62 protein-coding genes, 2 tRNA genes, 1 pseudogene and 1 riboswitch (2 of these 66 only partly in view) are annotated in these 55494 nt (G+C 60.8%); of the genes and pseudogenes, 42 read left to right on the top strand and 23 right to left on the bottom strand.

Translation table 11 applies throughout. The annotated features are described in order from the left end of the window. The 3 genes in view from I6E81_RS03635 to I6E81_RS03625 are tightly spaced (at most 31 nt apart) and all read left to right on the top strand, a layout consistent with a single transcriptional unit that may run on beyond the window. Positions 1-616, top strand: the 3' portion of a protein-coding gene (locus tag I6E81_RS03635; RefSeq protein ID WP_231599665.1) for a lytic transglycosylase domain-containing protein. Its footprint begins 32 nt before the window's first position; the window shows 616 of its 648 coding nt (coding positions 33-648); the start codon falls outside the window, past its left edge; it ends in the stop codon at positions 614-616. 31 nt (positions 617-647) lie between these two features. Continuing rightward, positions 648-947, top strand: coding sequence for a hypothetical protein (locus I6E81_RS03630; protein WP_197106028.1), 300 nt, complete (start codon positions 648-650; stop codon positions 945-947). A gap of 10 nt (positions 948-957) precedes the next feature. Continuing rightward, a complete protein-coding gene (locus tag I6E81_RS03625) occupies positions 958-1722 on the top strand; it encodes an alpha/beta fold hydrolase (RefSeq protein WP_307784097.1) in 765 nt (254 codons plus the stop codon). A 10-nt stretch (positions 1723-1732) separates the two neighbouring features. Here the strand turns inward: I6E81_RS03625 and I6E81_RS03620 are convergent, their stop codons facing one another. Beyond that, positions 1733-2794, bottom strand: a complete 1062-nt coding sequence (locus I6E81_RS03620; protein ID WP_197106027.1) for an AI-2E family transporter — start codon at positions 2792-2794, stop codon at positions 1733-1735. A gap of 71 nt (positions 2795-2865) precedes the next feature. Continuing rightward, positions 2866-5205: a hypothetical protein gene (locus I6E81_RS03615; RefSeq protein ID WP_197106026.1), complete on the bottom strand. Its 2340-nt coding sequence runs from the start codon at positions 5203-5205 to the stop codon at positions 2866-2868. 282 nt (positions 5206-5487) lie between these two features. Between I6E81_RS03615 and I6E81_RS03610 the strand changes: the two genes are divergently transcribed. Continuing rightward, positions 5488-7236 carry a hypothetical protein gene (locus I6E81_RS03610; protein WP_307783840.1) on the top strand — a complete coding sequence of 583 codons (1749 nt, stop codon included), beginning with the start codon at positions 5488-5490 and terminating at the stop codon, positions 7234-7236. Further along, on the top strand, positions 7233-8177 hold the full coding sequence (locus I6E81_RS03605; RefSeq protein ID WP_197106024.1) for a tetratricopeptide repeat protein: 945 nt from the start codon (positions 7233-7235) through the stop codon (positions 8175-8177). The genes I6E81_RS03610 and I6E81_RS03605 overlap by 4 nt, the downstream gene beginning before the upstream one ends. 105 nt (positions 8178-8282) lie before the next feature. On the opposite strand, the gene ybaK is transcribed toward I6E81_RS03605, so the two are convergent. Beyond that, positions 8283-8759: a Cys-tRNA(Pro) deacylase gene (ybaK, locus tag I6E81_RS03600; RefSeq protein WP_197106023.1), complete on the bottom strand. Its 477-nt coding sequence runs from the start codon at positions 8757-8759 to the stop codon at positions 8283-8285. Between the two features lie 116 nt (positions 8760-8875). Between ybaK and I6E81_RS03595 the strand changes: the two genes are divergently transcribed. The 8 genes from I6E81_RS03595 (at position 8876) to gatA (ending at position 17788) form a co-directional block, all read left to right on the top strand. Beyond that, entirely contained in the window at positions 8876-10054 is a 1179-nt protein-coding gene (locus tag I6E81_RS03595) for a cysteine desulfurase family protein (protein ID WP_197106022.1), read from the top strand. 93 nt (positions 10055-10147) lie between these two features. Then, on the top strand, positions 10148-10516 hold the full coding sequence (locus I6E81_RS03590; protein ID WP_307784095.1) for a winged helix-turn-helix domain-containing protein: 369 nt from the start codon (positions 10148-10150) through the stop codon (positions 10514-10516). After that, positions 10516-10770 (top strand): hypothetical protein, encoded by a 255-nt coding sequence (locus I6E81_RS03585; protein ID WP_197106021.1) that lies wholly within the window; start codon positions 10516-10518, stop codon positions 10768-10770. Before I6E81_RS03590 ends, I6E81_RS03585 begins: the two co-directional genes overlap by 1 nt. Positions 10771-10806: 36 nt before the next feature. Continuing rightward, on the top strand, positions 10807-11970 hold the full coding sequence (mnmA, locus tag I6E81_RS03580) for a tRNA 2-thiouridine(34) synthase MnmA (protein WP_197106020.1): 1164 nt from the start codon (positions 10807-10809) through the stop codon (positions 11968-11970). Positions 11971-12059: 89 nt separating this feature from the next. Next, positions 12060-14381, top strand: a complete 2322-nt coding sequence (gene ligA / locus I6E81_RS03575; RefSeq protein WP_197106019.1) for an NAD-dependent DNA ligase LigA — start codon at positions 12060-12062, stop codon at positions 14379-14381. A 128-nt stretch (positions 14382-14509) separates the two neighbouring features. Continuing rightward, positions 14510-15877: an alpha/beta hydrolase gene (locus I6E81_RS03570; RefSeq protein WP_197106018.1), complete on the top strand. Its 1368-nt coding sequence runs from the start codon at positions 14510-14512 to the stop codon at positions 15875-15877. A gap of 82 nt (positions 15878-15959) precedes the next feature. Beyond that, positions 15960-16274 carry an Asp-tRNA(Asn)/Glu-tRNA(Gln) amidotransferase subunit GatC gene (gene gatC, locus I6E81_RS03565; protein WP_197106017.1) on the top strand — a complete coding sequence of 105 codons (315 nt, stop codon included), beginning with the start codon at positions 15960-15962 and terminating at the stop codon, positions 16272-16274. Further along, entirely contained in the window at positions 16274-17788 is a 1515-nt protein-coding gene (gene gatA / locus I6E81_RS03560; RefSeq protein WP_231603852.1) for an Asp-tRNA(Asn)/Glu-tRNA(Gln) amidotransferase subunit GatA, read from the top strand. The genes gatC and gatA overlap by 1 nt, the downstream gene beginning before the upstream one ends. On the opposite strand, the gene I6E81_RS03555 is transcribed toward gatA, so the two are convergent. Further along, positions 17785-18339: a CGNR zinc finger domain-containing protein gene (locus I6E81_RS03555; protein ID WP_197106016.1), complete on the bottom strand. Its 555-nt coding sequence runs from the start codon at positions 18337-18339 to the stop codon at positions 17785-17787. The genes gatA and I6E81_RS03555 overlap by 4 nt on opposite strands. A 71-nt stretch (positions 18340-18410) precedes the next feature. On the opposite strand from I6E81_RS03555, the gene I6E81_RS03550 reads away from it, so the two are divergent. The 7 genes from I6E81_RS03550 (at position 18411) to I6E81_RS03520 (ending at position 25098) form a co-directional block, all read left to right on the top strand. Next, positions 18411-19454, top strand: a complete 1044-nt coding sequence (locus I6E81_RS03550; RefSeq protein ID WP_197106015.1) for a DMT family transporter — start codon at positions 18411-18413, stop codon at positions 19452-19454. Then, on the top strand, positions 19447-20964 hold the full coding sequence (gene gatB, locus I6E81_RS03545; RefSeq protein WP_197106014.1) for an Asp-tRNA(Asn)/Glu-tRNA(Gln) amidotransferase subunit GatB: 1518 nt from the start codon (positions 19447-19449) through the stop codon (positions 20962-20964). The genes I6E81_RS03550 and gatB overlap by 8 nt, the downstream gene beginning before the upstream one ends. A 42-nt stretch (positions 20965-21006) precedes the next feature. Continuing rightward, positions 21007-21339, top strand: coding sequence for a glutamyl-tRNA amidotransferase (locus I6E81_RS03540; RefSeq protein ID WP_231599668.1), 333 nt, complete (start codon positions 21007-21009; stop codon positions 21337-21339). 179 nt (positions 21340-21518) lie between these two features. Continuing rightward, a complete protein-coding gene (locus I6E81_RS03535) occupies positions 21519-22904 on the top strand; it encodes an MFS transporter (protein WP_197106012.1) in 1386 nt (461 codons plus the stop codon). Between the two features lie 80 nt (positions 22905-22984). Further along, positions 22985-23536: an OsmC family protein gene (locus I6E81_RS03530; protein WP_197106011.1), complete on the top strand. Its 552-nt coding sequence runs from the start codon at positions 22985-22987 to the stop codon at positions 23534-23536. A gap of 182 nt (positions 23537-23718) precedes the next feature. Then, on the top strand, positions 23719-24747 hold the full coding sequence (locus tag I6E81_RS03525) for an alpha/beta hydrolase (protein ID WP_197106010.1): 1029 nt from the start codon (positions 23719-23721) through the stop codon (positions 24745-24747). Positions 24748-24801: 54 nt separating this feature from the next. Further along, positions 24802-25098: a DUF1905 domain-containing protein gene (locus tag I6E81_RS03520; RefSeq protein WP_197106009.1), complete on the top strand. Its 297-nt coding sequence runs from the start codon at positions 24802-24804 to the stop codon at positions 25096-25098. A gap of 44 nt (positions 25099-25142) precedes the next feature. Here I6E81_RS03520 and I6E81_RS03515 read toward each other — a convergent pair whose 3' ends face one another. The 4 genes from I6E81_RS03515 to I6E81_RS03500 are packed head-to-tail and all read right to left on the bottom strand — an operon-like array spanning position 25143 to position 27364. Next, positions 25143-25562, bottom strand: a complete 420-nt coding sequence (locus tag I6E81_RS03515) for a DUF1761 domain-containing protein (RefSeq protein ID WP_197106008.1) — start codon at positions 25560-25562, stop codon at positions 25143-25145. 47 nt (positions 25563-25609) lie between these two features. Further along, complete coding sequence (locus I6E81_RS03510) at positions 25610-26359, bottom strand: cytochrome c biogenesis CcdA family protein (protein ID WP_197106007.1); 750 nt, start codon at positions 26357-26359, stop codon at positions 25610-25612. Between the two features lie 6 nt (positions 26360-26365). Next, the gene (locus tag I6E81_RS03505) at positions 26366-26866 is read right to left on the bottom strand and encodes a thioredoxin family protein (protein WP_197106006.1); all 501 of its coding nucleotides are present in this window, start codon (positions 26864-26866) and stop codon (positions 26366-26368) included. A 57-nt stretch (positions 26867-26923) separates the two neighbouring features. Beyond that, on the bottom strand, positions 26924-27364 hold the full coding sequence (locus tag I6E81_RS03500; protein ID WP_197106005.1) for a hypothetical protein: 441 nt from the start codon (positions 27362-27364) through the stop codon (positions 26924-26926). 146 nt (positions 27365-27510) lie between these two features. On the opposite strand from I6E81_RS03500, the gene I6E81_RS03495 reads away from it, so the two are divergent. From I6E81_RS03495 to I6E81_RS03475, 5 genes are all read left to right on the top strand, one after another. Continuing rightward, a complete protein-coding gene (locus I6E81_RS03495) occupies positions 27511-28134 on the top strand; it encodes a hypothetical protein (protein ID WP_197106004.1) in 624 nt (207 codons plus the stop codon). A 35-nt stretch (positions 28135-28169) separates the two neighbouring features. Beyond that, the gene (locus tag I6E81_RS03490; protein WP_306790136.1) at positions 28170-29537 is read left to right on the top strand and encodes a glucose-6-phosphate dehydrogenase; all 1368 of its coding nucleotides are present in this window, start codon (positions 28170-28172) and stop codon (positions 29535-29537) included. Further along, a complete protein-coding gene (locus tag I6E81_RS03485; protein ID WP_197106003.1) occupies positions 29534-30028 on the top strand; it encodes an SRPBCC family protein in 495 nt (164 codons plus the stop codon). The genes I6E81_RS03490 and I6E81_RS03485 overlap by 4 nt, the downstream gene beginning before the upstream one ends. A gap of 102 nt (positions 30029-30130) precedes the next feature. Next, complete coding sequence (locus I6E81_RS03480) at positions 30131-30574, top strand: VanZ family protein (protein WP_197106002.1); 444 nt, start codon at positions 30131-30133, stop codon at positions 30572-30574. Next, the gene (locus tag I6E81_RS03475) at positions 30571-31419 is read left to right on the top strand and encodes a DUF3097 domain-containing protein (protein WP_197106001.1); all 849 of its coding nucleotides are present in this window, start codon (positions 30571-30573) and stop codon (positions 31417-31419) included. The genes I6E81_RS03480 and I6E81_RS03475 overlap by 4 nt, the downstream gene beginning before the upstream one ends. Before the next feature lie 12 nt (positions 31420-31431). Here I6E81_RS03475 and I6E81_RS03470 read toward each other — a convergent pair whose 3' ends face one another. After that, the gene (locus I6E81_RS03470) at positions 31432-32358 is read right to left on the bottom strand and encodes an LLM class F420-dependent oxidoreductase (RefSeq protein WP_197106000.1); all 927 of its coding nucleotides are present in this window, start codon (positions 32356-32358) and stop codon (positions 31432-31434) included. Positions 32359-32384: 26 nt separating this feature from the next. Beyond that, positions 32385-32493, top strand: a riboswitch (TPP riboswitch). A 33-nt stretch (positions 32494-32526) separates the two neighbouring features. Between I6E81_RS03470 and I6E81_RS03465 the strand changes: the two genes are divergently transcribed. The 4 genes from I6E81_RS03465 to I6E81_RS03450 all read left to right on the top strand — a co-directional run bounded on the left by I6E81_RS03465 (position 32527) and on the right by I6E81_RS03450 (position 35855). Beyond that, on the top strand, positions 32527-33159 hold the full coding sequence (locus I6E81_RS03465; RefSeq protein ID WP_197105999.1) for an ECF transporter S component: 633 nt from the start codon (positions 32527-32529) through the stop codon (positions 33157-33159). A gap of 110 nt (positions 33160-33269) precedes the next feature. After that, on the top strand, positions 33270-34595 hold the full coding sequence (locus I6E81_RS03460; protein ID WP_307784094.1) for an ABC transporter ATP-binding protein: 1326 nt from the start codon (positions 33270-33272) through the stop codon (positions 34593-34595). Next, complete coding sequence (locus I6E81_RS03455) at positions 34592-35347, top strand: energy-coupling factor transporter transmembrane protein EcfT (protein ID WP_197105998.1); 756 nt, start codon at positions 34592-34594, stop codon at positions 35345-35347. Before I6E81_RS03460 ends, I6E81_RS03455 begins: the two co-directional genes overlap by 4 nt. Then, the gene (locus I6E81_RS03450; protein WP_231599669.1) at positions 35340-35855 is read left to right on the top strand and encodes an ATP-binding protein; all 516 of its coding nucleotides are present in this window, start codon (positions 35340-35342) and stop codon (positions 35853-35855) included. The genes I6E81_RS03455 and I6E81_RS03450 overlap by 8 nt, the downstream gene beginning before the upstream one ends. On the opposite strand, the gene I6E81_RS03445 is transcribed toward I6E81_RS03450, so the two are convergent. Both I6E81_RS03445 and I6E81_RS03440 read right to left on the bottom strand, forming a co-directional pair. Beyond that, entirely contained in the window at positions 35852-36466 is a 615-nt protein-coding gene (locus I6E81_RS03445) for a hypothetical protein (RefSeq protein ID WP_307783845.1), read from the bottom strand. The genes I6E81_RS03450 and I6E81_RS03445 overlap by 4 nt on opposite strands. A gap of 46 nt (positions 36467-36512) precedes the next feature. Then, positions 36513-36863: a metallopeptidase family protein gene (locus I6E81_RS03440; protein ID WP_197105996.1), complete on the bottom strand. Its 351-nt coding sequence runs from the start codon at positions 36861-36863 to the stop codon at positions 36513-36515. A 179-nt stretch (positions 36864-37042) separates the two neighbouring features. Between I6E81_RS03440 and I6E81_RS03435 the strand changes: the two genes are divergently transcribed. Further along, positions 37043-38458 (top strand): CotH kinase family protein, encoded by a 1416-nt coding sequence (locus I6E81_RS03435; RefSeq protein WP_307784093.1) that lies wholly within the window; start codon positions 37043-37045, stop codon positions 38456-38458. 100 nt (positions 38459-38558) lie between these two features. Here the strand turns inward: I6E81_RS03435 and I6E81_RS03430 are convergent. Together I6E81_RS03430 and orn are read right to left on the bottom strand one after the other, a co-directional pair. Beyond that, positions 38559-38634 (bottom strand) — tRNA-His (locus tag I6E81_RS03430). A 46-nt stretch (positions 38635-38680) separates the two neighbouring features. Next, entirely contained in the window at positions 38681-39301 is a 621-nt protein-coding gene (gene orn, locus I6E81_RS03425; protein WP_197105994.1) for an oligoribonuclease, read from the bottom strand. Between the two features lie 67 nt (positions 39302-39368). Here orn and I6E81_RS03420 point away from each other — a divergent pair, with 67 nt between their 5' ends. From I6E81_RS03420 to I6E81_RS03400, 5 genes are all read left to right on the top strand, one after another. Then, positions 39369-39647: an oligoribonuclease gene (locus I6E81_RS03420; protein ID WP_197105993.1), complete on the top strand. Its 279-nt coding sequence runs from the start codon at positions 39369-39371 to the stop codon at positions 39645-39647. Further along, positions 39625-39927, top strand: coding sequence for a co-chaperone YbbN (locus I6E81_RS03415; RefSeq protein ID WP_197105992.1), 303 nt, complete (start codon positions 39625-39627; stop codon positions 39925-39927). The genes I6E81_RS03420 and I6E81_RS03415 overlap by 23 nt, the downstream gene beginning before the upstream one ends. A gap of 88 nt (positions 39928-40015) precedes the next feature. After that, positions 40016-40088, top strand: a tRNA-Arg gene (locus tag I6E81_RS03410). A gap of 25 nt (positions 40089-40113) precedes the next feature. After that, positions 40114-40551: a DUF1801 domain-containing protein gene (locus I6E81_RS03405; protein WP_197105991.1), complete on the top strand. Its 438-nt coding sequence runs from the start codon at positions 40114-40116 to the stop codon at positions 40549-40551. A 9-nt stretch (positions 40552-40560) separates the two neighbouring features. Further along, on the top strand, positions 40561-40965 hold the full coding sequence (locus I6E81_RS03400) for a hypothetical protein (protein WP_197105990.1): 405 nt from the start codon (positions 40561-40563) through the stop codon (positions 40963-40965). Positions 40966-40986: 21 nt separating this feature from the next. On the opposite strand, the gene I6E81_RS03395 is transcribed toward I6E81_RS03400, so the two are convergent. The 3 genes from I6E81_RS03395 to I6E81_RS03385 form a co-directional block, all read right to left on the bottom strand. After that, a complete protein-coding gene (locus tag I6E81_RS03395; RefSeq protein WP_197105989.1) occupies positions 40987-41655 on the bottom strand; it encodes a hypothetical protein in 669 nt (222 codons plus the stop codon). Positions 41656-41710: 55 nt separating this feature from the next. Continuing rightward, positions 41711-41959: a hypothetical protein gene (locus I6E81_RS03390; protein ID WP_197105988.1), complete on the bottom strand. Its 249-nt coding sequence runs from the start codon at positions 41957-41959 to the stop codon at positions 41711-41713. A gap of 100 nt (positions 41960-42059) precedes the next feature. Continuing rightward, positions 42060-43067 (bottom strand): aldo/keto reductase, encoded by a 1008-nt coding sequence (locus I6E81_RS03385; protein ID WP_197105987.1) that lies wholly within the window; start codon positions 43065-43067, stop codon positions 42060-42062. 90 nt (positions 43068-43157) lie between these two features. On the opposite strand from I6E81_RS03385, the gene msrA reads away from it, so the two are divergent. The 6 genes from msrA (at position 43158) to I6E81_RS03355 (ending at position 47466) form a co-directional block, all read left to right on the top strand. Then, a complete protein-coding gene (gene msrA, locus I6E81_RS03380) occupies positions 43158-43679 on the top strand; it encodes a peptide-methionine (S)-S-oxide reductase MsrA (protein ID WP_197105986.1) in 522 nt (173 codons plus the stop codon). Positions 43680-43806: 127 nt separating this feature from the next. Next, positions 43807-44019: a methyltransferase gene (locus I6E81_RS03375; RefSeq protein ID WP_197105985.1), complete on the top strand. Its 213-nt coding sequence runs from the start codon at positions 43807-43809 to the stop codon at positions 44017-44019. A 202-nt stretch (positions 44020-44221) separates the two neighbouring features. Then, positions 44222-44716, top strand: a complete 495-nt coding sequence (locus I6E81_RS03370; protein ID WP_231603851.1) for a single-stranded DNA-binding protein — start codon at positions 44222-44224, stop codon at positions 44714-44716. A 70-nt stretch (positions 44717-44786) separates the two neighbouring features. Next, complete coding sequence (locus tag I6E81_RS03365; RefSeq protein WP_197105984.1) at positions 44787-45266, top strand: hypothetical protein; 480 nt, start codon at positions 44787-44789, stop codon at positions 45264-45266. Between the two features lie 47 nt (positions 45267-45313). Continuing rightward, entirely contained in the window at positions 45314-46996 is a 1683-nt protein-coding gene (gene ettA / locus I6E81_RS03360; protein ID WP_197105983.1) for an energy-dependent translational throttle protein EttA, read from the top strand. A gap of 2 nt (positions 46997-46998) precedes the next feature. Next, the gene (locus tag I6E81_RS03355; RefSeq protein WP_197105982.1) at positions 46999-47466 is read left to right on the top strand and encodes a thioesterase family protein; all 468 of its coding nucleotides are present in this window, start codon (positions 46999-47001) and stop codon (positions 47464-47466) included. A gap of 65 nt (positions 47467-47531) precedes the next feature. On the opposite strand, the gene I6E81_RS03350 is transcribed toward I6E81_RS03355, so the two are convergent. The 5 genes from I6E81_RS03350 to I6E81_RS03330 all read right to left on the bottom strand — a co-directional run bounded on the left by I6E81_RS03350 (position 47532) and on the right by I6E81_RS03330 (position 53421). Beyond that, positions 47532-48764, bottom strand: a complete 1233-nt coding sequence (locus I6E81_RS03350; RefSeq protein ID WP_307784091.1) for a glycerate kinase — start codon at positions 48762-48764, stop codon at positions 47532-47534. A 114-nt stretch (positions 48765-48878) separates the two neighbouring features. Next, on the bottom strand, positions 48879-49772 hold the full coding sequence (locus I6E81_RS03345; protein ID WP_197105980.1) for a glycine betaine ABC transporter substrate-binding protein: 894 nt from the start codon (positions 49770-49772) through the stop codon (positions 48879-48881). A gap of 103 nt (positions 49773-49875) precedes the next feature. Further along, a complete protein-coding gene (locus tag I6E81_RS03340) occupies positions 49876-50835 on the bottom strand; it encodes a proline/glycine betaine ABC transporter permease (RefSeq protein WP_197105979.1) in 960 nt (319 codons plus the stop codon). Next, positions 50832-52130 (bottom strand): glycine betaine/L-proline ABC transporter ATP-binding protein, encoded by a 1299-nt coding sequence (locus tag I6E81_RS03335; protein ID WP_197105978.1) that lies wholly within the window; start codon positions 52128-52130, stop codon positions 50832-50834. Before I6E81_RS03335 ends, I6E81_RS03340 begins: the two co-directional genes overlap by 4 nt. 424 nt (positions 52131-52554) lie before the next feature. Further along, complete coding sequence (locus I6E81_RS03330; protein ID WP_231599671.1) at positions 52555-53421, bottom strand: acyl-CoA thioesterase II; 867 nt, start codon at positions 53419-53421, stop codon at positions 52555-52557. Positions 53422-53440: 19 nt separating this feature from the next. On the opposite strand from I6E81_RS03330, the gene I6E81_RS03325 reads away from it, so the two are divergent. Then, the gene (locus I6E81_RS03325; protein ID WP_197105977.1) at positions 53441-54121 is read left to right on the top strand and encodes a hypothetical protein; all 681 of its coding nucleotides are present in this window, start codon (positions 53441-53443) and stop codon (positions 54119-54121) included. Here I6E81_RS03325 and I6E81_RS03320 read toward each other — a convergent pair. After that, positions 54118-54909: a DUF2510 domain-containing protein gene (locus I6E81_RS03320; protein WP_197105976.1), complete on the bottom strand. Its 792-nt coding sequence runs from the start codon at positions 54907-54909 to the stop codon at positions 54118-54120. The genes I6E81_RS03325 and I6E81_RS03320 overlap by 4 nt on opposite strands. Positions 54910-54947: 38 nt before the next feature. Beyond that, positions 54948-55494, bottom strand: a pseudogene (locus I6E81_RS03315) (FAD-binding protein) (its annotated part continues 265 nt past the right edge of the window); the annotation flags it as partial.

Below are 55494 nucleotides of genomic sequence, written 5' to 3'. Positions count from 1 at the left end.
CGCTCAGGCCAAGAGTCAGAGCGCGGATCTTTCTGGGCGGCACAAACGCGTCTCGTGGAGCTTGCCTGCTTTCGCTTCGACAGTGAGCTTGGGATTCATTGCGACGTTGATGATGGCTGCTCCGACGCCGGCGAGTACTGTTTCGGCCGCTCCGGCGCCGTTGAGCACCGTGCAGCGCGCAGAAGTGCAATCGATCACTGTTGCCGAAGGCTTTGTGAACGAAGTTTCGCGCGACAAACTCACTATCAAAGAGATTGTCGTAGAACCTGTTGTTGTCGCCGCGCCTGAAGCGCCGGCTGTTGGCACTCCTGACCCGGGCACTGCCCAAGCGATTGCGCTGTCTATGCTCACTGCCCGAGGCCTAGGCACGAGTGAGTACAACTGCCTCGTCAGCCTGTGGAACCGCGAATCTGGGTGGAACGTTTATGCCCAGAACGCGTCGAGTGGTGCCTACGGCATCCCGCAGGCGCTTCCCGGCAGCAAGATGGCTACTGCGGGTGCGGACTGGGCTACTAACCCCGCAACTCAGATTGCGTGGGGCTTGAGCTACATCGAGGGCCGTTACGGAACTCCGTGTGGCGCGTGGGCTTATTCAGAGTCCAACGGCTGGTACTAGACCGTCTCGCGTCACCGCATAAGCTTGAGCTATGCCTCGTTCTAATCGCCCCCGCGGGCGGCGTCGTCCCGACGACGACGACAACGGTGACCTCCGGCAGGCACTGTTTGGCTCGCGGCGCACCGAAATGAAGCGTGACGGCGAATGGAACGTTCAGCCTGTCTCGCCCGCTAACGCCGTAAAGAACTACACGTGCCCCGGATGCTCGCAAACGATCACCTCGGGCACTGCGCACACCGTTACGTGGCGTGCTGACGGCATCATGGGGTCCGCAGACGACCTCGCCGCCCGCCGCCACTGGCATCAGCACTGCTGGAAGATCAGATTGTGAGCCGTACCCTGTGAACGAAACTGCTGTGAACGAAACTCCCGCAAGCGAACCCATTCGGGGTGCTACCGAGCTCCCGGCGGTGCGCGAGAATATCGAGCTGCACACCGACGACGGCTTCACCCTGGTGGGGGAGTTGTCGCTTCCGGAGTCCGGCCACATCGCAGCGACGCTCGTCACACTTCACCCCTTGCCGACGGCTGGCGGGTTTATGGACTCGCACATCATCCGCAAAGCTGCCGCTCGACTGCCGGCACTCGCCGACATCGCTGTGCTGCGCTTCAACTTCCGTGGGGTTACCTCTCCCCGCGGAACATCAGAGGGCTCGTTCGGTGAGGGCGAGCTTGAAGCGCACGACCTTGCAGCGGCAATGGACTTCGTGCGTGAACGCGGGCTTCCCAACGTGTGGTTGCTTGGGTGGTCATTTGGCACAGAGGTCACACTCAAGTACGGCTTGCAGCATCCGATCACGGGCGCAATTTTGCTTTCGCCGCCGCTGCATCGTGCGACTGCGGATGACGTAGCCGCGTGGGCAGCAAATGAGCGTCGCTTGGTTGCGGTGATTCCCGAGCTCGATGACTACTTACGGCCTGAAGAAGCTGCGCAGCGCTTTGCCTCGGTGCCTGAACTGGAATTCGTCGCCGTCGAGGGTGGCAAGCACTTGTGGGTGGGGGAGACGCAAACCTATCGCGTGCTCACCGAGGTCGTAGCACGGCTCAACCCTGTGGTGCTGCCGTTGCCGCGCACATGGCCGCCCGAGGCCACACCGGCCCTGTGACGCCTCGTCGTTAGAGGTCTGCTTGGCGCGGCACGACAACTTGCTGAACAATCAGCAGGATCGCTGCGGCAACGGGGATTGCGATAAGCGCCCCCAGGATGCCCAGTAACGTTCCGCCCGCGAGGGCGGCAATCACCACGAGCGCGCCGGGAATCTTGACGGCTTTGTTCATGATGCGTGGGTTGAGCAGGTAAGCCTCAACCTGCATGTAGATCAGGTAGTAGATTCCAACGGCGATCACGCTGGGCGGGCCGTTGAACAGCAGCACGAGCAGCGTGATCACAATGGAGCCGCTGAGCGTTCCAACGAGTGGGATGAGTGACCCGACGAAGGCGATGAAGGCCAGCAGTGCTGAGTACTTCACGGGGAGCCCGAATGCCGGGAAGATCAGAGTCAGGACCAGGAACGACAGCACACCGTTGACGAGCGCGAGTGAGCCCTGACCGATGACGTAGCGACCAACTGCAGCGCTGACTTGTTCGGCGAGGTCGATGAACTTCGCGCGCTTGGTCGCAGGCACGAGTTGGTACAGGCCACCTTTGATGTTGTTGAGCGACGATACGAAGTAAATCGTGAGGATAAGCACGATGATGGCGCCGGTAATTCCGGTGGCGATACCGATGCCGACGGCGAACACTCCGCCACCGATCGTGGTGAAGTCGAGGTCTGCGATCCAGACGTTGAAGCCGTCGAGCAGATCTTGCACGTTGAGCCATGGGAACGCTGTCTCGACGCTCTCGCGAACGGTTCCATCGAAGAAGGCGGTGACGAGTCGCGGGATGGCTTCGGACGCGTTTCTGACCTGCTCGGCGATTACGGGAACGATCGCAAAAATGAGCCCGGTGAAAACCCCAAGCACGCCAGCCAGCACGGTAAGAATCGCGGTCCATCGCGGGAACTTCTTCGTCTCGAGCCACGTGACGACAGGGTCGAGGCCGAGCGCGAGGAAGAGCGCTGCCCCCACGTACGTCAGAATCGTCGCGAGCGAAATCACCGTCTGGCCGATTCCAACCGCGACAAGAACCCCTAGACCGCCGAGTAGTCCGAGGCGGAATGGATTGAGGATCTTCATTGCATGGCTCCGTTCGGCCTAACGCAACTGTGTCGGGCTGAGCGCAATTCTAGGTGCCGTGCGGGCTGTTGCTAGCTAACTTCCTCGGCTTGGTTCAGAACTCCGCGAAGGTTTTCGAAGTATCCGGCAACTGTTTCGCGTTCCGCCTTGATCTTGGCGAGGCGGTCTTCGGCCTCGCTGACGAGATGGTGGGAGCGCTTCTCGGCGTCGTCGAGCATCGCCTTGGCGCGCTGTTCGGCATCCGCAACTTCGTCGGTAGCCCGACCAGAGGCGTCGGCGAGCAACGCTTTGGCTTCGGCTTGCGAGCTCTTGGTGAGCTCCTCTGCTTCGTTACGTTTGGCGTTAGCCTCACGCACAGCTTCGGCCAGTTGGGCTTGGGCTTCCTCGAGGTAGTTCTGCGTTTGAGCTGTTGCCTCTTTGTGCTGCGCCAGGAATTCCTTTTCGGCGTCATCGCGGCGTGCCGCAATTTCCTGCTCAAGTGAGATGCGGGCTGCTTCGGCCTCGCGCTCGATCGTGGTGCGGGTCTCCTCAAGCTGATGCTTGATGGTGGCCCGTGTCGACTCAACCTCGTTGGCTAGTTCTGCGCGCTGGCGTGCGATGTCGCGCTCAAGGTCGGTGGTCTGCTTCTCGACATCGTGAGCGAGCGTGGACCGTGTCTCCGATGCGTAGCTTTCGAGTTCGGTGCGCTTGCTGTCGATTTCAGCATCCAGCTCTGCGTGGCGGCGTGCCATTTCTTCTTCGAGGCCTGCCGTTGCCGAGGCGATTTCGGCTTCGAGTTCGTTGCGACGAGTGCTCGTCTCGGCGTCGAACTCGGCACGAGCGGTGGTGCTCTCCTGTTCGAAGGCGGCGCGAGCGCTCGTGATTTCGGCTTCGAGACCGGCCTGCGTGGTCTCTACATCGCTTTCCAAAGCCGCCCGTGTTGTCGAGACCTCCTTGGCCAGTGCCTTCGTGGTGGAAGAAACTTCCTTGTCGAGCGCCTTCTTCTGAGCGGCGACATCGGCGGCAAGCTCTTTTCGAGTGGTCTTGACGTGAGCATCAAGCTCAGCCCGCGTCGTGGTGACCTCATCGTCGAGGGCAGCCTTTGCGGTGGCAACCTCTGTTTCGAGTTCGGAGCGAGTGGTCGTAACCTCTTGTTCAAGTGAGGCTTGGGTCACCTTCACTTCTTGCTCGAGTGCCGTCTTGGTGCTGGAAACTTCCTGTTCGAGCGCTGCCTTGGTGCTGGTTACCTCATGTTCAAGAGCAGCCTTCGTGGTGGACACCTCGTCTTCGAGTGCCGCGCGAGTTGTGGTGACGTCGCTCTCGAGTTGCTGGCGGGCTTCGCGCTCTTCGTGTTCCCACAGCTCGCGGGCCTCAGAGAGTTCGGCTTCGAGGGATGACTGCGTCGCGAGAACGGTCTTTTCAAGTTCAGCGAGCGTGTTCGCTGCTTCGGTCGCGGCGGCAGTGCGTGTGGCTTCTGCTTCCGCTTCGAGTGCAGCGTACGCGGCATCGAGCTCAGCCTGATGCTTGGCCTTGGCCGCTTTTGTTTCGTTGGCGAGCGTGGTGTGGGCCGCTTTTGTTTCGTTGGCGAGCTTGGTGTGAGCTGCCTTTGTTTCGTTGGTGAGCGTTTCGCGCGCTGTGGCTGTTTCGGCCTCGAGCTCGGCGCGTGCCGTCTCGATCTCGCGAGCAAGGTCAGTGCGTGCTTGTTCGATGTCGCGGTGGAGGTCTTCTCGCTGCTTGGTGTTTTCGGCCTCGAAGGTTGCGCGGCCGAGCTCAGCATCGCGAGCCAAGGACTCTGCTGCTTCGCGGGCTTCAGCCACTTCGCTTGCGGTGCTGGCACGCAGCTCCGTCATGGCGCGTTCGGTTTCGGCACGCAGTGCTGCAGATTCACGCTTGGCTGAAGTGCGAGCATCCGCAGCTTCTGTTGCTACAGCACCGCGAATAGTGGCGGCTTCGCGGGCAGCGTCGGCGACGAGCTGAGAGGCTTCGTCTTTCGCCCGACCGATGAGAGCATCAGCTTCGGCACGAGAGGATTTGGCGAGGGCGGCGGCTTCACTGTTTGCATCGTTGAGGATGCGTTCGGATTCAGTGGCCGTGTCGGCACGCAGCGCCGCGGTTTCGGACTGCACGGCCTTGCGCATTTTCTCGGCGTCGATGTCAGCTTGGCTGATCAGTTGAGTGGAGTGCTCTTCAGCAACGCGCAGCATGCTTTCGAGCTTGGAGCCGAGTCCGCTGTAAGTGGGGCTTCCCGATTCGTCGAGCTCAGCCTGAAGATCCTCGTTGACGGCGAGGAGTCGCTTTACCTCTTTAGTGGAGGAAGTGCGGTCTGCTTTGGCGGCTACAAGCTCACGACGAAGCTCGCCAATCAGTTTATCGACGTCGTCCCTCTTGTAACCGCGCATCTCTGTGCCGAAATCGGTATCGTTCGCGGCCAAGATTTCTCCTCGATGTCAGCGGAATGAACCCTCTGAGTTTAGTGGGGTGAGGAGGCCTCCTGTCATTCTGGTCTCATCCCCAATCTGGGGCGTTCACTGATCTCCCAGAAACTTCCCAGAAGAGTAACTAGTTCGCACGAAGACGATCGGCTATTCTTGAACGTCTTTGTTGTTGCCTACCCGCGTGGATGGGGCCCTTACCTCCAGTCCGACCGAGGTTCAGCCAGTGTGGCTAGGGCCCTCGCACGGCGAGTAATCCTGGGCAACACGAAAGGAGAGATAGTGAGATTCGTTCTCGCCATAGTTAGCTTTATGCTCGCAGCCGGACTCATCGGCTACGGCATTGCACAGCAGACCATTCTTGCGACCCCAGATCAAGTCTCGGTTTCCGCAGAAACCAGCGGCGCCGCGCCTCTCACCGTGATCAGCGGTGAAGCATTCAATACGTACTCGGGCAATCAGACGATCCGCATCGAAGGCGATCGTCGCGTCGTCGCTGCCTACGGTCGCACGACCGACGTGCTCGCGTGGGTCGGTGACGCCAGCTACAACATGGTCACTCTCGACGCCGAAACGGGAGACCTCGCCACTGAGAGCATCAGCGGCACAGAACAAGAGGTTCCCGACCCCTACACCTCTGACCTGTGGCTCGAGAGCTACGAGGCTGAGGATGAGCTCGCTCTCACCGTGAAGATTCCGAGCGATGTGTCATTCATCGTGGCCGCTGATGGCATCGAGCCCGCACCAAACGCGGTATCGATCTCGTGGCCGCTCGACAACACCACCCCCTGGGCTGGTCCGCTCATCCTCGGTGGTGCTGCCGTGTTGCTGCTCGGCCTGATATTCTTGATGTGGGCTGTGCACCACATGCGTCGTGCTGGCGGCCCTCGTCGCAAGCCGCAAAAAATGCCCAAGGTTCCTAAAAAGGCCCGCTATAAGCCTTCTAAGCGTGGTTCCAAGGCGAGCGAAAGCACCACTTTGCGCACGAGCGTTCGCTTCGCAGTGCCGACCGTTCTGGTGAGTGTTCTCGTGTTGAGCGGATGCACGACCTCGAGCACGCCGAACTCCGCAGCCGATGAGAGCGTCCCGAGTCCTACTGCGACCTCCACCTCTGCGGCAGGAACCGCGGCAACTCCCGCGGTATCCGTGCGTCAGATTGAGAAGATCGTTGCGCAGATCAGCGCGGTCTCCCAAGAGGCCGACGAAGAGCGTGACACTGATCTCATCGAGACACGCTTCGCTGAAGCTGCGCTGGAATATCGTCTTGCGAACTACAAGATGCGCAAGGCAGACGATTCGATTGCCCTCCCGGCCGCGATTCCGGATGGCCCCGTGCAGCTGACGTTGCCGCAACAGACTGAGTCCTGGCCGCGCACGGTCTTCACGATCATCCTCGACGAGACTGATTCAACGGTCGCTCCGATTGCATTGTTCTTGGAACAGGAAACTCCTCGCGACAACTACAAGGTCAGCTACGCCATGAACCTTGAACCCTCCGTGGTGTTCCCGGATGTCGCGGCTGCCAGCGTGGGTACCTCGCGCCTACCCGCCGATAGCGGTCTTTTGCGTTCCTCACCCACCGAGGTTGCTCTCAACTATGCAGAGATTCTTGAACAGGATGTCGAAAGCGACTCCTATCTCGACTTCGAAGCTGAGGGCGACAGCCTTCGTGTGAGCGTCGGTCTTGCCGTGAAGAAAAAGGAGAAGGCCGCCCTCTCCAGCACAGCCACTCTGACCTATGGTCACGAGCTTGGTTCGGCAGATCCGATCGCGATGGCGACGATCGATGCGGGTGCAATTGTTGCCGTGCATCTTTATGAGACTAAGGTCGCAGCGCCCAAGGAAGAGGGCTCTGCTGTGACCTTTAGCGGTCAGACGAAGGCTCTCTCCGGCATCTCGATTACCGAAGAGGGAATCAAATCTACCTACGGGGATCAGTTACTCTTTTATGTCCCAGCAGCGGGCAGCGATGAGAAAATTATCCTGCTTGGCTACACCCAAGGACTTGTTGCAGCATCGGAGTTGAAATGACTAACGCCCCCCTGAATGCCGCTAGCCTTCGCGGCGCAGTGGATCTCTCATCCCTCGTTCGCCAGCACAACACGCCCGCCCCCGCGGCAGGCGAGGGTGCCGGCGCCACGACGGCGGGAGAAGCGCCACAGCCCAGTGGTTTTGCCACCAGCGCGAACGACGCTTCGTTCACGCAGGTCCTTGAGCTGTCGAACACGGTTCCCGTGATCGTCGAGTTCTATGGGCAGGGCATCGAGCCAGCTCTCGAGCCCACGATCGCGCAGTACAAGGGCCGTTTCGCCCTGGTTGTGGTGGATGCCACGAGCAACCCGCAACTGGTGCAGGCTTTCCAGGTGCAAGAGGTTCCCACGGTAGCCGCGGTTATCGGTGGGCGTCCTGTGCAGCTCTTCAGCGGCATCATGCCCGAGAACGATCTCAAAGAGGTGCTCGAGCAGGTGTTGCAACTGGCAGCCGAGAACAAGGTGACCGGCACGCTGCCGGCCCCCGAAGGGTCTGACGCAGCTGAAGAAGAACCAGTGGAAGAGCCGCTGCCGCCGCTTCATCAGGAAGCGTTTGATGCCATTTCGGCTGGCGACTATCCCGCAGCGATTGCCGCGTACCAGTCAGCTATTACTCAGAACCCGCGCGATCAGCAAGCAGTCGCTGGGCTTGCTCAGGTGTCATTGTTGTTGCGCCTCGACGGGCACACGGTTGACTCTGTGCGCAGCGCAGCAGCCCAAGAGCCCCTCAACGTTGACGCTCAGTTGGCGGTTGCCGACCTCGATGTCTCTGGCGGACACCTCGGTGATGCCTTCGATCGTTTGCTCGAACTCTTTCCTTCGGCCGACGCCGACGGCAAGGGCGCTATCCGCACCCGAATGCTCGACTACTTCGAAATTGCGGGCGCTGAAGATCCTCGTGTGGCCGATGCGCGCCGCCGTTTGACACTGCTGCTCTACTAGGGCGGGGTGGCATTCGGTTCGGGCGCCCAGTTGCTGCGCGAAACACGCTAATCGCGCACGCGGCGCGACAATCGCACGCGGCGCGTCAACTCCGCACGCTGTGTGTTAGCCGCGTGCGATGGGAGCGGTAATTGCCGCAGCCGCGCGGATGAGGTCACTCGGCGCGAGTTCAATGTCACAACCGCGCGTACCGCCGCTGACAAAAACGGTGTCGAAGAGTTCAACGGTTTCGTCAATCACCGTGCGGTGCGTTATTCGCTGGCCAAGCGGACTGATTCCTCCGAGTACGTAACCAGTGCGGCGTTGCGCGACCATGGGATCAGCCATGCTGGCCTTCTTTCCGCCCACAACGGCGGCGAGTGCTTTGAGGTCCAATTTTCCAGAGACAGGCACTACAGCTACGACCATCTCGTCATCCACCATCGTCATCAATGTCTTGAACACTTGCTCGGGGTCGACGCCGAGAACCGTGGCCGCTTCTACACCGTATTCAGTCGTGCCCGCATCGTGCGCATAGGGGTGCGAGGTGAAGGAGATGCCGAGCGCGTCGAGCGCCACGGTTGCCGGAGTGCCGAGCGCCATTAGCGGGCTCCTGCGTTCGGGCGAGTAGAAGCGAGGTCGAAGCGAGAGTGCATGCGATCTAGAGTAATGACACACAGACATCCGGATGGATTCTGTGGGGGAGTAGCGGAGTTACGGTGACGATCTATCTTGACCATGCGGCGACAACGCCCATGCGCCCGGCTGTGGTGCAGGCGTTTGCGCACGCATTACCGGTCGTCGGTAACCCTTCGTCAATTCACTCCCAGGGGCAAGCGGCCAAACGTATGCTCGAAGAGGCGCGCGAGGCGGTGGCCGCGAGTGTGAGTGCAGACTCGGTTGAAATTACCTTTACTTCTGGCGGGACAGAAGCAATTAACCTCGGCATCAAGGGGCTGTACTGGGCCCGCAATTCTGGTGGCGTCCAACGCCGCCGAATCTTGGTTGCCCAGGCCGAACATCACGCCACTATCGATGCTGTGGAGTGGATGAGCGCTCACGAGGGCGCAGTACTCGACTGGATTCCCGTCGACGCTGTCGGTCGCATCGACGTGGACTATGTGCACGAGGCGCTCGCCGACGACGTTGCTCTTATTTCGATGCTCTGGGCCAACAACGAAGTCGGTACCCTCCAGCCGGTTACCGAAATTGCGGCGCTTGCCAAGGCCCATGGTGTTCCCGTGCACGTTGACGCGGTATCCGCGCTCGGTTACGTTCCGATCGACTTTCATGCTGCTGGTGTTGCTGCGCTCAGCGTTTCGGCACACAAAATCGGGGGACCGGTCGGCGTCGGTGCGCTCGTGATCGCTCGTTCGGCATCCGTTACTCCGCTCATTCATGGCGGAAGTCAGCAGCGCGCACGCTCCGGCACGATGGATGCTCCGGGGGCGGTTGCTTTTGCGGCAGCAGCGCGGGAGGCCACAGCCGATCTGGCAGAGCAGGCAACTCGGCTCACGGCGCTGCGCGATTCTCTCATCGCCGGAGTTCGCTCAGCAGTGCCCGAGGCTGTGCTGCGGGGCGATCCGCACGATCGGCTCCCTGGCAATGCGCACTTCACGTTCCCGGGTTGCGAGGGTGACTCTCTCTTGTTCCTATTGGATGTCGCAGGTTTCAGTGTTTCGACGGGTTCCGCTTGTCAGGCGGGGGTGCCAGAAGCGAGTCATGTTTTGCTCGCGATGGGTCTCGACGAGCCCACTGCTCGCGGTGCTTTGCGGATCTCGCTCGGAGAGTCCACGACGGCTGACGAGGTTGCTCAGTTCGTTGCGGCCTTGCCGCACGCGGTGGAGCGGGCGCGAGATGCCGGCTATTCGGACCGCCTGACTGTGCTCGGTCGTTAGGGCCACTTTCTGCTCGTGCGGTGCCGCGCACCGTCAGCCTTGACCTTGCCATCACCTATGTGTAAGTTTTTTATTACAGGTGAAAGGATTCTTGTGAATTCTGAAGAGCTCGGAGCGTGGTTAGCCGCGGTGGCTAATCCGCAACGCATGCGCATTCTGGCCGAGCTATCGAGCGGCCAGAAGCACGTGAGCGAGCTCGCTCGTCGCGTCGGAATGTCCCGCCCCTTGCTATATATGCACCTCGCCAAGCTTGAGGAAGTGGGCTTTGTCGCCGGCCATCACGAGCTGAGCGACGACGGCAAAGCGCTGAAGCTCTTCGAGGTGGTTCCCTTTCGAGTCACCGTTACGCCGGCTTTGCTCGCGAGGGCAGTGGCGAAAACTGCGGCGACGAGTGCGGCACCCGACATCGCCGTCGACGATGCAACTCCGTCCGACAACAGCAACTCTCACGAAGGAACATAATGGAAATCTTCTATAGCCTCTGGTTTTGGATCGCGATCATTGCCGTCACGGGAATCATCGCGGGCGTGATCACCAACGCGGTCAACAAGAAGGCCGAGACGGCCAAATACGTTTCGGATGCCCAAGCGGGCGGCGATTATCGGGCGCTCGCCGAGCAGACGCTCGAAGCCAATCAGGTGCTCATTCAGCGACTGGATGCCATTGAACAGCGCCTCGCTGGCGTCGAAAAGACGCTCACCGACATCCCGCAGTAAGAACTTGCCCAGCAACTCGTCTCGTACACTTGATGTATGAAGGTTTTAGCGGCGATGAGTGGCGGAGTGGACTCCGCGGTTGCTGCCGCGCGTGCAGTCGAGGCAGGGCATGAGGTTGTTGGGGTGCATTTGGCGCTGAGCCGGCAGCCAGGAACCCTGCGCACCGGTGCCCGCGGTTGCTGCACGATTGAAGATTCCATGGATGCCCAGCGGGCCGCCAACATGATCGGCATCCCGTATTACGTCTGGGACTTCTCCGAGCGCTTCAAGCTCGATGTCGTCGATGACTTCATCGCCGAGTATTCGGCCGGACGCACTCCGAACCCCTGCATGCGCTGCAACGAGCGCATCAAGTTTGCGGCGCTCCTCGAGAAGGCTGTCGCCCTAGGGTTTGACGCTGTCGCTACCGGCCATTACGCCAACATCGTTGAAGATGACAACGGCAATCGTGAGCTTCACCGCGCTGCGGCCTGGGCGAAAGACCAGTCCTACGTGCTTGGTGTGCTCACGACCGAGCAGCTCGCGCACAGCATGTTCCCGCTCGGGTCTACGCCGTCGAAGGCAGAGATTCGTGCTGAGGCCGCAGAGCGTGGTTTCTCGGTAGCGAACAAGCCTGATTCTCACGACATTTGCTTTATCCCTGATGGCAATACTCGCGGCTGGTTGGCCGACAAGGTTGGCGCAGAGCAGGGCGAAATTCTTGACCGCAATGGCGAGGTTCTCGGCAAGCACGAGGGTGCTGTCGCGTTCACGATCGGCCAGCGCAAGGGCCTCAACGTCGGTTATCCCACGGATGACGGCAAGCCCCGTTTCGTGTTGGAGATCCGTCCCAAGACCAACGAGGTTGTTGTCGGGCCCCGCGAAGCTCTTGCTCTCTCCGAAGTCGCCGGCACCAAGTTTTCGTGGGCTGGGCTTGACCCGCTCGCCTCGGGTTTCATCAGCGAACCCGGTGCAAGCTTCGAGTGCCATGTTCAAGTGCGCGCACACTCCGACCCGATGCCAGCCACCGCTCGGATTGCCCCGGCAACCGAGGGCGTCGACAACGTCGGCGATGCGAAGGGTCCCGAGCTCATCGTGCGGCCCCACGAGCCGCTCATTGGTGTCTCGCCCGGCCAGACTGCGGTTCTTTACGTTGGCACGCGAGTGCTTGGCCAGTGCACAATCGCACGCACCGTTTCTGCGGTTCCGGTCGGGGTCTAAAAGTCCTCGATTGGCCCCTCGGTCGGCTCTCCTGCGGAGTCGGCATGGTTGCACACTCAGAAGTCAGTGCCGCTGTTTACACTTGAGGCGTGGCTACTAGCACCGAGAACTCAGGTTCCTCCCACTCGTCCGACGACCAGGTCGTTGAGACAGCCGATCCGTCGCTCGCCGAGGCGCAGCACGAGGCAGAAAGCCTCACCACGCGCATCCTTGAATTGCGTGATGCGTACTACGTGCGCGACGAAGTGCTGGTCGATGACGCCGAGTATGACGGTCTAATTCAGAGGCTCGAGAAACTTGAGACCCTGCATCCTGAACTCCAGGGCCAAGACAGCCCGACCCTGCGCGTTGGCGGTAAGGCAGCCACCCTCTTCGATCCCGTTGAGCACGCCGAACGCATGCTGAGTCTCGACAACGTCTTCTCGCTCGAAGAGTTCGCTGAATGGGCCGCGAAGGTGCAGCGCGATTCTGCGCGCGACGTCGACTTTTTGTGCGAGCTCAAGATCGACGGGCTGGCGATCAACTTGCGCTACATCGATGGTGTGCTCGTCAGTGCCGCCACCCGGGGCGACGGTCGCGTGGGCGAAGACGTGACGGAAAACATTGTGCGCGTGGAAGGCATTCCGCAGCGGCTGGCAGGCACCGGGCATCCGCCCATCGTTGAAGTGCGTGGAGAGGTGTTCATTCCGCTCGAGCTGTTCCGCGAGCTGAATGCCGAACAGACTCGCATCAGTGAGAAGGTTTTTGCGAACCCCCGCAACGCTGCGGCGGGGTCGCTTCGTCAAAAATCTGAAGGCAAATCTGAAGAGAAACTTGCCCACATGCGTCGGCGATTGTCGTCGTTGCGGATGCTCGTGCACGGCATCGGCGCGTGGAATGGTGAGCGTGAGGGCCACGAGCCCATTCGCACCCAGAGCGAGATCTACGGTGTTCTTTCCGGTTGGGGCCTGCCGACGAGCAAGTATTTTCGAGTAGTGCCGACGGCGGGCGAAGTAGAAGAATTCATTCGCTACTACGGCGAACACCGGGACAGCGTTGAGCATGAGATCGACGGCATTGTGATCAAGGTCGACGAGCTTGCACTTCACGACGAGCTCGGCGCTACCTCTCGTGCGCCGCGGTGGGCGATCGCCTACAAATATCCGCCCGAGCAAGTGAACACGAAGCTGCTCGACATCGTGGTGGGAGTGGGGCGCACCGGTCGCGCAACACCGTATGCGGTCATGGAGCCGGCGCTCGTTGCCGGGTCTGTCGTGCGGCAGGCAACACTGCACAATCAGGATGTCGTCAAGCGCAAGGGTGTGCTCATCGGCGACACCGTTGTGCTGCGCAAGGCGGGCGATGTGATCCCCGAGATTCTTGGCCCGGTCGAAGAACTGCGGGATGGCAGCGAGTACGCCTTTGTCATGCCCGCGAATTGCCCAGAATGCGCAACACCGTTGCGGGCGATGAAAGAGGGCGATATTGACTTGCGGTGTCCGAATGCCCGCAGTTGCCCCGCTCAAGTGCGAGGTCGTATCGAACACGCCGGCAGTCGGGGCGGGCTCGATATCGAGGTGTTGGGCGAAGTAATTGCTCGTGCCCTGACCCAGCCCCGCGAACCCGAGGTTCCTCCGCTGATCAACGAGGCGGGGTTATTCGATCTCACGGTGGAAGATATCTTTCCGATTGTCGTTGCGGTGCGTGACTCCGAGACGGGGGAGGTGCTCGTCAACGATGACGGCTCCGAGCGACTCGTCACTCCGTTCCGGCGTGCACGCAAGTTCACGGGCAAAGACGCTGACCCCGAGTTCGATGCCGACGCGACCCAATTTTCTGGAACACCCGATTGGGTGCCGTCGAGCAACGCGATCAAACTCATCGCCAATCTTCAGGAAGCGAAAACCAAACCCCTCTGGCGGCTCCTAGTTAGCCTCAGCATCCGCCATGTCGGTCCGGTCGCTGCGCGTGCGCTCGCCGACTACTTCGGCTCGCTCACCGCCATCCGCGAGGCCACGCGAGAAGAACTTGCCGCCGTGGATGGCGTGGGCGGAATCATCGCTGATTCTGTGGGGGACTGGTTCGAGGTCGATTGGCACCAAGAGATCGTGCAGCGGTGGACAGATGCGGGTGTGCAGTGGTCAACTCCCGGTCATGCCGGCCCCGGAGCCGCTCAGTCCAATGACGGGATTCTTGCCGGATTGACCATCGTTGCCACGGGCAGCCTCGATGGATTTACTCGTGAAGGCGCACAAGAGGCGATCATCGCGGCGGGCGCTAAAGCGGCCTCCAGCGTGAGCAAAAAGACTGACTATGTTGCCGCCGGGCCGGGTGCCGGTTCCAAACTCACCAAGGCGGAGCAGTTGGGCATCCCCGTGCTCGATGCTGCACAATTCGCCCGTCTGCTCAAAGGTGGCCCTGAAGCTATTTAAAACTATGCAAAACGACAGTAATGCCTTTGGTTTACCCCCGAACAGGGCGCGATTGCCTTAGGATTGCCTGAACGTGTTCGTGTGCGGGGATGGCACATGGTCAATGTTCCTGAGGGGAATACCCGTCGTTGCTGATTGAAATTGCATTCGTTCTAGCTACCTCGGTCGTCGGCTTACCCGCCACCGAGGTCTCTGGCGTGCCCGAAGTGCACTTCAGCTCGATTGTCACCAGCGATGCACCGGCCCCCTTTGTGGGTCCCGTCGTCGACACCACTGGGGCGCTGAGCGGCTCGGCGGTAGGAACATCCACGTTCAGCGGCCGTACTCTGACAGCCCTCGCGAGCATTCCCACTAGCGGCATTGCGGAGTATCTTGCAGCCCGCCCGGGCGCCGTGGAACAGATCCTTTCAGCGCAGCCGCCCGCTCAAGAAGTGGCTCTCTGGTGGGGCGACCTCGCGATTGACCGCCAAGAAGCGTTAGAAGTAGCGAGCCCCCAACTCCTCGGCAACCTTGAGGGCGTGCCGTACACGATTCGCGATGTCAGCAATCGCACGGTGCTTGACGAGACAATCGCCGAGCTCAATTCGGTCGCGAATTCGGATGCCGGTCGTGCCGTGCAGCAGAGCGCACGTCAACAACTCAGCATGTTGTCCTCCATCTCGGAGGCTCTGGTCTTTGATAGTTCTAACCCCGAACGCACTCTGGTCACTTTGGATGTCACGGGGCAGGGTCGGGCTGCCATTGTGCTTGGCGACCTGAACGACGCCGACTACGTGAGTTTCTTGGTGCCGGGCATGTTCTTCACTATTGAGGGGCAGATGTCGTTTTGGGCGGATGCCGCCAACACTCTGTACACCGAGCAACAGGCGTGGCTTGAGCTCTTTGATTCTCAGTCGGTCTTCACGAGCAATGAGACGGTCGCCACCGTGGCGTGGATTGGCTACGACACCCCTAACCTCACCAATGTGGGGGCGATCGATAACGCCGTACAGGGGCGTGACACTCTGGCGAACGCCATTCTCGGTTTGCAGGCGCAACGTGGTGCCGATCAGCCCTACATCTCGGTAGTCGCACACTCGTATGGAACGACGGCGGCGATGATGGCGTTGTCGGAATATGACTTCGATATTGATGCCTTAGCAATGGTGGGTTCGCCCGGAAGCCCCGCAGAGTCCGTCGCTGATTTGAATGTGCGCGATGGCAACGTGTTTGTCGGCGAGGCCGCGTGGGATCCGATTCCCAACAGCTCCTACTTCGGGGCCGACCCAGGCACGGCAACTTTCGGCGCTCATTCTCTCGGCGTGAATGGCGGCTTCGATGTGCTGCAGAAGCAAGAACTGGCTGGCTCTGTTGGCCACAACGAGTACTTCACTCCCGGCTCTGAAGCGATGCGTAATTTTGCGTTGATGTGTATCGGTCGCGGTGACCTAGTCATTCCCGAAGACGCTTCCGGCGTAGCGCGGGCAATCGGCTCAACGGCTCACGATCAGAGCTGATTAGAGCCCTGTCGCTCCTCGCCGCTCGCTAAGCCGAATACACTTATACGGTTCCCTGTCTGTTTCCCATCTTCGGAGCTCCATGACTGACACCAATCCTGGTGCGATCACCAGCGAGGTTGTTTCGCACCTCGCCTCGCTCGCCCGTATCGCCCTCACCGCTGACGAAATCGAGAAGCTCACTGGCGAGCTCGGCGCAATTGTCGATTCTGTGGCCAAGGTCAGCGAGGTCGCTACCGACGATGTTCCCGCAACAAGCCACCCGATTCCGCTGAGCAATGTTTTCCGTGCCGATGTTCCCGGCGTCACGCTCACCACAGAGCAGGCCCTGGCCGGAGCACCCGAGCACGATGGTTCACGTTTTGCGGTTAGCGCGATTCTGGGAGAAGAGCAGTAATGGCAGATCTGAACGACCTCACCCGCATGTCGGCATCCGACTTGGCAACCAAGCTGAGTTCGGGCGATGTGTCGTCGGTTGAAGCAACCCAGGCGCATCTCGACCGCATCGCTGCCGTCGATGACAAGGTCCACGCGTTCCTGCACGTGTCGGCGGATGCTCTGGCCAATGCCAAGCGCATCGACGAGCGTCGCGCGGCAGGGGAGTCGCTTGGCGAACTCGCCGGTGTGCCCGTTGCCGTCAAAGACGTGCTGTGCACAATCGATATGCCCACCACTGCTGGGTCCAAAATTCTTGAAGGCTGGGTTCCGCCCTACGACGCAACACCCGTTGCGAAGTTGCGTGCGGCTGGCCTGATTCCGCTCGGCAAGACCAACATGGATGAGTTCGCCATGGGCTCGTCGACCGAGCACTCGGCGTATGGTCCGACTCATAACCCGTGGGATCTCGACCGGATCCCTGGTGGTTCCGGTGGTGGTTCGGCCGCGGCAGTGTCTGCGTTTGAGGCTCCGCTTGCCCTCGGTTCCGACACCGGTGGATCGATCCGCCAGCCGGCATCCGTGACGGGTTCTGTTGGCGTCAAGCCCACCTACGGCGGAGTATCGCGCTACGGCGCGATCGCGTTGGCTTCGTCGCTCGACCAGGTCGGCCCCGTCTCGCGCACCGTTCTCGATTCGGCGTTGCTTCACGATGTCATTGGTGGCTGGGACCCGCGCGACTCCACGTCGCTCAACGAGCAGTGGCCGTCGTTTGCTGCCGCCGCGCGTGCCGGTGCTGCTGCCGAAAGCCTCAAGGGCGTTCGTGTTGGTGTCATCAAGCAGCTCGACAGCCCCGGCTTCCAAGCGGGCGTCTCGCAGCGCTTCCACGAAGCACTGCAGTTGCTCACTGATTTCGGTGCCGAGATCGTTGAAGTGGATGCTCCGCACTTTGAGTACGCCGTTGAGGCCTACTACCTCATCCTCCCCGCCGAGGCGTCAAGCAACCTCGCCAAGTTTGACTCGGTGCGCTTCGGCCTCCGCGTCACGCCCGAGGGTGGCGGAACCGTCGAAGACGTGATGGCAGCAACTCGCGAGGCCGGTTTCGGCGCCGAGGTCAAGCGCCGCATCATCCTCGGTACCTATGCCCTCAGCGCTGGTTACTACGACGCGTACTACGGCAGTGCACAGAAGGTTCGCACACTCATCCAGCGCGACTTCGCTGCGGCCTTCGAGAAGGCTGACGTTCTCGTCTCGCCCTCAGCGCCCACCACCGCGTTCAAGCTCGGTGAGAAGCTCGAAGACCCGATGGCGATGTACCTCAACGATGTGACGACCATTCCGGCGAACCTTGCCGGCATCCCCGGCATGGGGCTCCCGATGGGGCTCGCTCCTGAGGATGGTCTGCCGACCGGTTTCCAAATCATGGCTCCGGCTCGCGGCGATGCTCGACTCTACGAAGTTGGCGCGACACTTGAGCGCTTGCTTGAGCAGCAGTGGGGTCACACCCTGCCGAGTCAGGTTCCGTCGCTCGGCTAGTTGCCTGCGGCTTGCCGCTCGCGGTAGGCGATTTGATTCATCCGGTTTCCACAACGGATGCTGCAGAACCGGCGTGAGCCGTTGCGTGACAGATCGGCCATGAGGCCTTCGCAATCGGGGGCTTGGCAGCGTCGTAAGCGCCACATGGCGTCGGAGCGCACAACGTCGACGAGCGCAAGGCCCACTTCGGCCTGAATGCGCTCGGCGAGGGGTGCTTCGGGGTCGTTGGCGTGCAGGTGCCAATCAAAGTCGCCGTGCCGCGCTAGGAAGGGCAGCGCCTTTGCTTCGGCGAGCATCGCGTTGATTTCGACGGCGGCATCGTCGCGGGTCAACTTCCAGACCTCACGGATGCGGTCGCGAACGGCGCGCACTTCGACGACTTCGTTGTTGTCGCGGTCGATGCGCCCGCTGAACCGGAACTGCATGATGAGAGCGTGCACGTGATCGGCCGTCGAGAGCTCGTCGGCGCCCGATCTGCTCGCGAGTTTGTGCGTATTTCCGAGCAGAACGGCAAACTCGAGACTCTCCACGGTGTCAGGGGCAAAATGCAATTTGACTCCTTATTTGTTTCGAGACTAGCGTCAGCAGAAATACTCGTCAATCTCGTTCAAAGTAGTCGCCCATGAAACGCTCATCCACAACTCTCGGTTTGCTTATTGCCCTTGTTGCCGCCGCTAGTTTTGGGCTCTCCGGAGCGCTCGTAAAACCAGTCCTCGAAGCCGGGTGGAGCCCAGCCGCCGCCGTAACGCTTCGCGTGCTTATCGGTGGCGCCGTGCTCGCTCCGTTCGCGATCCTGGCGCTCAAAGGTCGCTGGATCGCCCTGTGGTACGCGCGCAGTCGCATCCTCCTGATGGCCATCATTGGCGTTTCAGGAACCCAGTTGGTCTACTTTGCGGCGATCGAACGCATCCCGGTCGGCATCGCGATTCTTCTCGAATACATGGCGCCGTTGCTGCTGGTTGCCTTTTCGTGGGTCACGTCGCGGCGCACGCCTAAGGCCGTTGTGCTCATCGGTTCCGTCGTCGCCCTCGGCGGGCTCATCCTCGTGGTCTCCCCAGAGGGTTCCGGGGCCCTTGATCCACTCGGAATCATGTTCGGCGCCTGCGCTGCTATCGGCGCCGCCGTGTATTACGTCGTTGCTGCGCGCACGAGCGAAGGCCTTCCGGCGGTGGCTCTTGCCTCGGCCGGGTTGCTCATCGGAGGCATCATTCTCGGGCTTGTCGGCCTCGTCGGCATTGTGCCGTTCGATATGCCGATGGTGGATGTCACGGTGCTGGGCATTGTGGCTCCGTGGTGGGTTCCGCTGCTCATCGTGGGTATCGTCGCGACCGGTATTGCGTATTCGACGAGCATTATGGCGAGCGAAATGCTCGGTTCCCGCCTCGCGTCTTTCGTCGGATTGCTCGAGGTCGTCACGGCAGCGATCTACGCGTGGTTGCTGATCGGCGAGAACCTGTCGATCATGCAGTTCATCGGGGGAGCACTCATTTTGGCGGGAATCGCCTTCGTTCGCTCCGAGAAATCCGAGGAGTTCAGCGACTTCACGATTGAGGCTGAAGCTATTCCGAGCGACGACGATGAACCAATTTTGGCGCCAGCATCCGCGCCGCTCGAACCGGGTACCGATACGGTGCCGTTGCGCCACGTACAATCATCGGGTGGCTAAAGCTGAATTGATGGACTACGACAAAGCACTCGAACTATTTGAGCCGACGCTCGGTTTCGAGGTGCACGTCGAGTTGAATACCCAGACCAAGATGTTCTCGGATGCTCCGAACCCGGCAGCATCCGGTGCTGAGCACGGCGAACCGAACACCATGATCACTCCGGTGGATCTCGGCTTGCCCGGCAGCTTGCCTGTCGTCAACGAAGAGGCGATCAAGTATTCGATCTCTCTCGGCCTTGCGCTCGGCTGCCAGATTGCGCCGAGTTCGCGCTTTGCCCGCAAGAACTATTTCTACCCCGACCTGGCGAAGAACTACCAGATCAGCCAGTTTGATGAGCCGATCGCGTTCGAGGGTTCTGTCGACATTGAGCTCGAGAGCGGTCGCACGATCACGATTCCGATCGAGCGCGCTCACATGGAAGAAGACGCCGGCAAGCTCACGCACGTGGGTGGCGCCACTGGTCGCATCCAGGGTGCCGAGTATTCGCTCGTCGATTACAACCGTGCTGGCGTTCCCCTCGTCGAGATCGTCACGCACATGATCACGGGCACCGAAGCGGATGCTCCCGAGGTCGGCAAGGCCTACGTTTCGGCTATTCGTGACATCGTTCGTTCGCTCGGTATCTCTGAAGCCCGTATGGAGCGCGGCAACTTGCGCTGTGACGCGAACATTTCGTTGAGCCCGCGCGGCTCCGGAAAGCTCGGAACGCGCACCGAAACCAAGAACGTGAACTCGATGCGCAGCGTCGAGCGCGCGGTTCGTTACGAAATCCAGCGTCAGGCGGCCATTCTTCAGAAGGGTGGCACGATCACTCAGGAGACGCGCCACTGGCACGAAGACACCGGCGTCACGAGCGCTGGTCGCCCGAAGAGCGATGCTGATGACTACCGTTACTTCCCGGAGCCTGACCTTCTACCGGTTGAGCCGTCGCTCGCATTGATCGAAGAGCTGCGCGCGGCACTTCCTGAGCCTCCGGCAGAGCGTCGTCGTCGACTTCAGGCGGCCTGGGGCTTCACCGATCTTGAGTTCCGCGATGTTAATAACGCGGGCCTCTTCAGCGAAATCGAAGCGACTATCGAGGCTGGCACGACGGCGGCTCAGGCTCGCAAGTGGTGGACAGGCGAGATTGCGCGACTGGCCAACATCCAGAGTGCAGACCCCAGCTCGTTGATTACCCCCGCGGATGTCGCGGCTCTCGTCACGCTCATCAACGATGGTGTTCTCAACGACAGTCTGGCCCGCCAGGTTCTCGAGGGTGTCATTGCTGGCGAGGGTACTCCTGCCGAGGTTGTCGAGAGTCGTGGACTCAAGCTCGTCTCGGATGACGGCCCGCTCATTGCGGCGATCGATGAGGCGCTTGCCGCTCAGCCTGATGTTCTTGCGAAGATTCGCGATGGCAAGGTTCAGGCGGCCGGCGCAGTTATCGGCGCAGTCATGAAGGCAATGAAGGGTCAGGCTGACGCCGCTCGCGTGCGTGAACTTGTCTTGGAGCGCGCTTCCGCCGAATAACACGAGCAGCGCTTGTCGGCTGCAGGCAGTACCGTTGTGGTCATGTCTGATTCTGCTGAACTCGTTGTCGAAATCCACGTACCGCTTACCCCCGACGCCAATGCGGCCGAGGGCGAGTCGCGGTTCCCGTGGATCGAATCGCTCGTGGAGTTCACGAACGAGCTCGAAGAGGGCGGCGAGATTTTCGTTGTCGAAGAGGGCGACGTGTTCAACGACGCTTACGTCATCGTGATCACGGGTGCCGACGAGTCGACGCTCACCGGCGTCGCCAATCGTGTGGCGAACCTTCCCGGCATCCCGACCGGTGTTTTTGCGGTTGTCACGGATGCCGATGCTGACGAGTTGGGGCAGGGCACGGTCGTCGAGATTTCTTAGTCGCACGCGCAGTCGCGCCCGCATCCAAAGTTAGTCAAATTTGTTTGATTTGGAGCGCGGGCGGCATACACTGGAATGGCACCGCAGCCGCCAGTGTGAGCGCGTGATTATCCGCCGCACCGACGAGGAACCATCCGTTCCGTCTGCAGTAGCTTCGTACTACTGAAGAGCTCAACACCATGACACGCAACATCCCCGTGGGCGCAACAACTGGCCCCATTTCTGTACCCACGAGCATTTTTTCTGCGCACCTGCGATGGACAACGATCGGGGCGTTCGCCCTGATCTTCTTGGGCGCTTTTGAAACGCTCGCGGTTACTACGATCATGCCGACGATCAGTCGTGATCTGAATGGCCAAGCGCTCTATTCGGTCGCGTTTTCCAGCACGCTGGCAGCGAGCGTGATCGGAATGGTGCTTGCCGGTCAATGGTCTGATCGCACGGGGCCAGCCAAGCCGTTGATCGCGGCAATGGTGGTTTTCACCCTGGGGCTGCTGGCGGCAGGCTTCGCCGGAACGATGGGCATTTTCATCGCCGGCCGCTTTCTGCAGGGCCTCGGCTCCGGAGCCCTCATCGTTTCGCTCTATGTGGTTGTCGCCCGGTTGTATCCGGCGGCGCTGCATCCGAAAATCTTCGGGCTCTTCGCTTCCGCGTGGGTGTTGCCCTCGTTGATCGGCCCACCTCTTGCGGGAGTCGTTGCTGAGCAGATCAGTTGGCACTGGGTGTTCTTTGGTGTCGTGTTTCTGGTGCTGGCGGCGGCATCCGCGATTCTGCCTGCGATTCGCATTCTGATGAGTCAGCCGGTGGTGCCCGCCGAGAAGTCGTCGGGCGGCCGCGCTGTGGTGTGGGCGATCGTTGCGGCGCTGGCGGTGATGGGCATCAGCCTCGGTGGTGAACGCGACGGGGCGCTCGCGTGGCCGCTGGCCGGGGGAGCGTTCGTGATCGTCATCATTGCGCTGCGGCCATTGCTGCCGACAGGTTCGTTGAGCTTCCGGCGCGGGCTGCCCGCCACGATCGTGTTGCGCGGCTTCTTTGCCGCCGCCTTCTTCTCGACCGAGGTCTATCTGCCGTACTTGCTGAACGAACGTTACGGTCTGCCCGCCTGGGCGGCCGGTCTCATCCTCACCGTCGGCGCGGTCTCGTGGGCGGTGGGCTCAGCGCTGCAGGGCCGCCTTCCGGAATCTGTTTCTCATGGGCGCGTGGTGGTCGCGGGCGCTCTCTTGCTCAGCTTCGGCATCGCCACCCAGTTCATCACCGCGTATTTCATGCTCTCGTTGTGGGTCGCCGCGATCGGCTGGCTCGTCGCTGGCGCCGGAATGGGCATCACCTTTCCGCGGCTCTCGACCCTCGTGCTCAGTCATTCCAGCGCTCGAGACCAAGGTTTCAATAGTGCTGCGCTCTCGATCTCGGATGCCGCTGGTGGCGCCATTGCGATCGCCTTCAGCGGTCTCGTCTTCGCTGGCGTCGGCGGGCTCGTGGACGGGGCGGGCTTCGTAGCCGCACTCGGTTTGGCGACGGTAGTGGCAATCGCTTCGGTGCCGGTCGCGCTGCGAGTTCGCACGTAATAAATCTCTTTGTTAAGCACTGTTTCGGTCTGTTACGGCGTGCTCTCGCGACCGCCGCGGATTGCGATTACCGTCGCCGCATGACACTTCTCACGAATGAAACCACGACCATTGATCTCGCTGCCGACCGTGCAGCCCGACTCACCGCTGCCGGCGCTGCCTGGAACTCGCGAATTGCCGCCAAGCCAGCCGCAGCCGAACTCACGTACGCCGTCACCGGCAAGGGGGTCGGCTCTGTCGGCACCGTACTCAAGGCAGGAAAGCATGTCTTCCACATCGACGAGCCCGAGGGACTCGCCGGGGATGATGTTGCCGCCAGCCCCGTTGAGATTGCTCTTGGCGCGCTGATCGCCTGTCAGGTAGTCGTCTTCCGTCTCTACGCTCAGGCGCTCGACATCCAAGTAGATGACATCTCGGTCAAGGCTGAGGGTGACCTCGATGTTCGCGGCCTCTTCGGAATCGACGAGAACGTGCGCAACGGCTTCGGCGCCATCCGTCTCTTCGCGACCATCACCGGTCCAGAGTCGCAGGAACGTTACGACGAGTTGCGTGACGCAGTCGACGCCCACTGCCCCGTACTCGACCTGTTCGCGAACCCGACCTCAATCACCACTCAGGTGGTCAAAGGCTAAGGGCACCCCATGATGATGCCCTCTGACATGCTCGACCGGTAGCTCAGGCTACCGGTCGAGTTTTTTTAACTCCCGTGCCGGTTAAAGCCCGCACTGCCAGCCAGCACAACCGCACAATCCCGCCCCGAACGGGGTAGACCGTTTCGCGCCGCCAGCTTCAGCACGCCCCCTACGCTGGAGATATGAGCCGCACAACCGAGCCACGTCCCTGGATTAAACGTCGCTCGAGTCAGATCGGCTTAGTCGCTTTGTCTCTCGGTATTGCTGCTGCTCTCGTCTGGACGCTGAGCCCCTGGCCCGCAGCACTGCTCATCCGGGCGATGTTCGAGGCCGATGCCTCCAAGGTTGTCGCCGAGATGGAAGGCCACGCCACCACTGTTCCCCTCACCGCGACGCTGGATGAGGTGTACGGCGATGCGGGCGCGGAGACCTCGCTCGATGTCTATTCTCCCGCTGCGTCATCCGGTCCCCTCACTACCGTCGTCTGGATTCATGGCGGTGCCTGGATCTCGGGCGACAAGTCGAACATCACCCCCTACGCCCGCAATCTGGCCGCCGAGGGATTCACTGTTGTCGCGGTGAACTACACGGTGGCGCCCGATGCGATCTACCCCACGGCGCTCACTCAGCTGAACGACGCGATGGGCTATCTCGTCGACAATGCTGTGCGCCTGCAGATCGATCCCGACAACATCGTGTTTGCGGGAGACTCTGCTGGTTCGCAGCTCAGTGCCCAACTCGCCACCGCCATCACGAACCCCAGCTATGCGACGACGCTCGGGCTCACGCCAACCCTGAGCGCTGACCAACTGAGCGGGGTCATCCTCAATTGCGGCATCTATGACGTCAGCGGCATCCCCAATGCTCCGGGGCTTGGCGGTTGGGGTTTCCGCATCGCGTTATGGGCGTACATCGGCGACAAGGACTGGTCTGATCAGCCCGGTGGCGACGAGATGTCGGTCATTGACGATGTCACTGCTGACTTTCCGAGCACGTGGATCTCTGGCGGCAACGCTGATCCGCTCACCCCGTCGCAGTCGGTGGCCTTCGCTGACGCCCTCGACACTCTCGGGGTCGACACCACACGCGTGTTTTACGCGGACAATCACTCCGCGCAGTTGCCGCACGAGTACCAGTTCCACCTTGATTTTGAGGATGCTCGCTCTGCATTCGACTCGACGGTCGCCTTTGTGAAGTCCGTCGAGCAGTAGCTCGTCTGCTTCTCGCCAACGTCGCGACTGCAGACTGGCGAGTACGCTCAAAGCATGAAGCCCGAGTTCGAGTTCACGTCTGAGATCACCCCGTGGTCGTCAAAGCCCAGCGTGTACTTTGTGCAGGTGCCACCGGATGTCGGGGCCGACGTTAAAGAGATCCCGTCACCGCCGCGGGGGTTCGGTGCCGTCGCGGTAGAGGTCACTATTGGTGCAACCACGTGGTCGACGTCGATCTTTCCGAACAGCAGCGTGGAAGACAGCTTCTTTCTCCCCGTGAAGGCCGCTGTGCGCCGCGCTGAGGGTTTAGAGCTCGGTGACACGGTGCAGGTGTCGATCCAGCTCATCTAACGAACTGCAGCGCGCGTGGGGGCCGCTGCAGCGCCAGAGCGCAGTTAGGCGGGCCACACCCCGATGATGATGGCCATGACCACAATCGTCACGAACTCGTGGCTCACATTCAACACGGTGAGGCCGTTGGGGCGCCCATCGAACTGGTCATGAGTAATGAAACGTGCCGCGGTGAATCCGCCCCACAACACGATGCTGGTCAAGACCGTGTTGAGAAAGAAGCTTCCGCCGTAAAAGTCAGAGGCGATGAACGCGGCGCCGGCAAGAATCCAAGCCGTGAAGAAACTCACGATGACGGTGACCACAATGGGTCGAACGGCATCCGCAGTGTTGCCGCTGGGGGTGACGTTGGCCGCCTTCATCCAGTAGTTGCCAAATACGCGCGGGGAATACCAGATAGTGCCGACGATCATGCTCGATAGCGTCGCCAGGATGACGGCGATGTAGTTAATTTCGGGAACCATGACAACCTCCGGTCGATAACGGTCACCGAAGCCTACTCTCCGAGCGACTAGCCGGTAATGCTCTCTTCGAACCGTTGAATCGGGTCGTACCAGCCCTGCTCGAGCACGTAGCTCTGGAACTGCTTGTCGAGGCCCAGAATTACCGCGAGACCAACCACCAGCAGAATGATGCCGATCACGCGCTTGAAGACACCGTTGGGGTTGGCGAGCCAGCCGAGCTTGCGAGCGAATGCCTGACCGAGAAACGCGATCATGAGGAGCGCGACGGCGAGACCGATGGCATACACCACGATGTAGAGCAGTCCCTCGGCAAACGAGACAGGCAAGACGGTGGCCAAGATGAGCGCATAGGTGGGGGAACAGCTGCTGAAGGTCGGGCCGAGCGCGGCACCAAGCATCACATCGCCGCCAAGACCGCCGCGTGAATACGAGCGGTTCATGACAGCGTTCGCCCGGTTCTGGATGCCGGTGGCGAGCATGAATCGTTCCCACAGCGCCGGGAACACTAGCGTGAGTCCGAAGATGATGAGGATGCCGCCGGCAACAATCTGCCAGACCAGTTGGGGGATCCCCAACAGTGCCGTCGTGGCCTTGAGCAGCAGCGTAAAGATAATCACTGAACCGGCCAAGCTTGTCGCGATAACGACGGGACGGAACCATTGGCGTTCGGCCACGGTCGAATCGCTGCTGGTGCGCGCGATCGAGCCACCCACGATGACCGGCAACAGCGGCAGCACGCAGGGCGCAGCAACCGTCAGAACTCCCGCCACAAACGAGAGCAGAATCAGGCTAAGCATCGGGGCTTAACCGAGGGCGGTGAGAACGGCGTTCAACGAAGGGTCGGCGTACGCCACAAAGTTGTCTTGCACTTTCTCGCCGTCAGCATCGACCTCAACGAACGTGGTCTGCTGGGTAACGCCGTATTCGGCACGTAGATCCTGGTTGGTGTCGTAGTCGACCTTCACGATCGTGATTCCAGAGGGAACGCCCGACGCCTTGATGTCGCCGTCGGCGGAGACGCACTGGGGGCACCACGTGGCGTGGAAGAACAGGATGACGCGACCATCGGCATCCGCAATGGCCGAGGGGCTGTAGTCGACGTAATCACCGCCGCCATCGTTCTCGATGGCAACAGCGTCGTCGGTCTCGGCGCCGGAGTCGTTTGAACTCTCCGAACTTTGAGCTGCGCTGTCAGCGGCTGGCGACTCGCTAGAGCCGTTCGAGTTCTGGGCTGAGACGATCCAGACTGCTGCAATAACAACGACGGCAAGAGCAACAATGACCGCGACAATTCGCTTGTTCATGCCTCTAGTAACGCACGCGGCCTCAAAATACTTCCGCGGGTGGCGAAATTTCTCTGGTTATACCCAGACTTCAGCGGTGTGCGAATACAGCTTGAGATCGCCGAAAGTCAGGGCACCCGTGAATCTGGCTCGCGTATACGGGAGCAAAACCATGAGCGCTGCGCCCGCTTTGTGCTCGATTCTCACTTCAATGGCGTCGGACTTGAGCGACGCAATTCTCGTGTTCGAGACGATGGCGCTGCAGCGAGAAATGGCCGCCATCTGGCGCAGCTGAGTCACGGTTTGCGCAATCAGTTTCTCGGCATCTAGGTGCTTCTTCTTCAACGCTTCGTCAGCAGTCATTTCAAGCACCCGGCCGCTGCCATCCGTCATCAGCGCGAACGTCATGAACTCACTCGCATGGCCCAAATGGCTTCGTGCCACATTGAGCGCAGAGTCGAGAATTCGATCAACGTCAGCCTGCTGCTCGGCGTTGAGCGCGTCCCTCCACGATTTCATATTCCAAACCGTAGCGACTCCCACACCCGCTTGTCCCGCGAAGCGCCCAAATCACCCGCGTTTTGGTGTCAAGACTGATTCTCACGTTGTGCACCCGATTGCGCCGATTTTCCACGTTCGTCGCACCGCTGCGCTAACGTCGAACCATGCAAAAAGCGCAACTAACCAGTGCACAGCGGGGCCATTCTCTTGTTGCGGGAGCGGTTGCCCACGCCTTCTTCTCTGTGGGTTGGCTCATGCTCGGCTTCGTCGCCCTCGGCGGGGGACTCACCCTGCTCGTTGGTGGCACCGCAGCGGGAGTGAGCGGTCTCTTTGGCGATGTGCCGGCGGTGCGTGACGTGGTGAGCGGTGCGGGCAGTGTGATCGGCACCGTGATCATCGTGATCGGCATCGTTGCGCTTCTCTTGGTGGTGCTCGCTGCATTCGCGAGCATGTTCTTGCTCAAGCGCGGCGGCGTTCGCAAACCGTGGCAGGTCACCTTCCAGTCCCTCGGCATCGTTGCGTTGCTCGATGTCCCCCTCTTTGTGGCCTATCTCACGATCGCGGCGAATGTCACCGACTCTGCTGTTGGTGGCACTGTTCTTCTCGGCCCCGTTGTCGGTATCCTCGGCTCCGCCATTGCCGGCGCCCTGGTCTGGTGGTGGATGGCATGGTCGCGTCGTGGATCAGCGTCCACATTTGCTGGTGTCACAGCCACGGCATCCGCGACCGCCGTTCCGACTCAGCAACCACCGAGCGTCGATGGGGATACTGGCAGCAACGAAAAGTAGTCGTTCGAGTTTCAGCAGTATCGAGCAGAGAGTGCATGATGACGGCACGGATTGAAACACTGATCATCCTCGGAGCAGGCGGAGACCTCACGTCGCGCTTACTCTTGCCCGGCCTTGCGTCATATCTGGGCGGTGGCGAAGCGCAAAAACTCACTCTTATTGGCGTGGATCGTCAAGAAATGGATGACGCGGCCTGGCAGAAGCGCGTCGCGACATCGTTTGCGGCTCAGGCTTCGCCCGCTGCTGACGCCGTGGCCAGTGCAGCGCACTACGTGCAGGCCGACGTCACTGACGCGCAACAAGTGCGCGACGTGATCGAGTCGGCTACCGGCCGTGTGGCGTTGTATTTTGCCTTGCCTCCGGCGGTCGCCCATCAGGTTGTTTCGGTGTTGGCGACCATTGATTTGCCCGAGGGGATTGTGCTTGCCCTTGAGAAGCCCTTCGGAAGCGATGAGGCCAGCGCTCGTGATCTGAACCGCGTGTTGCAGACGATCGTGCCAGAGCAGCAGGTTTTCCGGGTTGACCATTTCTTGGGCAAGTCGACGGTGCTGAACCTTATCGGTTTGCGGTTCGCTAACCGTGTCTTCGAGCCGCTCTTGGCCGCACCTAATGTGGCAAAGGTCGAGCTAATTTTTGATGAGGCGCTCGCGCTCGAAGGTCGGGCTGGCTATTACGACCGCGCCGGCGCTGTGGTCGACATGATCCAAAGCCACTTGCTGTTGGTGATGGCGCTTACTGCGATGGAACCACCGGCGAGTGTGAGCTCAGAAGACTTGCGGGGGTCGATGGCTCAGGTGCTGCGAGCAACGCGCGTGCAGAGTATCGACGGCACGTGCGCTCGCCGTGCGCGCTACACCGCGGGCACGATCGGCGACCGCAGCCTTCCCTCGTACGTTGACGAGAAGGGCGTGAACCCTGATTTCGGCACGGAGACTCTGGCTGAGGTCACGTTTGAGATCGATAACTGGCGTTGGGCTGGTGTGCCGTTTGTGTTGCGCTCGGGCAAGGCCATCGGCAATGCCCGTCAAGACATCGTGATTACTTTCGCGCCGGTTCCGCACCTTCCCTACGGCCTCACGGGCAGCGAAGATCCTGCGAAGCTCACTATTTCAATCAAGCCGGCAACGCTCGAACTCGATCTCATCGTGAATGGCGCTGGCGATCCGTTCACGCTCGACCGCACGCAACTCACGACCACCCTCGGCGCCCCGGCCATGAGTGCCTACGGCGAAGTGATTGCATCTCTCGTTGAGGGGGATCCGGTGTTGTCGGTGCGCGGAGATGTCGCTGAACAGTGCTGGCGAATTGTCGCTCCCGTGCTCGAGGCATTCCGCACTAATCAGGTTCCTTTGGAGGAGTACGAGGCCGGTTCGTCTGGCCCTGGATCGTGGGGGTCAGCATGACCAGCACCGGCCGTCGTGGGGTGACGGCAACCGCGCAGGCCCGCACACGAGCGAGCGCCCGCCAGTCCTACGACTACTCGGGACCGCTTGACCCTGCGCAGTTTTATCCTCGCTTCGGCCCCTTGCCGGCGGTCGTCACTGTGCTCGAGCAGTCCGGACCGTGGGATGCTGTCGGTCACACCCGACGCCTCGTGCTCTCCGATGGTGGTCACGTGGTTGAGACGATTACCAACGCGGATTCTCCCGAACTTTTTGCTTACGAACTCAGCGACTTCCAGAAGCTTTTTGGCCTGCTCGTTTCGGGGGCTCGAGCAGAATGGCGCTTCGATGACCGCTCGACCGGTTCGCGCATCCGCTGGAGCTATACCTTCTTCGCGAAGCCGGGGCGAAGCTGGATCGTGTGGCTGATCATTCGCCTGTGGTGGGGGCGTTACATGCGTCGGGTTTTGCCGCCCATTGCGCGTGAAGTGGAGCGGCTCGCGGCTAGCTAGGGAAGTGCAGTTACCGAATCGTTGCCATAAATGGCGCTGTTCACATCCTGCTTCCACCCTTCTCACAACTGGCGCAAAGATGCGCTTGTGACAATGGCTGGTATGTTCCGATCGAGATTTGCCGTTGCGTTAGCCGCAGCGCTCTACTTCGCCGCCCTGGCGAGTCTCGCTTTCGTGATCGCTCCGGGCAGTAACGGTCGCTTCTGGATCTGGACCACCGTTGCGTTTATCCCCGTTGGTATTTTCTTGGTTGGCATGTTCGGCCGTCGCCGTTGGTGGGCAGCACTCGCCTTCAGCATCGTTGCCGCAGCGTGGCTCGAAGCCGCCCAGACGGTGTGGATGCCCGTCGGCTACGCGGATGTCGTTGACATTCTGCTCGCGGCTATCGGTTCCGGGATCGGTGTTTCTTCCGCCGTGGGCATCGCGCTCTGGCGAGAGCATGCGCAACGCCCGGCAGCAGCATTCGCGCAACCGTCGACGAACCTTGCGAGCTCCCGTCGCGCCTCCGCCAGCAACGCGGCGGCACCGCTTAACCTCGATCGGTGACTGACGACCGCTATTCCCACGACGTTCTCGCTGGTTTCTCTATCAAGCGCGGGCCAGCAGTGCTGCCGAAGGTTCCGATCGAATCCGGGATGGTTGTCGAGGTAATCGCTGACGGTTACGTAGGTGCCCTGGTGGGTTTCGCCAATGGGCTCATGGAGCTCGAAGACCGTCGGGGCTCCGCTCGCGCGTTCCCTCTCGGCAGCGGCTATCTCATCGACGGCGTGGCAGTGGAGCTCGTCAAGCCCGCGCCGAAGGCCGCCGCCGCCGCCCGTAAGACAGCCTCAGGGTCGTTTGCGGCCCCCGAGCAGCGTGCCCGCACCGCGCTCGCGAGTCGCATCTATGTCGAAGGCCGCCACGATGCGGAACTCGTCGAAAAAGTGTGGGGTGATGACCTGCGCGCCGAAGGTGTCGTCGTCGAATTCTTGGGCGGCATCGACGACCTCGAGAAGATCGTCGCCGACTTTGCACCCACCTCCGACCGCAAGTTGGGAATCTTGGTCGATCACCTTGTTCCTGGCTCGAAGGAGAGTCGAATTGCGGATGCTGTGGGGCGCGGCAAGTACGGCCAGTACGCGCTCGTGGTCGGTCATCCATTCGTCGATGTCTGGCAGGCCGTGAAGCCGCAAAGCCTCGGAATCGCTGCGTGGCCATCGGTGCCGCGCACGATCGAGTGGAAGCACGGAATCTGCGAAGCATTCGGCTGGCCGCACGAAGACCAAGCCGATATCGCCCGCGCGTGGCAGTTCATTCTGTCGAAGGTCACCAACTTCGGTGACCTTGAGCCAGCGCTCTTGGGGCGCGTTGAACACCTCATCGACTTTGTCACGGTCGATCAGGATTCCTAGCGCCGAGCGCGCTTAGTCGAGTTGCGGCACGACCTCGCGAGCGAGGAAGTCGAGCTGGTCGAGATCGTGGAAGTCCATGATCTGGAAGTACACGCGAGTGAACCCGAGTGCCTGCAGCTCTGAAATCTTGTCGACGACTTCGCTGGCAGTTCCCGCGAAGCCGCCAAGACGCAGGTCGGCGGGAGTTGCGTTGGCTGCGGTAGCACGCGTCTCGATCTGAGCTTCGGTGGCGCCGACAGCAGTCGTGCCGGCGATGGAAAGCACGAGCGTGGCGGGGTCGCGGTCGAAGTGCTCGCACGCGGCACGCACGCGGTTGATGCGCTCCGTGAGCGGCGCAATGGTGGCGAAGCCAGCGTTGTACTCGGTCGCAAACTTGGCGGTGAGCGCCGGCGTACGGCTTGGACCACTGCCGCCGATGATGATCGGCAGAGGGTTCTGCACGGGCTTCGGCAGCGCGGGCGACTGGCTCAGTTGGTAGTGCTTGCCCTCATAGGAGAAGGTCTTTCCCGGTTCTGTGGCCCAGATGCCCGTGATCACGTCGAGCTGTTCTTCGAGCATGCCGAACCGCTTCGCCGGGAACGGGATGCCGTACGCAGCATGTTCGCGTTCGAACCAGCCGGTGCCGAGCCCGAGCTCCACGCGGCCGCCCGACATGTCGTCGACTTGAGCTACCTGAATCGCCAAGATTCCCGGATGCCGAAAGGTTGCGGAGGAGACGAGCGTGCCCAGACGAATCGTCGAGGTTTCGCGCGCCAGCCCCGCAAGGGTCGTCCAGGAGTCCGTTGGACCAGGCAGCCCGCCGTTGCGGTCGTCCATAGTCACGTAGTGGTCAGAACGGAAGTAGCCGTTGAAACCGAGCTTCTCTGCGGCTTGCGCAAGAAGAAGCTGATCGGTGTAGCTGGCGCCGTTCTGAGGTTCAGTGAAGATGCGGAAGTCCATACGCCGAGCCTATTGATGATTAGACTGGGTGGCGAACACGGGAGTCCGGTGAGCCGGGCTGAGAGGGAGCTTCTCCAAGCTTCGACCGTCGAACCTGATCTGGATCATGCCAGCGCAGGGAGCAGACACTCTTGAAACCCGTGCCATTCACTAGTGAAAGGCACGAAAGTGACCACAACAGCACCATCCTCATCCACGTCTACCCCGACGAAGCCCGGATCGCGTTTTCAGTGGCGGGTGATCGACATCGTCGTGGCGAGCGTTATTGGCGTCGCAAGCGGTTTGATCTTCGTCGTCTGGAACGTTGCCTCCGTTCCCGCTCTGGCCCCGTTCGCTGCGCTCCTGCCCGGCTTGCAAGCGATTGGTGGCGGTTTCTGGCTCTTCGCCGGCGTGCTCACCGCACTCGTCATCCGCAAGCCAGGTGCCGCGATTTACGGAGAGATGGTCGCCGCCTCCGTGTCGGCCCTTATCGGTAACCAGTGGGGTGTACTCACTCTCGTGAGCGGCTTCACACAGGGGATTGGTGCCGAGATCGTCTTCGCTGCCTTCCTCTACGCCAACTGGCGCGTCAGCGGTGCGATTCTTGCGGGCGCCGGTGCCGGCCTCGCGATGGCTATTACTGACTTGCTGCTCTGGTACCCGGGATCAGCGCTTCCCTTCATCATCATCTACACGATCGCCGCCATCGTCGGCGGGATGCTCATTGCTGGCCTCCTGTCGTGGCTCGCGACGCGCGGTATTGCGGCAACCGGAGCGCTCAACCGCTTTGGTGCTGGCCGCGAGATTGCGAAACGGGTCTGAGCCCCACCACGCCTGTTGGCGTCACCGTCGAAGGATGGGGGTGGCGCCATTCCAGCAGGCTCGCTTGGGCGGTACGCGGTCTCGATCTGCGTATTGAACCGGGCGAACGCGTGTTACTCCTCGGCGAGTCCGGGGCGGGAAAGTCAACGTTTCTGCATGCCCTCGCCGGGGTAGTCGGCGACGACGAAGGCGAAACAGAAGGTTCCCTGCTCGTCGCGGGCGAGCATCCGGCCGCCCATCGTGGGCGCACCGGTCTCGTGATTCAAGACCCCGACAGCCAAGTGATCTTGGAGCGCGTCGGAGACGACGTTGCGTTCGGTTGTGAAAACTTGGGTGTTCCGCGCGACGAAATCTGGATTCGTGTGCGTGACAGTCTCGCCTCCGTCGGCCTCGAGGTTGCTCTCGACCGCAACACCAGTGCGCTCTCGGGCGGTCAGAAGCAGCGGCTCGCGCTCGCCGGGGTGCTGGCCATGCGGCCCGGTTTGATCGTGCTCGACGAACCGACCGCCAATCTTGACCCCGCGGGGGTGACCGAGGTTCGGGATGCCGTCATCCGCGTCGCCGAGGCAACCGGCGCCACGATTGTGGTTGTCGAACACCGCGTCTCGGTGTGGAGCGACGTTGTCGACCGCGTCGTAGTGCTCGCCGCCGGCGGGGGAGTCATCGCCGATGGGGCGCCCGCCGACGTTCTCGCACGGCAGGGCAAAGAGCTCGCCGCTCGGGGAGTCTGGATCCCGCAGTTTCCGCCACCGCGCCCGGTGCGGGCAGTACGGGGCCCGCAACACGCGCTTCTCAGCGCTCAGCAGTTGACCGTCGGCCGCGGCAAAGTAGCCCTGGGGGCTCCGCTCGACCTCCAGATCATGAGCAGCCACGCTCTGGCCATCACCGGCCCCAATGGCGCAGGCAAGTCAACGCTCGCGCTCACCCTTGGTGGGCTTTTGTCGCCCGTCAGTGGTGCTGTCGTGGCGAGCCCGGCGCTCGCGAATGGAGCGGGCGAGCATCCGATCCGCTGGAAGTCGCGTGAGCTGCTCACCCGAATCGGCACCGTGTTTCAAGATCCCGAGCACCAATTGCTGACGAGCACAGTGCGCGCAGAGCTCGAAGTGGGCCCGCGGGCATTGAAGCTCCCCGAGAGCGAAGTGGATGCTCGCGTCAACGAGTTGCTCACCCGGTTGCGCCTTGACCGGCTAGCCGACGCCAACCCGTTCACTCTCTCGGGCGGCGAGAAACGTCGCCTGAGCGTCGCCACAGCCCTCGCTACGCGCCCGCAGGTGCTCGTGCTCGACGAACCCACGTTCGGGCAAGATTCGCGCACCTGGAGCGAATTGCTCGCCCTGCTGGCACGACTCGTGGATGACGGAAGCAGCGTAATCGCCGTCAGCCACGATCTCGATTTCGTCGATGCACTCGCCGACTCAACGGTCGTGCTCGAATGATCCCTATCGCGTCGGTGAATCCCGTGGCCAAACTAGGAGCAGGGCTCCTCGTGAGCCTGTTCTTGCTCGCCACGATCGACTGGGTGTCGGCCACGACCGCGCTCGTGCTCGAGCTTGCCATCATCGCGTTCTTCGGGATTGAGCCGAAACGATTCTGGTTGCGGACTTTGCCGGTGTGGGTGGCGGCTCCGCTGACCGCTCTCACGATCCTGCTGTATGGCCGCTATGACGGCACCGTGTACTTCGAATTCTTGTTGATCAGAATCAGTGATGGTTCGATCGAGCTCGCCCTCGCGACCTTCTTGCGGGTGCTCGCGATCGGCCTGCCCGCGGTCGTGTTGTTCATCTCGATCGACCCCACCGACTTCGCTGATGGCCTCGCTCAGCGACTTCGACTGCCCGACCGCTTCGTTGTTGGCGCGTTAGCAGCCGTGCGCATGGTCGGGCTCTTTCTCGAGGATTGGCGCTCTCTCGAACTAGCCCGTCGCGCTCGTGGCGTGGCAGACCGTGGTCGCCTCCGCCGTATCGCCGGTCAGGGTTTTGCGCTACTTGTGCTCTCGATCCGTCGAGGCAGCAAACTGTCTATTGCGATGGAAGCGCGCGGCTTCGGCGGCGATACGACCCGCACGTGGGCCCGGGAGTCGCCGTGGGGGCGGGCTGAATGGCTCACGCTGCTCGTGGGTCTGCTGATCGGCATTACCGCTACAGTCGTTGCCGTGCTCACGGGAAGTTGGAATCTCATTGTTGGCTAGCGCGCAGCCGCCTGCTCCACGCTGGCGGTGTCTTATCGATGGTCGCTCTGGTTCGGGCAAGACCGAACTTGGCCGTGCCATGGCCGCAGCCTGGCCAGAGGTTCAGCTAGTGAAACTCGACGACTTTTATCCCGGCTGGGATGGCTTGGATGCCGCTAGCGCCCTCGTTCCGCGCATCCTCACCGAGTTGCGGTGGCAAGAATGGAACTGGCTCACCAACGAGCCGGGGCCTTGGCACGAGCTCGACGGCGATCGCCCCCTCGTGCTGGAGGGAATCGGTGCCCTGAGCCGCGCATCCGCCCCTCTCGTCGACCACAGCATTTGGGTCGAGCTCGACGACGCCTCACGCAAGAAGCGGGCCCTCGACCGCGACGGAGACACCTACGCCCCACATTGGGAGCGGTGGGCACGCCACGAGCTCCGCTTTATGGCACGCGAGAACCCCCGTGAACTGGCGGATGAGACGCTCGACGGTGTCGATATCTCACGCTGGTTCGCTGGGCGTTAGTTGGACTTGTTCCACACCTGAATGAGGTCGGTTCCGCGCGGGTTGACCGTCATCACGTCCCCTTCGCAGGTGAGCACTAGCCCGAGCATGTCATCGAAGTCGCTGCGGGGAATCGTGTACTTCAACTCTTCGACAGGCTCATCGGCGAGCACTGCCGTGGTTTCGACCGTGTAGTCGGAGATGTCCCAGTCGCGGGGGATCGCGACATCCACGTTGATGAGGGCCTTGCCGACGACGGTTCCCGTGTAGGACTGGGTGATCGTCATGACTTGATCTGCCTTGGGCTCAGCGCTAATTGTGAACACGAGGTCTGACTCGATCGTGAGAGCACCAGTGCTCTCCCACGTGAGAGTTTGGCCGCCGCTAGGTTCGACAGCCTTCGCCGGAACGTCTTCAGAGGGTAGTTCTGCCAGAAGCTTTTCAGCGAGATCAGCAGTGTCGAGCGTCCACGTGTGACCCATCGCGCACAATTCCATGGCCGTAGGCGGCTCGCTGGTATCGGCGGGTTCGATCAGTGCGCAACCAGACAGCACCAGCAGTGCGGCGGGGGCCATCAACAACGCACTCGCGCGCTTGCTCGAAATCATCAATCCTCCTGAGGTTCGTGACACTCACGAAATCCTACGCGGTCAGGACCGGATGTCGGCTCACCGACCGCTAGGCCCAGCCGAGTTCATGCAATTGCTCGTCATTGATGCCGTAATAGTGGGCGATTTCGTGCACGAGAGTGATGTGAATCTGTTCTTTCAGCTCGTCGAGCGACTCGCTCACGGCCAGCAGTGGTTCCCGAAAGAGGACGATGCGGTCGGGCAATTCGCCAAAGCCGTACTGACCGCGCTCGGTGAGGGCAACACCGTCGTACAGGCCGAGCACCGAGAGCGACCCATCGTCGGGGCGATCTTCGGTCACAAATACGACGTTCTCGAGCCCCTCAACGATCTCGTCGGAAAGTGCATCAAGGCCTTCGACAACGAGCGTCTCGAACTGTTGGGCATCGAGATTCTCCATGAACCCAGCTTGCCAGCTTCTGCTGGGAGGAATGACAGTGCCCTTTCCGGTGAAACTCCCGTTGTGGTCTTAGCAAACCGATAGAAACTTTCTTTAGCGTCGCACTCATGCAAAGAAAAAAGTTATGGGGCGTAGTCAGCACTACCGTCGTTCTCACTCTTACACTCGCGAGCTGCTCCGTGGGTTCGACGGACACTGCGGGGAGTGCAGGCACCACCGACTTTGTGAACGTGAGTCTCACGACTGAAGCGGACTCGTTTTTCGATTCTGCTGTTGTGCACTCCATCGAAATTGACGTCGATAGCGACGAGGTCCTAGAGATGGTCGAGACGTATCTCGATTCCGGCGATAAGGAGTGGCTGGAAGCGACCGTGGTTATCGACGGCACGACCTATGAGCAGGTGGGAATCAAGCTCAAAGGAAACTCGAGCTTGCGCGGAGTAACCGCGGACACTCCCATTGAAGAACTGCCCTGGAGAATTCGTCTCGATAAGTATGTTGACGGACAAAGCATCGAGGGGGTCACTGATGTTGTGGTGCGCTCCAACAACACTGAGACCTCACTGAACGAGGCTGTTGCTCTTGAGACGTTGAGCGCGGCTGGGTTGGCGAGCGAAGAATCAGTTGCGACACGGTTCTCCGTGAACGGTAGCGAAGAGACTCTGCTTCTCACTGTCGCGGTGCCGAACCAATCGTGGATTGAACGAAACTACGAGGCGGGATTGCTGCCCTCGGATGATGGCATCCTCTGGAAGGCGGAGAGCGAAGGCGATTACTCCTGGTTAGGTGACGACCCGGAGCTCTACACGGAGGTGTTTGATCGCGAGGCCGGAGATGATGACTACGAGCCCCTGGTCAACTTTCTCGATGTCGTAAACAACACGACAGACGAAGAGTTTGTCGATCAACTTTCCGACGTTCTCGACGTGGAATCCTTCGCGCGATATCTCGCGGTTGAAGATCTCATTGACAACTTTGACGACATTGATGGGCCTGGCAACAACTCGTACCTGTATTACGACCCAGATTCTGGGCTCATGTCAGTCCTGGCCTGGGACCATAACTTGGCGTTCGGCACGGTAAACGAAGCCGGCGGCGGTACCGCGGGCGGCGCAGCGCCTGAGGGTGCGCTTCCTGAGGGTGCGCTTCCTGAAGGCGAGCTTCCTGAGGGTGCGCTTCCTGAAGGCGAGCTTCCCGAAGGCGAGCTCCCCGAGGGCGAGCGTCCGAGCGGCGCCGCTGAGGGTGCTGCTCCCGGAGGTTTGCCTGCCGGAGGCGGCGGGGATGCCGCAGGCGGTGGACAGGCTCAGCAGGGCAACAACATTCTGACAACACGGTTCACCGAGATTCCGGAGTTTGCTGCGCTGTACGAGGATGCGCTCGAGGAGTTGCAGGCGGAGATTTTCGAGAGCGGGCAATTCGCCAGCATCGTAGAGTCGCGTTCCGAAACGCTGTCTGACGAGGCGGCTGATCTCGTCGACAGCGCAGTGCTGGAATCTGAAACGGAAGCGATACTTGCCTACTCATCCGGTGAAGTGCAAGAAACCGCGGCAGGGCAAGGCGGTGCTCAAGAAGGCACGCGACCGGGCGGTCGATAATTCGTAGGTCGCTCGCTGCGGGGAGCCGGTAACAACAAAAATGAGGCCCAACCCCTCGCGAGACATCATGTTTGTCTCGAGGGGTTGGGCCTCATTATCTTGGGGTGAACGACGGGGCTCGAACCCGCGACTTCCGGCTCCACAAGCCAGCGCTCTACCAACTGAGCTACGCCCACCAAGGTTGTTTTTCGCCCTGCGGCGATAAGCAACTGTATAAGTGTATTACAACCGCGGAGCGAATCCAGCCACTACGTCAGCAGAAATTGCTTGAACCTGTTCTGTCGTCGGTCCTGGTTCGCCCACAAAGACCGCTTTGCGGTAGTAATCGAGCTCACGAATCGACTCGAGAATGTCGGCAAGAGCCCGGTGTCCTCCGTTTTTGTCTGGGGCGTTGAAGTACACGCGCGGGAACCAACGCTTCGAGAGCTCTTTGATCGACGACACATCGACGCTGCGGTAATGCAGGTGAGTGTCGACGCGTGGCATGTACTTGGCCAAGAAGGTGCGGTCGGTGCCAATGGTGTTGCCGGCCATCGGGGCGGTGCGGGCGTTGGGCACGTAGCGCACGATGTACTCGTTCACGGCGAACTCGGCGTCAGCAAGAGAAACCCCGTTGGGCATCTCTTCGATGAGTCCGCTTGAGGTGTGCATGTTGGTGACGAACTCACCCATGTTCGCGAGAGCAGCCTCACTGGGCTTGATGACAATCGTCATTCCCTCATCGACGGGAACGAGGTCGTAGTCGGTGATCACCACCGCAACTTCGACGAGTTCGTCGATTTCGACATCCAATCCCGTCATCTCGCAGTCGATCCAAACCAGATAATCAGCGTGTGATGCCATGACCCGATTCTACCGCTCCTGAAATGTCACCAGCGTTCGTCCACTCTTGTCTGGTAAACCTGTGGTCATGAGCGAATCAACCCCCACTCTCGCGCACGGCGACGAGTACATCGTGTTTTTTGTCGGCGGCCCGTACAACGGCCAGAACGATACGCGTATTGCAACCGAGGAGGGATGGGATGATTATGTGACCCTGATCGCTGCAGACGCTGTAGGTTCCGAAACGCAATTGCGTTACGAATCTCCGGTAGCGAAGCAGGTCGGCGACAAAGTCCACGTGACGTATACGTGGGATCAGGCCGATAGCGACCCTCTGGAAGACCTTGACGAACGAAACGACCTCTAGCAGCAGCATCTCTGAACAGCCAACGGTGCTGTTCTTTTCGTCTGCCTTTTGTGACCCGTGTGCGACGGCGCGCCGAACCCTCGACGAGGTGGCGCGCCTCGTACCGGCGGTGACCTATGCAGAATTGGATGTCGCGCGTGAGGCAGAGCGTGCCGAGCAGGCTGGCATCACCTCTACGCCCACCATCGTGATTGTGTCTGCGCAGGGCGAAGAAGTTTTCCGTGCCCAGGGCGCCCCAACGCTCAACCAGATGTTGGTGGCGCTCGCGAAAGCCGTATAGCGACTGATTCGCATCGTGCGATTGGTCCGCATCGTGCCACTGATCCGCATCGTGTGACTAACGCGCTATCGTTTAACGCGTATACCCCGCCCTCGTAGCTCAGGGGATAGAGCAGGAGCCTTCTAATCTCTTGGCCGCAGGTTCGAATCCTGCCGAGGGCACCGCATCGAAGGGGATGGTCCTGACGTGAACACACCGAACAAAACGGCCCCTACCGCGGTCACCGTTGCCGAGTTCATCGACTCCGTGCCGACCGAACGGCGGCGGGATGAGGCGCAGACTCTTCTGGATATCTTTGGCCGTGCCTCTGGCCAGCCTGCAGTGATGTGGGGCACATCCATCATTGGGTTCGGCTCCAGTCACTATCGGTATGCCACCGGTCGTGAGGGAGATACGGCCACGATTGGTTTCTCTCCGCGCAAGGCCAAAATCTCGCTGTACACGGCTCGCAATTTTCGGGAGTTCCCGGAGCTGCTTGAGCGACTGGGAACCCATGAACTGGCGGTGGGCTGTCTTTATGTCAAGAAGTTGGCTGATGTCGATCTTACGGTTCTCGAGGAGTTGCTGACGCGAAGCTATGAGGTTGCCCGTTTTGATTACGATGCGCTCGCCGAGGATGACTGAGGCTCCGGCGTGAACCGTGGGCGGGCTCTCCTGGCGGCCGCCGTGGCTGGTGTGGCGCTAACCACCGTCTCGGGTTGCATCGCAGGGCCGGAGCCGACGGTCGCAGTTTTCGAGGTCCCCAGTGGCGGTCAGTTCACGATCGAGCTTGTGACCCCGGAACTCGTTGAACATGCTCAGGCACTGCTGGCGGGGGAGAACCTAGCCGCGGTGCCTCAGGGAGTCGTCGTGCGGGAATCGTCGTCGGTAAACATGCCGTGGTCGTGGCACATCGACCCTGCCACGCTTGAGTTCACCAACATCACGACCGAGGCGTGCGATGGTATTCCGCAGTATGTCGAGGATGAGATTCTGACCTCAGACAGTTTTTGTCCGTGGTCTGCTCGTGTTATCGCGGTTGAGGGACCTGACGCCTAGGACGTGTGGTGGTCCACGTTGTTAGTCGCGGTCGGGAGTGATGACGACTGTCGGAGTCGGTTCCGAGCCTGACGCGGTAGCGGAAGACGGCGGTGTGGACGAACCCGTAGACGGTGTTGAGCTGCCTTCGGCGGCTTGACGCGACGCCCATTCTTGCTGCTTGACGACGAGCTCGTCTTCAGCTTCGCCGGTTTCGTATTTCCAGCTGGCGAGGTCTTGAGCGAAGAGCTTCTTGGCGCGGCCGGGACGGGCTTGCCAATCAATGAGGCCGTCTTGAAGCTCTGCGAGGTCTTGTTCGGCCTGGAAGCTGTAGTTGACGGAGTTCTTCTTCATGGCCGCGAGCTTGTGAGAAGCCCAGTCGGCGGCGATGTTTGCACCCTTGAGGGGGAGGAGGCGCACTCGAACTTCGGCTTCGCTTGCCTGGTAGTCGACGTGCTCTTTTTCGCCGGCGGAGAGAGTGCTCCAGGCGGCAGCGCGACGGCCCGATGAAATAAGAGCAGCGACGGCGGCAGCCTTGGCTTGGCGGTCTTGGTGGCCGATAAGGCGACGCAGCGAAGAGCGCGCGATGAGCCCGACAATGATTCCTCCGACAACAATCGCGAGGAAGGGCACTAGAGCGTTCGTAATAAACGTCCAGCCTGCATCAGAGTTGAACCAGTCGACGATGTCGTTCCACCACTCAAGAATCATGTTGGAACTGTAACCCGGCTAGCGCACGTGACCCGATAGCGACAGGCGCGTCACATCAAAACCGGAAGATATCGAGAGCATCGTCGATGGTCCAAAAGTCTCCGAGGGGCAAGAAGCGGCGTTGGCGCTGAAGCATGCGCTTGGCTTGAAAACGAAACCCTGCAGCGGATTGCCAGCGGTGAACGTAGCCCAACACTTCGCCATCCTGGCGGGTAATGCGCCACAGGTCGTCGTTGAGTTGAACAGTCACGACGCTTGAGCGAATCGAGCGCGTAGGGCCAGCGAAATCGAGAGTGGTGGTCATGGGTGCTCCTGACAAATATCGAACGCGAATGTGTGTTGTTCGAATATATGTTCGAACACTGACATTCGTGCGTCAGGAGCACCTCAATGACGAGGTTTGGCTAGCGCAAAGCCGTACCGTCGAACGCGAGTGGCTCGATGGCGGCAAGTTCGGCATCCGTTAATGCTGGGCCCTCGAGGGCGGCAAAGTTGTTCTCCAACTGCGCGACACTGCTGGCTCCGACAAGCGCAGACGTAACTTGCGGATGACGCAGCACCCAGGTCAGCGCGAGCTGAGCGAGGCTTTGCCCACGGTTCTGAGCAATCTCGTTCAGGGCCCGAACGCGTTGCAGGTAGGTGTCACCGATGGGGCCGGGCTGGAGCCAGCGACCCTCCGACGCACGAGATCCGTCGGGGATCGTGCCATCCAAGTAGCGGTCGGTGAGCAAACCCTGCGCGAGCGGGGAGAACACGATGCTGCCGGCACCGATCTGGTCGAGCACGGGAAAGAGTCCGCTTTCGATGTGGCGATCAAACATGTTGTAGCGCGGCTGGTGAATGGTCAGCGGGATGCCGTACTCCGCGAGTGCGGCAGCGGCGGCTACGGTCTGCTCGGGGCTGTAATTCGAGACACCAACGTAGAGCGCTTTGCCCGAGTTCACTGCGGTCGCCAATGCGCCCATCGTTTCTTCGATAGGGGTCTCGGGGTCGGGGCGGTGGTGGTAGTAGATGTCGACATAGTCGAGGCCCATGCGGTCGAGGCTTGCGTCGAGAGACGAGAGCAAATATTTGCGTGAACCCCCGTCTTGGTAGGGGCCGACTCCCATCGTGTAGCCGGCCTTGGTCGAGATGATCAGTTCATCGCGATAGCGCTCGAAGTCGTCGGCAACGATCTCGCCGAAGTTGCGCTCGGCGGCACCGATTTCGGGGCCGTAGTTGTTGGCCAAGTCGAAGTGAGTGATGCCGAGGTCGAACGCGCGGCGCAGAATCGCTCGTTGCGTTGCGCGGGGTCGGTCATCACCGAAGTTGTTCCACAATCCCAACGACATCGCGGGAAGTGTGAGGCCGCTGCGGCCTACGCGGTGATATTCGGCGGTGTCATATCTGGCGGGGGAGGCTTCGTAAGGCATTCGTTCAGCATATGCCCAGCGACTGAGGGAACACGGCACGCGAGGTGTGCGTTGTATGAGACATCCAGCCCAAGAAAGTAGGCTCAACTTATGCACACATTTCATCTCGCAGGCGGCTGTTTCTGGTGCCTCGATGCGGTCTACCGCACCCTTAACGGCGTCACCGACGTAGTCTCTGGATACACCGGCGGCACAGTGCCCAACCCCAGCTATGAACTGGTGTGCACTGAGACCACCGGCCACGCAGAAGCGGTTGCCGTCACCTTCGACCCTGAGGTCATCCCCGACGAAGTCATTCTTGACGTGTACTTCACCCTCCACGACCCGCGCCAGCTCAACCGGCAGGGCAACGACGTGGGATCGTCGTACCGTTCGGCGATGTTCTACGAAGACGACGAGCAGAAAGCTCTCTTCGAGGCTGCCCGTGACCGCGCATCCGAATATTGGGATGGCGGCATCGTGACGACGATCGAGCCACTCGACACCTACTACAAGGCTGAGGACTACCACCAGGACTTCTTCGCGAAGAACCCCGGCCAGGGGTATTGCATGGCGGTTGCGTTGCCCAAGGTCAACAAAATTCGTTCATCGTTCTCGAGCTACATCAAGTAGTACTCGGCAGCGACACAATCTGTGCGCCGTCTCGCACGAAGGTCTTTATCTTCGTCGCGAGGCGGCGTACGGTCGTTAACAAGCGACAGTGGCGTCGCTTTCTTACTAATTCGAAGGAGGTTCGGAAATGACAAACCACACTCTGACCGGACAAACCTGGGTGGCATTCACGCAGGCAGGAGCAGTTGGCTCGGTGCACCGGGTAACAGACGGGTTCACCTTCAAGTTATTGAAAGACGAAGACTATCGAGCGGTGTATCCGACTCTGGATGCCGCGAAGGCTGCCCTGCACGCGAACCTGCTTCCCGGCACGGCGTGGCCTGAGTTCCGCGAGCACTAGGCTGATCGCCCACTTCTCCTGATAGCGGGCGCGGTGTGTCCGGCATCCACAGATGCTGAGGCGCATCTCGCTCGCTGTGGCGTGCTGACGAACACTGGTGTCAGACGGATGCCGGGTCGGCTTCCCGGCACGAGTGTCGGCCCGCATCTGTCTCCCACATCGGCCGCGTTGTTCGCTTCGTGGCCCAGACCTAGGAGCAGATATGTCAGACACTATTACCGTTTCGGGGCTCGTCGCGACGACCCCACGGCACATCGTCACGAGTGAAGGTTTGCCCATTACGTCATTCCGGCTCGCGTCTACGCAGCGTCGGTTTGACCGCAGCAATCAGCGGTGGATCGATGGCGAAACCAACTGGTACACGATCACCTCGTTTCGCCAGCTCGCGATCAACAGCGCTACGTCGATCGGCAAGGGCGATCGCGTCGTGCTCAGCGGGCGGCTGAAGATTCGCGAATGGGAGAACGCTGACCGCAGCGGCACCAACATTGAGATTGAAGCAGACTCGCTCGGTCACGATCTCATGTGGGGCACTGCTCAGTTTTCTCGAACCATCTCCAGTGTGAGCTCAGCGAGTCACCAGACCGAGAGCGACGATACGTTCCCCGCAGCTGACGCTGACGCTGACGCTGACGCTGACGCCGCTGAAGAAGGCGAGCTCATTGCGGCGGGAAGCAGCGCAGTCAAGCCCTTCTGAGCGGATCGTGCGCGCAAGCAATCTAGACTTGATGCGGCCCTGAAGTCTCGTGGCCGATGAAGGGAATGCAATGCGCGTACGACCCACTCGCCGACTCGGTGCAGTTCTTGCCCTCACCTTGGCGGCAGCAGTCGCGCTCAGCGGTTGCGTTGCGGAGACGCCCGAACCGACAGCAACCCCCACAACATCAACGACGCCGGCTCCCGAGGCCAGCGAGACTGCCCCCATGCTGCGCCCCGGCGAGAATGCCGTAGCTAATCGTCAATTCTTCGATCAGATCAACACCGAGTACTTCGAAGCGAACGGTCGCGGAGATGGCCGCAGCATTGTTGACAACCTCATCGAAAACGGTTTCGAGAAGCAAGACATGGAAGTCACTGCAGACACCACGGCAATCGGCCTCGCCACAGACTCCATCGTGGTCTCCGTGCGCATCAAGGGAGAGTGCCTGCTTGGCCAGTTTGCTCCCGATAACTACGTCTCATCCATCGAACCGCTTTTGGGCACCGGTGGCTGTCTTGTCGGAAAGACCCGCGCAATCGACTGGTAGTCCCGAATCGGGTTCGACTCACGCCCAGCGCTCCGTAGAATGGTCACATGGCCGAATTCATTTATTCCATGGTGCGCGCGCGAAAAGCGGTCGGCGACAAGCTCATCCTTGACGACGTCACAATGTCGTTCTATCCCGGCGCGAAGATTGGTGTGGTTGGCCCTAACGGTGCCGGTAAGTCCACAATCCTCAAGATCATGGCGGGCCTCGACATCCCCAGCAACGGTGAAGCCCGCCTGAGCCCTGGGTATTCCGTCGGCATCCTCATGCAGGAGCCCGAACTCGATGAAACCAAAACGGTTCTCGAAAACGTGCAAGAAGGCGTTGGACCGATCAAGGCCAAGGTTGACCGTCACGCGGCCATTGGCCTCGAAATGGCTGAGCCAGACGCCGACTTTGACGCGCTCATGGCTGAAATGGGTTCGCTTCAGGAAGACATCGACGCTGCTGATGCGTGGGACCTCGACTCCCAGCTTGAACAAGCAATGGATGCCTTGCGCACCCCGCCAGGAGACTGGCCCGTCAACAAACTCTCCGGTGGAGAGAAGCGCCGTGTTGCGCTCACCAAGCTGCTCCTTCAGAAGCCCGACCTGCTGCTTCTCGATGAGCCCACTAACCACCTCGACGCCGAAAGTGTTCTCTGGCTCGAGCAGCACCTCTCCAAGTACCCGGGCGCCGTACTGGCCGTAACCCACGATAGGTACTTCCTCGACCACGTCGCCGAGTGGATTGCTGAAGTCGACCGCGGTCACCTTTACCCCTACGAGGGCAACTACTCCACCTACCTCGAGAAGAAGCAAGAACGTCTCCAGGTGCAGGGCAAGAAAGACGCCAAGCTCGCGAAGCGTCTCTCGAGCGAACTTGAGTGGGTGCGCTCCAACTCCAAGGGCCGCCAGACCAAGTCGAAGGCTCGACTCGCACGCTACGAAGAAATGGCGAACGAAGCGGAGAAGACCAGAAAGTTGGACTTCGAAGAAATCGTCATCCCGATGGGGCCACGCCTCGGCGCGCAGGTCATCGACGCCAAGAACCTCAAGAAGGGTTTCGACGAGCGCATCCTGATCGATGGGCTCAGCTTCACCCTTCCCCGCAACGGAATTGTGGGAGTCATTGGCCCGAACGGTGTCGGTAAGACCACGCTGTTCAAGACCATCGTGGGGCTTGAGCCGCTCGACTCTGGAGACCTGAAGGTCGGCGAAACAGTCGACATCTCGTACGTCGACCAGACTCGTGGCGGTATCGACCCCAACAAGACGCTGTGGGAAGTTGTATCTGACGGCCAGGACTACATCCAGGTCGGCAAGACCGAAATTCCGTCGCGCGGGTACGTCTCGCAGTTCGGCTTCAAGGGTCCAGACCAGCAAAAGAAGGCCGGTGTGCTCTCCGGTGGTGAGCGCAACCGCTTGAACCTCGCGCTCACGCTCAAGCAGGGTGGAAACCTTCTCCTGCTTGACGAACCGACTAACGACCTGGACGTCGAGACTCTCGGAAGCCTCGAAAACGCGCTCCTCGAGTTCCCCGGCTGCGCTGTGGTGATCACTCACGATAGGTGGTTCCTCGACCGCATCGCGACCCACATCCTCGCCTACGAAGGTTCGGAAACGAACCCCGGTTACTGGCACTGGTTCGAGGGCAACTTCGACGCTTATGAAGAGAACAAGATCGAGCGTCTCGGCCCCGACGCGGCCAAGCCTCACCGCAGCGCCTACCGCAAGCTCACCCGCGACTAGCCATGAGATTGCACATCCCGCTCCCGCTGCGCTGGTCAGACGTTGACGCGTACCAACACGTCAACAATGCCGAAGTGTTTCGTCTCCTCGAAGAGGCGCGCATTCACGCATTCTGGCCAGTAGCGGGAGCGGATGCGCCCCTCACCGCCGTGCTCGATGGTCGTCCAGGCGGCGCCACGATGACGCTCATTGCGCGTCAAGAAATCGAATACCTGCTTCCGATCCCGTACATGCGCGAACCCATCGACATCCAGATGTGGATCGGGCGCGTTGGGGGAGCAAGCCTCGAAGTTTGCTACGAGATTTACACTCCCGTGGGCGTAGAGCCCCAGCAACTCTTCGTTCGAGCATCCACCACATTGGTGCTTGTTGATGCTGCAACCTCACGGCCCATGCGCATTAGCCAAGCGCAACGCGCTGTATTCAACGACTACGCCGAGGAACCGCTTCAATTCGCCAAGCGGCGCTAGTCGCACGCGTTAACTCCCGAGTGCTAGCCGTCAGACGCTAGGTGCCAAGCGCTAGCTGCCAGACGCTAGTTGCCGAGCGTCGCGTCGTCGTCGCCCTCTTCATCTCTGAACTCGGCGTCGAGGTCGGTGGGTTCGAACCATTCGGCGATAGCGTGCGCGCCACGCGCTTCGAGCAGCGGAGCCGCCAGCTGGAAGAGTTCTTTGCGGCTCTCGATACCTGAGCCCAGCGGCAGAGCTACGTCGATGCCAGCAGCCTTCGCCTCGCTCGGGCTCATTCCCACACTGCCCGCAATTACCGCGAGCCACCCGCTTGGGCCTTTGGCGCCGCGCAGGTAGTCAACAACTTTGCCGTCGAGCGACTGCGAATCAAAGCGACCCTCGCCCGTGAGAATGATGTCGGCGCTGGCGATTACCTCGCTCAACCCGATCGCATCGGCAACCAGCTGGGCGCCGGGAACCAACTCTGCGCCGAAGAGCGCCACAAGAGGAGTGGCCATACCGCCGCCGGCTCCCATGCCGGGCAGGGCGCAGATTCCGGCGGCAGAGAAGCCGCGTTCGGCAGCCAGCGGTGTCTCTGCCAGCACTTCGGCAAGTCTGGTGAGCCCGGCATCCAAGACAGCGACATCGGATGCCGAAGCCCCCTTCTGGGGCCCGAAGACGTGGGCTGCGCCCTGTTCTCCCACCAGTGGGTTGGTCACATCGACGGCGATGCGCCACTGCGTCTCCAGTGCGCCGGCGATGAGCCCGCTGAGGTCGATCGTTGAGAGGGAGGCTAGCGCGCCCCCTCCGGGTGCCAGTTCGTTGCCCTCGGCGTCGAGGAATCGCGCACCGAGCGCGCGGAGGATGCCTGTGCCGCCGTCGGTGGTTGCGGAGCCGCCGAGAAAGAGTGTCACGTCGCGCGCGCCTTTTTCGATGAGGCGTGCGGCTATGAGGCCGACGCCGTAGCTGTCGGCGCGCAGCGCCTGTAGCGGCACGTCGCTGACGTAGGGGAGTCCGTTGGACTGCGCGGCTTCGATGATCGCCCGGCGACCTTCGCTGTCGAGTCCGTAGCTGGCTTCGCGCTCGCGACCGATGGCATCCACTGTCGTCATCGTGAGCGCCGGCTGGAGCCAGGCGGCCAGTACGGCGTCGAGGGAACCTTCTCCGCCGTCAGCCATGGGGAACGTGAGCACGGTGGCTGACTCGGGAAGCATTTCGCGGGCTCCACGTTCAAGAGCCGCCGCGGCATCCGCAGCGCTCAGGCTGCCTTTGAACGAATCGGGAGCGATGACGACGACAGGATTATCAATTGCTGGCACCATTCGACCCTAGCGTGACACTGGATGGTTGCCGTGCGCACGCAAAAAGGGGCCGCCCGAAGGCGACCCCTTTTCGTGAGTTACAGCACCGAAGTGCTGAAAGCTACAACAGTATTAGCTGGTGAGGCCGTCTACGTAGTCCTGGTTCGCTGCAATCCAGTCAGCAACGATGGGCTCGAAGTCGGTTCCTTCGTACTCGTTGTACATGACGTTCTCGAGCGAGTAAAGCAGCTCGGAGTCCATCTTGAAGCTCGAGATCCACTCGGTGACCTCAGGCATGTCGTCGCTCAGGGTGTCGCGTGCGAAGGAGTGAATTTCTTCAACGTCTCCGAGCGTTCCCTCGGGGTCAGCAAGGTCCTTGATGTCGAATGCATCGTAGGCCCAGTGCGGACGCCAAAGAGTGACGGCAATGTTCTCGCCGTTGTCGAGTGCAGCCTGCAGTTCAGCAAGCATGGCGGGGGTCGACGAGGTGAGAAGTTCCATATCGTCGAGGCCGTAGGTCGGCATGGTGTTGTTCAGGACTGCTTCAGTGAGTCCTGCACCAGGCTCGATACCAACGATGCGGTTGCCGAAAGCGTCAGCGTTTGCTGCGAGCTCGTCGAGCGAATCGATGGGGGCATCAGAGTTGACTGCAACGGTCAGGCCAGCTTCGCTGTTCCATGCGCCGAGGTCTTCAATGGTGTCGCCGTACTCTTCCATCAGGCTTGCGTGAGTGATGGGGAGCCATCCGTCAAGCGCGATGTCGTAGTCACCGGTGCTGAGGCCCGAGAAGATCGGGGTTACGTCAGCGTATTCGAGCTCTACGTTGTAACCCTTTTCTTCAAGGATTGCCTTCCAGAGGTACGAAACTGCTTCGCCCTCAGGCCATCCGTTGAATACGGCAATGCTGAGATCCTTGCTCTCAACAGCGTCGCCGGACGCGGTGTCGTCTCCGCCTGCGGCGCAAGCCGACAGACCGAGGAGCGCTGCGGCTCCGATTGCAATTGCAGCACGTGTCTGCTTCTTCATTGTGTCGTCCTTTTCTGTCAACGCTAAAGCGTCGACGATGTTGACGTCGATGCATACAGGATTTTCTGCATGCGGGAAACGAGCGCGGGTTGGCGCCCGAAAATTAGCGAACGGGGGGAGTGTGTTCGGCTGGTTCGGTCGTAGCGGCCGAGCTGTCTGCGGTGGTGTCAACCACTTCAGATTCTTCGCTACGGCTACGAACCTTGAAGGACTCGATAATGAACTGGAAGTAACCCTTGCCCGATCCGAAGGATGCCGTGAGGCGGTCCAGGAAGATGGCCAAGATAACTACAGACAGTCCAGCCTCGAAGCCGAGTGCGACATCCGCTCGGCTCAAGCTCTGGATAACGGGCTGGCCGAGGCCGCCGGCACCAACCATGGACGCGATAACGACCATGGAGAGCGAGAGCATGATGACCTGGTTGATACCGGCCATGATTGACGGCAGAGCCAGCGGAAGCTGAATCTGTCGAAGGATGCGGCCGGGCGATGCGCCGAAAGCCTGGCCGGCTTCAACAACTTCGCTATCCACACCGCGAATTCCGAGTTCCGTGAGGCGAACACCGGGTGCAAGAGCGAAGAGCACGGTTGCGACGATTCCGGGAACGTCACCAATGCGGAACAGGATGAGTGCAGGAATCAGGTAAACGAAGGCGGGCATCGTCTGCAGGAAGTCCAAGATCGGCTTCACGATGGTCGAGACCGTTCGGTATTTAGCCGCCAGAATTCCTAACGGAACACTGATAATGATGGCGAGGAAGGCCGCGACGAGCACGAGCGCCATGGTGTCCATAGCATTTTCCCACTGGTCAAGCGTGAGAATAAGCAGAAAACCAAGGATGCTTCCTACCGAGAACATCCAACCGCGAGCCACGAAAGCAATGACGGCGAAGATGATCAGGATGACCCAGAAGGGTGGGGAGGTGAAGAGGAAGTTCATTCCGTCGGAGATCGACGCAATGATGAACTTGATGACGTCGAAGAAGGCGCCAAAAGTCTCGGTGATGTAGTCAATACCGTTTTCGACCCACTGGCCGAGGGGAATTCTGAGGAAGTCGTTCATCGTGCGTCCTCCTTCGCGTCGGAGCTCGTATCGCTGGCGTCAAGGGCGTCGGTGATGACCGAGGTCGAGACGGTAAGAGGCGGTTCGATGGCTTGAAATTCATCGGTGTCGGTCGTGACGTTGCCGAGAGCAGCAAGCAGAGTAACGCGAGGTACGACACCCCGCAGGCGGCCACGCTCGTCGATAACGGCGAGCGGAAGAGGGCTTTCGACCGAGGGAACGAAAAGTTCCGACAGGTAGGTGTTTTCGTCCACCGCGTTGTATTCGTCGCTCAAGATCGTTGTCAGGTCGCTGACGCCCTTGCGGACGAGCTTCATCACGTCAGCATCGCGAACGACGCCCTGGAGCGTGCGGTCGCGGCTGATTACGAAAGCAGTTGAGGTCTGAAGGTCACGCATAACCTTCAGTGCTGCGCGCGGTCCGCCACTGGCGAAGACCGTCGCACGCACGGGCTCCATGACGCTGGCGGCCGTGAGAACACGCGAGCGGTCAACATCCTGAACGAACTGAGCAACATAGTCGTTGGCCGGGTCGGTGAGGATGTCTTCTGGCGTGCCGATCTGAACGATGCGGCCGTCACGCATCACTGCGATGCGATCTCCGAGGAACATTGCCTCGTTGAGATCGTGAGTGATGAAGATGATGGTTTTGCCGAGTTCGGTCTGAAGCTCGAGCAGCTGCTCTTGCATTTCGCGACGAATCAGCGGGTCGAGAGCACTGAATGCCTCGTCCATGAGGAGGATGTCGGTATCGGCAGAGAGGGCGCGGGCGAGGCCGACGCGCTGCTGCATTCCACCGGAAAGTTCGGAGGGCATCTTGGAGCCCCAGCCCTTGAGACCAACGAGGTCGATGGTCTTCTGGGCGCGAGCGAGACGTTCAGCCTTCGGCATTCCCTGAACTTCGAGGGCGTAGGCCGCGTTCTCAAGAACGGTGCGGTGCGGGAACAGGGCGAAGTGTTGGAACACCATCGAAATGTGACGGCGGCGAACCTCGCGAAGCTTGGGACCGGAAATGCCGGTGATCAGGTCGCCACCGACGGTGACGCTGCCCGATGTGGTGTCCCACAGTCCGTTAAGCATGCGGATGAGGGTGGATTTTCCGGAACCGGAAAGGCCCATGACTACGAAGATTTCACCGGGGCGAACGTCGAAGCTCGCATCGATGACCGCTGCTGTTCCTAGGTCAGTAATCTCATCGCGGGTGGCGCCATGCTGAAGCCTCTCAACGGCTTCCTGTGGACGGCGGCCGAACACCTTGTAGATGTTCTTCGCGCTAACAGCAAATTTCTCGGTCACGTTCTCCTGATTACTCGGCACCTTAAGGGCTTCGCTTCTCTCGATTACGGTCCGGGTTGAACGCAGGGCTCTGTCAATTCCAAGGTGGTTCTGCTGGGAAAAGATAGGGGAGCGCTTTCGGAGCAACTCCACTGCGAAACAACCGTACGAGCGACATCCCGGTGACGGGGTGGCGCGCGCGGCCTGATTTCGTAGCACCTTGCTTACAGGGCCCAAAAAAGGGGCACACCGCCAGCAAGGCCGATATCAACGGTAACGTTTTTTGGGTTTTTCCGCAGTTTCAGGTCCACCAGATTGGGGACATCCAGTGACGGCGACCGGGCGCGATCCGCGGCACAGTAGGGATCGAGCGGGGTCATCTTTGTTACTTGTTTGTTACCTATCGGAACTAAAAGAGCCGTCCAATTTGACGAATCGGGGCCTTCTAGCGAGGAGGGCGCACCATTCCCTCTTGCGCAACGCTCGCGATCAAACGGCCAGAGCGATCGTAGATTCGACCGAGTGAGAGGCCACGGCCACCAATGGCAGTCGGAGACTCCTGCACATAGAGGAGCCACTCATCCACTCGAGCTTCGCGATGCCACCACATGGCGTGGTCAAGACTCGCCACCTTGATTCCGGGAGTGACCCAGGCGAGGTCGTGGCGTCGCATGATTGATTCCAGAATTGAGTAGTCGCTGGCATACGCCAGCGCTGCCCGGTGCAGGTTCATGTCGTCGGGCATCGGGCCAACCGACTTGATCCACACGGCCTGATGCGCGACGCTGCCGCCATCAACGCTCATAAAGATGGGCGAGGTGACGTAGCGCATGTCAAAGGGGCGCTCAGACGCCCAATAGCGAGCGACCGGATGATCGACGCTCGCCAGTGACTCAGCGGTCGTGGGCAGCGACTCCGGGTCAGGAAGATCTGCGGGCATGTCGATCTGGTGGTCGAGCCCTTCATCGTCATCCTGGAACGAAGCGATTGCCGACAAGATCGGCACGCCCTCTTGATACGCCTGAGTGCGCCGCGTTGAGAAGGAGCGACCATCGTGAATGCGGTCAACAGAGAACGTGATCGGAAGGTTCACGTCGCCCGGGCGGAGGAAATATCCGTGCATGGAATGCACGACGCGGTCCTCAGCGAGAGTGCGTTGCGCGGCAACGAGAGCCTGCGCTAACACCTGGCCGCCGAAGACGCGGCCCTGCGGCATCCACTGGCTGGGACCAGTGAAAATGTCTTCGCTTGTTCGTGCGCCGGTGTCGGTCAGATCGAGGGCAGTCAGAAGCCCAGACATAGGGTCGCTCATGCCTGTAGTTTAGAGGCCTATGACTGGATCGTTTACTTTGGTGGATTCCCTGGCGCTGGGAGATCTGCAGGTTTTCTTGGGCCGTGCCGCCCGAGTCGATGAGGGCTCTGTGCGACTCATCGGTGGCGCCGGCGTTCTCGCCGTCTATGTTTCCGTTCTTCACCCTGCCGGGCTCCTTGACCAGAGCCCCACTGTGCTTGGATTGCGCACCTTCGCTCTGTCATCAACGGATGATTTCGATGCCGTCGTTCCGGTTCGCTCCCTGCTTGGCCGCATTGAGAGCGCCGTCGAGGCTTCTGCCGCTAGCTTTTCTGAGCCTGTCGCTGTCAACTTGCCGATGAGCGTCAACACCGTCACGTGGGCTGCCATCACGCCGCCGCGTGGGGGTTGGGTTGCGATCGATTCTGTGCCGAGTGCTGTGCTTGAAGAGGCAGCACGGGCAGGCATCGAAGAAGTCGCCGCCGCCATTCCCACTGGAACCGGCGAAGCGATCGTGCACAAAGTGCGCACAGAAGTCTGGGGGCGTCCGCTAGACGAGCCCGACTATCTGCCCGCCGGTGCCGGGTTCGCAGCCGTTAGCTTGGGTTTTCTCGCCGATGATGAGGCGGCATCCGTCTATGAATCTGGAGCGTGGACGCGACTATCGACTAAGCGCGGTCACATTCTCGTGAAGCGCCGCGCCTGGTCAGTCGCGCGCTAGAGAGTTTCTACTGCCCGGCTGAACAACATGCCCATGAACACGACCGTTGTCGCAAACATGATGGCCAAGACGCCGAACGCTGCCCACATCGGCGCGAGTCCTTGACCGGTGCGATTCTTGACCACAACACAACGGCCGATGACGTAGATCAGCCAACCGAGGAAGATGAACGCCCAGTGGAAGGGGCGGTCGATGCCGCGATGATCGAGTTCGCGTCGGTCGAAGATCGCCAAGGGAATGTTGACCAAGAACATGAGCCAACCGGAGATCATCATCCACAGGTAGCCGGGATCAACGAGCAGGCGCAGCTGGGCGTCGGTCGGAGTGTCGGTCGGGCGCGGGACAAGGGCGTCAAGGTCGATGGCGAACAGGCCGGGAAGTGAAATCAGCGGCAAGAACACGAATACCCACATTTGCCAGGTGTTCGTTCCGGTATCGCTGATGTCGCTGGGGGCTGCATAGGTGTAGTTGGCGGCCGGGTTCACGACTGGTGGGGCACCAACCGTTGCTGCAGCCGGCGTCGTTGCGGCAGGAGAAACGGGCGTAATCGGAGGCACCGATTTGGTCGCTGCTGCTGGTGGCGTCGCGGCAGGGACAGCGCCCGATTGCGCAGAGGATGTAGCTGCTGCTGCTGCTGCTGCAGGAGCAGGAGTCGGCAACGGGGTCGCCTCTTCGGGCACCGTGTTGGCGGCAGCCCAGGCGGTTCCGCTCCACCAACGGGGTGCGGCTCCTCCGGCGGGATCGCGATACCAGCCGGCAGGAGGAAGGGGAGTCGATGCGTCGTTCACCCTGCGATTCTAACGGCGGCGAGAGCCAAATCTGACACTTACTCGGTGGCGACACTCCGCCCCGCCACGCTTCGACCGGCGGCACGCCCGCTGAAAAGGCAACCGCCCAGAAACGTGCCCTCGAGCGCTCGTGCCGAGAGATCAGTCTGGATGCCGCCCAAACTCTTGCGGGTAAGAATGTTGAGCTTGACCCCAATCAGCGGTCCCGCTTTCGCATCGAGGATGCGGTGCGGCTTGGCCACCCGAATCAGTTCGTCTCCGAGATAGTGGCGCGCCTGACGCAGCGCAGTGATTTGGGAATCCTTGGTGAACTCATTGGTGAGTTCGCGATCCCGAGCTTCGATCTCGCGGCGCACGTGTTTCGCATCGATTGCGATGTCGGGGGTGAGTTGTTGCATGCCGTCAAGAAGTTCGTCGAGGGTGTCGGCGACGATGAAGTCGGCGCCGTGCTCCTTGAAGGCTTCGACCGGGGCTGCCGGTCGCGACAATGTGTTCGAGCGTTCCGAGAGTGTCGAAGCCCGGGAACAGGGGAGTGGGCAGGCGATGGCCGGTCGCATCAAGCCACACGCTCGACGGGCCGGGGAG

Source organism: Salinibacterium sp. NG22 (assembly GCF_015864925.1).
GTDB lineage: Bacteria > Actinomycetota > Actinomycetes > Actinomycetales > Microbacteriaceae > Rhodoglobus.
The sequence above is the reverse complement of the archived record's forward strand: the minus strand, read 5'-3'. Positions and strand labels throughout refer to the sequence as shown.

Excerpts from the sequence above, each read along its gene's own strand:
- ybaK (WP_197106023.1), bottom strand. The coding sequence starts at position 8,759 with ATGGCGCTCGGCACTCCGGCAACCGTGGCGCTCGACGCGCTCGGCATC.
- I6E81_RS03495 (WP_197106004.1), top strand. The coding sequence starts at position 27,511 with ATGCAAAAAGCGCAACTAACCAGTGCACAGCGGGGCCATTCTCTTGTT.
- I6E81_RS03395 (WP_197105989.1), bottom strand. The coding sequence starts at position 41,655 with ATGATTCTTGAGTGGTGGAACGACATCGTCGACTGGTTCAACTCTGAT.
- I6E81_RS03540 (WP_231599668.1), top strand. The coding sequence starts at position 21,007 with ATGTCTGATTCTGCTGAACTCGTTGTCGAAATCCACGTACCGCTTACC.
- I6E81_RS03505 (WP_197106006.1), bottom strand. The coding sequence starts at position 26,866 with ATGAACAAGCGAATTGTCGCGGTCATTGTTGCTCTTGCCGTCGTTGTT.
- I6E81_RS03330 (WP_231599671.1), bottom strand. The coding sequence starts at position 53,421 with ATGAGCGACCCTATGTCTGGGCTTCTGACTGCCCTCGATCTGACCGAC.
- orn (WP_197105994.1), bottom strand. The coding sequence starts at position 39,301 with ATGGCATCACACGCTGATTATCTGGTTTGGATCGACTGCGAGATGACG.
- gatA (WP_231603852.1), top strand. The coding sequence starts at position 16,274 with ATGGCAGATCTGAACGACCTCACCCGCATGTCGGCATCCGACTTGGCA.
- I6E81_RS03525 (WP_197106010.1), top strand. The coding sequence starts at position 23,719 with ATGAGCCGCACAACCGAGCCACGTCCCTGGATTAAACGTCGCTCGAGT.
- I6E81_RS03385 (WP_197105987.1), bottom strand. The coding sequence starts at position 43,067 with ATGCCTTACGAAGCCTCCCCCGCCAGATATGACACCGCCGAATATCAC.
- I6E81_RS03530 (WP_197106011.1), top strand. The coding sequence starts at position 22,985 with ATGACACTTCTCACGAATGAAACCACGACCATTGATCTCGCTGCCGAC.
- gatC (WP_197106017.1), top strand. The coding sequence starts at position 15,960 with ATGACTGACACCAATCCTGGTGCGATCACCAGCGAGGTTGTTTCGCAC.
- I6E81_RS03370 (WP_231603851.1), top strand. The coding sequence starts at position 44,222 with ATGTCAGACACTATTACCGTTTCGGGGCTCGTCGCGACGACCCCACGG.
- ettA (WP_197105983.1), top strand. The coding sequence starts at position 45,314 with ATGGCCGAATTCATTTATTCCATGGTGCGCGCGCGAAAAGCGGTCGGC.
- I6E81_RS03510 (WP_197106007.1), bottom strand. The coding sequence starts at position 26,359 with ATGCTTAGCCTGATTCTGCTCTCGTTTGTGGCGGGAGTTCTGACGGTT.
- I6E81_RS03605 (WP_197106024.1), top strand. The coding sequence starts at position 7,233 with ATGACTAACGCCCCCCTGAATGCCGCTAGCCTTCGCGGCGCAGTGGAT.
- I6E81_RS03550 (WP_197106015.1), top strand. The coding sequence starts at position 18,411 with ATGAAACGCTCATCCACAACTCTCGGTTTGCTTATTGCCCTTGTTGCC.
- I6E81_RS03345 (WP_197105980.1), bottom strand. The coding sequence starts at position 49,772 with ATGAAGAAGCAGACACGTGCTGCAATTGCAATCGGAGCCGCAGCGCTC.
- I6E81_RS03390 (WP_197105988.1), bottom strand. The coding sequence starts at position 41,959 with ATGACCACCACTCTCGATTTCGCTGGCCCTACGCGCTCGATTCGCTCA.
- I6E81_RS03440 (WP_197105996.1), bottom strand. The coding sequence starts at position 36,863 with ATGGAGAATCTCGATGCCCAACAGTTCGAGACGCTCGTTGTCGAAGGC.
- I6E81_RS03500 (WP_197106005.1), bottom strand. The coding sequence starts at position 27,364 with ATGAAATCGTGGAGGGACGCGCTCAACGCCGAGCAGCAGGCTGACGTT.
- I6E81_RS03485 (WP_197106003.1), top strand. The coding sequence starts at position 29,534 with ATGACCAGCACCGGCCGTCGTGGGGTGACGGCAACCGCGCAGGCCCGC.
- I6E81_RS03420 (WP_197105993.1), top strand. The coding sequence starts at position 39,369 with ATGAGCGAATCAACCCCCACTCTCGCGCACGGCGACGAGTACATCGTG.
- I6E81_RS03340 (WP_197105979.1), bottom strand. The coding sequence starts at position 50,835 with ATGAACGACTTCCTCAGAATTCCCCTCGGCCAGTGGGTCGAAAACGGT.
- msrA (WP_197105986.1), top strand. The coding sequence starts at position 43,158 with ATGCACACATTTCATCTCGCAGGCGGCTGTTTCTGGTGCCTCGATGCG.
- mnmA (WP_197106020.1), top strand. The coding sequence starts at position 10,807 with ATGAAGGTTTTAGCGGCGATGAGTGGCGGAGTGGACTCCGCGGTTGCT.
- I6E81_RS03375 (WP_197105985.1), top strand. The coding sequence starts at position 43,807 with ATGACAAACCACACTCTGACCGGACAAACCTGGGTGGCATTCACGCAG.
- I6E81_RS03365 (WP_197105984.1), top strand. The coding sequence starts at position 44,787 with ATGCGCGTACGACCCACTCGCCGACTCGGTGCAGTTCTTGCCCTCACC.
- I6E81_RS03515 (WP_197106008.1), bottom strand. The coding sequence starts at position 25,562 with ATGGTTCCCGAAATTAACTACATCGCCGTCATCCTGGCGACGCTATCG.
- I6E81_RS03470 (WP_197106000.1), bottom strand. The coding sequence starts at position 32,358 with ATGGACTTCCGCATCTTCACTGAACCTCAGAACGGCGCCAGCTACACC.
- I6E81_RS03355 (WP_197105982.1), top strand. The coding sequence starts at position 46,999 with ATGAGATTGCACATCCCGCTCCCGCTGCGCTGGTCAGACGTTGACGCG.
- I6E81_RS03480 (WP_197106002.1), top strand. The coding sequence starts at position 30,131 with ATGTTCCGATCGAGATTTGCCGTTGCGTTAGCCGCAGCGCTCTACTTC.
- I6E81_RS03630 (WP_197106028.1), top strand. The coding sequence starts at position 648 with ATGCCTCGTTCTAATCGCCCCCGCGGGCGGCGTCGTCCCGACGACGAC.
- I6E81_RS03325 (WP_197105977.1), top strand. The coding sequence starts at position 53,441 with ATGACTGGATCGTTTACTTTGGTGGATTCCCTGGCGCTGGGAGATCTG.
- I6E81_RS03455 (WP_197105998.1), top strand. The coding sequence starts at position 34,592 with ATGATCCCTATCGCGTCGGTGAATCCCGTGGCCAAACTAGGAGCAGGG.
- I6E81_RS03490 (WP_306790136.1), top strand. The coding sequence starts at position 28,170 with ATGATGACGGCACGGATTGAAACACTGATCATCCTCGGAGCAGGCGGA.
- I6E81_RS03535 (WP_197106012.1), top strand. The coding sequence starts at position 21,519 with ATGACACGCAACATCCCCGTGGGCGCAACAACTGGCCCCATTTCTGTA.
- I6E81_RS03585 (WP_197106021.1), top strand. The coding sequence starts at position 10,516 with ATGGAAATCTTCTATAGCCTCTGGTTTTGGATCGCGATCATTGCCGTC.
- I6E81_RS03620 (WP_197106027.1), bottom strand. The coding sequence starts at position 2,794 with ATGAAGATCCTCAATCCATTCCGCCTCGGACTACTCGGCGGTCTAGGG.
- I6E81_RS03520 (WP_197106009.1), top strand. The coding sequence starts at position 24,802 with ATGAAGCCCGAGTTCGAGTTCACGTCTGAGATCACCCCGTGGTCGTCA.